The following is a 55,037-nucleotide window of genomic DNA, read 5'->3' on the forward strand; positions in this document are numbered from 1 at the left end:
CCCGACGAGCGCGGGCAGGGGATGCCGGACGTTCCGGCCTCTCTCCTCGAGGGCTGGACGCAGACGGAGGCGACGGCTGAAACAGTCTTCCGCCTCCCGACCGCGAAAGTCGTCGGTCACACGCTCGTCTACGAAGACAGCGATCTCCGAGAAGCCGTGCGAGCCGCGACCGACGGCGACCTCGACCGGATGTGGCGCTTTTTCTTCGCCACTCGCCTGTCCTTTACCCCGCCGCTGCCTCCGGCCATCGGCCCGGCGGCGGTCTTCTCGACGGTCCGTTCCAGGGCCGAGTCGGAGTTCGTCGACATCCTCCGCGAACGCGGGTTCCGTGACGTCTCTCCGGGGAACAGCCAGCGCGTCCGCGTCGACACCGGCGACCGGGCCAGGCTCCGGGCGTTCAGCGCGACGCTCGACGCACTGCTTCCGGGTGGCGGGACGCGAGCACTCCCGATCGACGGCTGGCTCGCGGTCTGGACGACCGACGGTGAGTTCCGACTCGCGGGCGGTGCGTATCCGGCCCGGCCGCTCGACGCGTTCCTCGGGATCGATCTCCCGACCGTGTCGACTGATCCGGGAACCTGCCGACGCGAGCTGATCGCGCTGCTCCGGGGCGTCGAGTGAGCTATCTCCGCAAGCGCGATTCGAGACCGGATTCGGACCAGCGAGCCTGAATCCGACGTTTACACCGCAGCGGTCTGAGCCGCGTAGCGCGTCGCCGCAGGCCTCGAAGGGCCGTTTTGACGACGCCCCAGCCGTCGACTTCGGTCCGCCCGTCGGCGATCCGGCGACTCAGCCAGCCGGGCTCGGCGTGGGCGCCGAGCAAGGCGATCCGCGTCCCCGCAACGTAGACCGGCGCAGTGATTCCGCTCGCGGAGAGTGCCTGGTCGAGTTTCAGAAGCGTTTGCTGCTCCGTCCGGACGATCCGGATCGCCGCGCGGAGCGACTCGACGACGATCCGGACTTTCCCGGTGATCGACGTGAGTTTGAGCTGTGCCCCGTCGAGAGCGACGACGAGATTTGCCACCGTCTCCATGGGACCGGATGCGACGCCCGTGAGCAGCGTGTCGATGGTCTTGAACATCGTCGTGGTCGTGCCCGAGCAGTGCGCGGGTTATTCCAATCGCGCGAACGTCAGATAGCCGGTGTGGCCGACGCCCGCCGTCGACGGGCGGGACCCGCGGTCGTCGAAGTCCATCTCGCGCTGGATGGTCTCCAGCGATTCGACGTCCGAGAGCCCGGCCTCCCGTGCTGCCGCGACGATCTCCCGCGTCTGTTCGACGAACGGAGAGTAGACCGCGACGAAGCCGCCCTTCGCGAGCAGGTCGGGCGCCCTCGCGACGACGGTCGCGGCGTCTTCGGTGTCGAGCGTGAGCACGTCGAACGCTTCCTCGGTGAGGTCGTCGATCTCGTCGGTGATGTCACCGACGCGGACGTCGACGCGGTCGTCGACCCCGGCCAGTGCCATGTTCTCGCGGGCGACCTCGGCGAAGTCGGCGTCGCGCTCGTAGGTCACGACGTTCGCGCCGGCCCGGCCGAGGTACGCCGAGAGGACGCCCGTGCCGGTTCCGGCGTCTAAGACCCGGTCACCGCCGGACGCCCCGGTGTGGCCCATCACCAGCCCGATGTCTCTGGGCATCATCGGCGCGCCGGTGCGTTCGAAGTGTGCGAAACAGTCGGGGCCGCGCAGCTCGCGGACGGTGAACGCCTCGTCGAGATGGGTCGTCACCACCTCGCCCGCCTGGGCGTCCTCGGGGACCTCCAGGATGCCCAGATCGGTCTCTAAGGTTTCACCCCGCTGTAGGAGGTACTCGCGGTCGTCGCGAACCAGGAGAACTGCCACGTTACTCCAGGTCGGCGATGGCCGCTGCGAGGTCGCCGTCGTTCGCTTCGAGTGCCTCGCGGGCGTCGTCCTCCGAGACGCCGGCGCGCTCGGCGACGATCTCGACGTCCGAGTCGGGGATGCCGCTCGAACCGCTGTCGCCGCTCTCGACTGCGCCGGCGGCGTCGCCCTCGCCGCGGTCGCGGCTCTCGGGCGAGCCGATGATCTGGTAGGTCGCCTGGCCCTGTGCGTCCATCTTCTGGACTTCAGCGTCTGTGAAGACGAGTTCCTCGTCGGGCGTCCGAATGACGACCTCTTCGGCGTCGAGTTCGGTCAGGTCGATACCGAACTGGTCCATCATCTGTTGCATCTTCCGTGGGTCGAAACCGCCGCCTCCTCCGAACATACCCGTTCGGTCGCGGTCCGGACAAAAAACCCCACCGGTTCCCCGCGTTTTGGCCGCTCGACGCTAGCCGTTGGCGTCGGCTTCGTCCTCGTCGGCCCGCCGGTCGGACAGGACCAGCCCGCTGCCACCGACGAGCATCCCGAGTCCCACGAGCACCGCGAGCAGATGGAGTTCGCTCACCCAGAAGGGAATCGGATAGCCGGCGCGGACGAGGGACAAAAGCGACGTGAGGACGGGAATGCCACCCGCGGAATCGAGTTGCACGTTCCCGGCTGCCGGGTTGTACACCTGTCCGCCGACTGTCTCGCCCTCCGGGAGCCGTTCGGCCTCGTACGGGATGTACTCGAAGGTCGTGCTCCAGACGACGCTGCCGTTTTCCGTGACCTCGACGACGCGTTTGTTCCGCGAATCGGTGATGAGCGTGTTCCCGTTGTCGAGGCGGTCGGCGTCGCGGGGCCACTCGAACTCGAGGCCGTTTGCTGCTTGGAGTCCCCAGGCGACGAACCACTCGCCGTCGGACCCGTTCCGGTGGAGTTCGACGATGCGGTCGTTCTCGCTGTCGGCGACCAGGATGGCGTTCTCGGCGAGCCACTGCGGGTTGTGCTGTTTGTCGAGGAGGTCGGGGTCGCGGTCCTCGTTGACCACGTCGACGACGCCCTCGCCGCGTTCCACGATGACGAGCTGGTTGGCGTTCCGGACGCTGACCAGGAAGCGATCCGACCCCAGGTAGTCGACGTCGTTGACGTGGAGCCAGTCAGTTTTGGTCGGGTCTTCGGGAGCGTCGTAGTAGGAACTGGCCTTCCACTGCCAGGTGATCGTACCGTTCCGTGTGACGGTGTAGATCCGCTCGTGATCCATGTCGGAGACGAGGAACTCCCCGGAGGACAGCTGCTCGACGTCGTGCGTTTCGCTGTTGGTCATGGTCCGAACCGGGTAGCTGTACTCGAAGACGACCGGATCGGTCGCGTTCGGGTCGAGGATGCGGAACCCGGTGTGCGTACACGGCGACTCGTAGGGGCCGCAGTCGGTGTAGCCGCTGTCCATGAACCCGGCCATGACGGTCCCGTTGTCCAGTCCGGTGACGTCGAAGTAGCTGTCCGCGTTCGCGATTCCCCAGACGCGCTGTCCGCTCTCGTCGACGAGCTGGACGCTGCCGTAGTCGTGATACCCCAGTCCTCCCCCCTGGATCCCCACCAGCGTCGCCGTGGTGTTTTCCTTGGCGACTTCCTGGGAGGGCGCCGTCGCTGCGCTCGCGGCCACGACGAGTGCGAGGCCCGCGATCGCGGCGACGATCAGGGCGTATCCGAGTCTGTCACGCTCCATCTGAGCGTTCCGAGCAGTCGCAGGCAGTAAAAATCTCCTATCCGACTTCTCAGACCGCGATCAGCTGTCAGCGGGTTCTGCGGTCGAGTCTCCTTCGGCGGGGCCGGCTCCGTCTCGCACGAACACTGCCATCCCGCTCTCGAAATCGCGCATGCCGGCGCCCGAGAGTTCGGCGCGACCGACGCCCAGCAGCGGACCGTCCGCGTGAACGACCAGCACCTCGTCGCCCGGTCGGATACCTTCGTCTGCCGCCTGGACGAACTTCGCGAAGGCGTTGCGCCCCTTTCGCACGAACGGTTCGCTCTCGTCGCCCAGCACGACTCGGTGGGTCGGGGCGTCGAGCCCCGCCTGGAGGCGTTTCCCGCCGGTCACGCCGAGTCTGAAGCGGCCGTCGACGCCGTACGTGATGAGCCGGCCGGCGTCGGCGACGACCTGGTTCGGTCGTCCCGACGTGGTTCGATACACCGTCAGCTCCTCGCCGTCGGGAAAGAGTGCTGTGCCAGCCCCTGCGCCGAACTGGTAGTCGGCCACCCGCCGGAGCATCCGGCGCTCGTCGGTCTGCATGGCTACACCGAGCGGAGCCACGGACAAAACACCTTCCAACCGTCGTGCGCTGCTGTGCAATGGTATCGCATCCCGATAGTCATGCATGGTGTGATTCGTCATGCCAAGGTCGGGTGGTTTGGGTGGATTTATACTGGGTTAGGGCAAAGATGGCCCCAATATGGGAACAAACTCAACCAAGATCGGCGTCGGTTTGGTGCTGCTGCTCGTCAGCAGCGCCCTGATTCTGGGGGCGGGCCTGCAGGAGATTCCGCTGCCGGCCGTGGCCGGGAGCATCGCTGCGCTCGGTCTCGCTGCGGGCTCGCTGCTCGTGGGGACGTCTGAAGAAGGTCGGCCGGTCTAAACCCACTTTTTACTCACTCGGGTTTCCTCGGGCCGCTTCGCGGCCCTGCGGGAACCCTCCTCGCAAAAACCTGGACTAAAAAGGCGCGAGCGGCAAAGCCGCTCGCGTGAACCGCCTCGCCCTGCTCGGCGGATGCTCCCTCCTACAATCTACAGCAAGAAGGTCTCTTGTTGCGCGCTCATGTCGACGAACTCGTCAGCTGCTTCGATGAGTTCCTCGGCGGTGGACTCCTTGAACGCCATCACTTCGACGCGGCATCCCTCGTGTTTCAGGTGCCGGCAGAGCCGCGAGAAGTCGCCGTCTCCCGTACAGAGGACGATGGTGTCTACGTGGTTGGCCAGCGAGACCGCGTCGAGGCTCATCCCGACGTCCCAGTCGGCCTTCTTCGAGCCGTCGCCGAAGGTTTTGATCTCCTTGGTTTTCGCCTCGAAGCCGATGTCGACGAGTGCCTCGAAGAAGCTCTCCTCGTCTTCGGCGTTGGCGCGAATCACGTAGGCGATGGCACGGGTCAGTGTGCGACCGCGGACCCCCTCTTCAAGGAGCGAGCTGTAGTCGATGTTGCGGGTGTAGAGACTCCGGGCCGTGTGATAGAGGTTCTGCGCGTCGGCGAGCATCGCCACGCGCTGCCCCGGATGGACGTTCGTCATGCTCGCTCTTTGCGGACGGTCCGCCATATGGTTTTGCGTCTCGCACTCCCGACTGGTTTCGGTGCCGACCTGTTGTCGCAAACCCTAAGTTATCTCGTGTTGGTGTGTTTCGTATGCACCGCACCACAGGTCGGCGTGCGCTACGGTTGGAGCGCCGCCACTGTGGTGCAGGTCGTTTTCTCGAGCGTGCGAAACCGAAACGCAAACGCGAGTAGGGGCTCCCGGCGGGCGTAGCACCCTCGTCGCGGGCCGGTTTCGGTTGGACCGCCAGACCACCACGCTCAAATCAGTGCCACACGCACACCACAGCAATGACACACGACACCTACACCGGCGTGTTCCCCGCGATGACCACGCCGTTCCACGACGACGAAAGCATCGACTTCGAAACCCTCCAGGACCACGCGCAGTATCTCGAAGCGGCCGGCGTCGACGGCGTCGTCCCGATGGGGACGACCGGCGAGAGCGCAACGCTCTCCCACGACGAACACATCGAGGTCATCGAGGCAGTCGTCGAGGCCGTCGACGACGTCCCGGTGATCGCCGGCTCGGGCAGCAACAACACGCGCGAAGCGCTCGAACTCTCCCGCCGCTCGGCCGACGCCGGCGCCGACGGTCTCCTCCTGATCTCCCCGTACTACAACAAGCCCGAACCGGAAGGGATGGAAGCGCACTTCCGGGCGATCGCAGACGAGATCGACCTCCCGCAGATCATCTACAACGTCCCGTCCCGGACGGGCCGCAACATCGCCATCGAAACCGCGGTCAACCTCGCCGACCACGAGAACATCGTCGGTTACAAGGCCGCCAGCGGCGACATGAACCGAATCACCGAGGTCATCGAGCGCACCCGCAACGAGAACTTCTCCGTCCTCTCGGGCGACGACGCGATGACCCTGCCCATCATCGCCACGGGCGGCACCGGGACCATCAGCGTCTCCGCAAACATCGAACCCGAGCGGACCTGTGCACTGGTCGGTGCCGCCGTGTCGGGCGACTTCGAGCGCGCACGCGAGTACCACCACGAACTCGGCCCGCTGTTCCGCGCGCTGTTCATGGTCTCGAACCCGATCCCGATCAAGGAAGCCATGGAGATCCGCGGCCACTACGACTCCGGTCGGATGCGCTCGCCGCTCAACCGGATGAACGAGAAGGACCTCGATCACCTCCGCGAAGTGCTGGCAGACCTCGAGGACGGTGAGATCCCACAGGTCGCGGAGGCCGAGGAATGACCAGAATCGCTGTCAACGGTGCCGCAGGGCGGATGGGCCAGACCGTCATCGAGACGGCGGACGACCGCGACGACGTCGAGGCCGTCGTCGGCTTCGACGTCGACGACGTCGACCAAGTGCAGGACGTCCCCGTCGTCCACGCGGACGACGTGACCGAGGGCCTCGCCGAGTACGAACCCGACGTCGTCGTCGATTTCACGATACCCGAGTCGACGGTCGCGCTGGCAGACGCCTGCGTGGAGACTGGGACCGGGATGGTCATCGGCACCACCGGCTTCGACGACGAGGGGTTCGAGGCGCTTGAGGCAGCCAGCGAGTCCGTTCCGGTCCTCAAGGCGACGAACTTCTCGCGCGGCATCCAGGCGCTCCTGCGAGCGATCGGTGAGGCACTGCAGGCCGTGCCCGACTACGACCTGGAACTGATGGAAACGCATCACAACCAGAAGATCGACGCGCCGTCGGGGACCGCCAAGACCATTCTGGAGACCGTCCAGGAACACCGCGACGTCGAACCGGTGTACGGGCGCGAGGGGCACGCTCCCCGCGACGACGACGAGATCGGCGTGTTCGCGCGCCGCGCCGGCGACGTCCGCGGCGAACACGAACTCATCGCGGCGGGCAACGACGAAGTGCTCTCGCTGTCGCACCACGCCGAGGACCGCAGCGTGTTCGCGGCCGGCGCCCTCGACGCGGCGGCCTGGCTCGCCGGACAGAACGCCGACTGGTACGAATTCGGAGACGTTATCGACGCGCAGTAAGGAGACGGGAACACCATGAGCCTTCAATACGAGATCGAGTCACTGTGGAATCGCTACGACGAGGGACTGACCGCCGACGAGGCCACCGCCGACGACCTGGGCGTCCTCGACGCCTTCCTCGAAGCCCTCGAACAGGGAATCGTCCGCGCCGCCGAACCGGACGGGGACGACTGGCAGGTCAACGCGTGGGTCAAGCAGGGCATCCTGCTCAACTTCGGCCTGCGCGACATCGAGGCCCGTACCCACGGCGGCGTCGACTACCACGACGTGCTGCCGCTCCGCGAGACCGCCGACATCGGCGAGCGCGGCTCCCGGAACACGCCGGACGGCACGGTCATCCGACGCGGTGCCTACGTAGGCAGCGACGCGATCATGATGAGCCCGTCGTTCGTGAACATCGGCGCGTACATCGGCGACGGGACGCTCGTCGACTCCTGTGACACGGTCGGGTCGTGCGCCCAGATCGGCGAGAACGTCAAGATCGGTGCGAACACGCTCATCGGCGGCGTCCTCGAACCCGTCGAGAACGACCCGGTCATCGTCGAGGACGGCGTCTCGCTCGGGGCCGGCACCCGCGTCACCTCCGGGTTCAAAGTCGGCGAGAACAGCGTCGTCGGCGAAAACACGCTGCTGACGCCGCGCATTCCGGTGTACGACCTCGTCGAGGATCAGGTGCTGTACGGCGAACTGCCGCCGGAACGCCGGGCCTTCGCGCGCTACGTCGAATCCTCGGTCAGTGACGACGACCTGATCCCGGGCGCGGCCTACAAGCCGGCGGTCGTCGCGACGGACATCGAGACCGAGACCCTCGAAGGCACCGAGCGCGAGGACGCGCTCCGAGAATGAGCACCGGACCCGCAGTCCGCAGGCTGTCCGACTGGGACGCCGAGCGACTGCGCGGCCTCGCCGCGGCGTACGAGACGCCGCTGTACGTGATCGACGTAGAGCGCGTCCGCGAGAACTCGCGCCGGCTGCAGGACGCCTTTTCGGAAGAGGAGATCAGCTACGCGGTCAAGGCCAACACGACGCGCCCGGTACTCGAAACCGTCCGTGACACGGGCGTCGGCGCCGAGTGTGCCTCCGCTGGCGAGCTGCAGCGCGCTCTCGACGCGGGCTTCGATCCGGAAGCCGTGCGGTACACGGCAGTCAACCCGCCGGACCGCGACCTCGATCACGTCGTGGAGGTCGCCGACGAGCACGACGTCGTGGTCACGATCGATTCAGCGGACACGCTGGAACGCGTCGCCGACCGCGGTTTCGACGGACGGCTTTGCATCCGCGTCCTGCCGGGCGTCGGTGCCGGGCACCACGAGAAGGTTTCGACCGGCGCAGCACCGAAGTTCGGCGTCCCGTACGACCGGGTCGCCGATCTCGCGGCCGACGCCGTCGAGCGCGAGATGGAACTGGTCGGCCTCCACGCCCACGCCGGGAGCGGCATCTCCGGCGACGACCTGGACGCCCATCGTGAACTCGTGTCGCGGATGGGCGACCTCGCGCGGGACGTCATCGCGGACGTGACCGCGTTGGAATTCGTCAACGTCGGGGGCGGTCTCGGCGTGCCGTACCGCGAGGAGGAACCGCCGCTCGATCTGGACGCAGTGGCCGAGGCGACCCGGACGGCGCTCGGTGAGCTCGACGCCACGCTGGGAATCGAACCGGGACGGTACTTCGTGGCCGACGCGGGCGTGTTGCTCGCGACGGTCAACACGGTCAAGGAGACGGCCGAGACGACGGTCGTCGGCGTCGACGCGGGGATGACGACACTTATCCGTCCTGCGATGTACGACTCGTATCACGAACTGCGCTCGCTCGCGCCCGACGCGGCCGACAGGGACGTGGTCTCGGTGATGGTCGCCGGGCCGATCTGTGAGACGGCGGACGTGCTCGGCAGGGATCGATCGCTGCCGGCTCCCGAACGGAACGACGTCCTGGCGGTCGGGAACGCGGGTGCGTACGGCTACGAGATGAGTAGCCAGTACAACTCCCGGCCGCGGCCGGCGGTCGTGGCCATCGACGGACAGGAGGCGACCCTCGCTGTCCGGCGCGAGCGGCTTGCTGACGTAACTACACTGGAGGAACAATGGTCGGAGTAGAGAAGTACCACGGGACAGGAAACGACTTCATCATCGTCGACGCGGACGAGGAGGTACCGGACCGGCGGGCGTTCGCCGCGGACCTCTGTGACCGCGAGACGGGATTGACACATCCGGACGCGCTCAAGACGGGCGCCGACGGCATTCTCTTCCTCGCGCTGGAAGACGAGTACTCGCCGCCGCGAGTCGTCATGACGCTGGTCCAGCCGGACGGCAGCGTCGCGGCCATGTGCGGCAACGGCGCGCGCTGTGCGGCCAAGTGGGTCGCAGAGCGAACCGGCGCAGACGTCGTCATGATCGACACGCAAGCAGGCACCCGTCGCGCCGAGATCGGCGACCAGGGCGTCACCATCGAGATGGGCGAACCGACGTTCGACCCCGACAGAGTGCCCGTCGACAGCGACGAACCGCTCGTCGAGGAGACGGTCGAAGGGCTGTCGGTCACGGTGGTCAACACCGGCGTGCCGCACGCGGTCGCCTTCGTCGACGACGTGACGACGGTCGACGTCGACGGCATCGCGCCGGCCGTTCGCAACGCCGACGTCTTCCCCGAGGGCGCGAACGTCAACTTCGCGGCTCGACGGCCGGACGGTGGATTCGATCAGCGGACCTTCGAGCGCGGCGTCGAGGCCGAAACAGACTCCTGTGGCACCGGCGCGGTCGCCATCACCGCGGCTGCCGAGCGCCTCGGGAAAGTCGAGAAGGGCGAGCGCATTCCCGTCCATCCGCCGGGCGGCCGCCTCGTCGTCCAGTTGACCGAGGACGACGCGCTGCTCCAGGGACCGGTCGAGCGCGAGTTCGCCGGGCAGGCCGCACTCCCGGACTCGCAGCCGATCGACACCGACCAGGACACCGACGCCGACGCGATCGGTGACGACTGATGGACTTCGATCCGCTCTCTTTCCACGAAACCGCCGTTCAGACCGCGTCTCACGAAGACGTGTCCGAGATGCGCGACCTGCTGGTCGAGACGCTCGACGCACAGGGCGCCGATCCCGAGGTCGACGACGCCGGCAACACGCTCGCGACCCGCGAGGGCGACGCCGACGGCCCGCATCTCGTCTTGAACACGCACATCGACACGGTACCGCCACACGTCCCGTTTGAACGTGACGGCGACGTCGTCCGCGGTCGGGGGTCCTGCGACGCGAAGGGGCCGCTGGCCGCGCTGCTGACCGCGTTCTTCGGTGCTGACGTCGAGACGGGGACACTGACGCTGGCGATCACGCCCGACGAGGAAGTCTACTCGACGGGGGCGGCGGCCCTCGATTTAGGGGCCGACGGGTACATCGTCGGCGAGCCGACGGGACTCGACGTCTGTAACGCGGCGAAGGGACGCTTCGAGGGGACCGTGACCGTCGAGGGAATCGCGGCGCACGCTGCGGAACCGGCCAGCGGGGCGAACGCCATTCGGGCCGCATCGCCGGTGTTGCAGGCCATCGAGTCCTACGACGAGACCGTCGGACCGCCGGAACACGACTCGCTCGGGCGCCCGACGCTCGAACCGACGATCATCGAGGGCGGTGAAGCGACCAACCAGATTCCGGCCGAGTGTCGGATCACCGTCGATCGCCGGAGCGTCCCGCCGGAAACGCAGCAGGGCTTCCGCGAGCAACTGGAGGCGCACCTCCAGTCCTGGCTGCCGGAGTCGCTGTCGATCTCGTTCGAGTACACGGACCGCGAGACGCCGTTCCTCGAAGCCTTCGCGACGCCGGCCGACAGCGACGTCGTCGCGGCGATGCAGGACGCCGGGGCCGGCGAGGTTCGCCCGTTCGGGGCGGCGACCGAGGCGTCCTACTTCGCGCAGGACGCGCCGACGGTCGTGTTCGGGCCGGGCGTCCTGGCCGACGACGAGGGTGCCGTCGCCCACGCAGAACGTGAATATGTTCGTCGCTCTGACGTCGAGCGGGCGGGCGAGATCGTCACTGCCGCCGTCGAGCAGTTGCTCGGTTAGCGGGTCGTTCCCCCGGACAGAGCGTCGCGTTTTGTCGTCGACTGCCCGTTTCGTCAGCCCAGCAGCGCGTTCAGGAGCCGCGATTCGACCTTCCGGAGGATTTCGCCGACGGTGCCGGGTGCGACGTTCACTTCGTCGGCGATGTCGTCGTACGTGACCTTCCGCGGCGTGTCGTAGTACCCCATCTCGACGGCGATCTGGGCGACCTCGCGCTGGCGGTCGGTGAGTCGCGTCAGCAGTCGCTCGTTCTCGGGCGCGTAGTCGCCGAGTTTCTCGAGTTCGACCGTGATCCCGTCCGGGACGGCAGCCATCGCCTCGCGAATCTGCGCTTCGTCGCCGACGGTCGTCAGGCGGATGCTCCCGTCGCCGACGAACTCGATTGGGAAGTCCGGGACGACCTCGAACTTCTGGGGAATCTCGAGCAGTCCCTGCAGCATCTCGTTTGCCTCGACGTGGGCGTAGGTGATGATGCGGTCCTGCATCGGCGAGATCTGGTACGTGATGAGCTCCGGCATGTGTTCGGCGGCGAACTCGATGACTTCGCGGTCGCCGCTGAGTTCGTACATCGTCGTCACCGTCCCGTCGTCGAGCAGTTGCATCTGGAGGATGCGCTCGTTCTCGATGCCCGGTGCCTGCTGGATCCGCCGTTCGATCGGATGGAACCACCCCCGGTCCGGCGTCAGTTGCCCCTCCACGTATCGCATGTACTCACAAATGAATTTCAAACTGCTTAGATGTTGGGGCCACCCAGTTTGCCGCGACAGGTTTCCTGACTCGCCAGCGCTGGATGCGGAACCTCCCCAGACAAAACGTGGCTGAAGTGTGCTTCTACGCACTCGCGACAGCCATGGCCGTGCCACGACACTGCTCAGCGCTCGTCTCGGTCGTGCCACGTTCGATAACTCGCGTCAGAAACCGGACAAACTGTTCTCACCCACGCACTTCGTCGGCGACGCGCGAGACGAACGGCAGAGGGTCGTCCAAATCCAGAAGATCGAAGCGGTGATCCCCGATAATTGACCTGGTTATTTCCCATCCCGAAGATGACACCGAGGGAGGGTCACACAACGGGTGGTCCTCCGTCAGCACACTCTGGATATACGACAGTTCGCCCGGTAAATAGTGCGACGCAATCCCGGGCTCTGGCGATGGAATCGACTGTCGTGAGTCGTTCTGTGTCATCCGCCAATAATAGAGGGGAAAATCAAAGCCTGCGTGAATCTCCATTTGGATGGTGGCCCAGAAACGGGGATTGATCTCCAGAAGTTTGTACTCTCCAGAATTGTCGTCCCGGATGATATCGATATCGGCAGGGCCGTGCCAATCGAGCTGTGTGAGTAATCGGCGTCCGAGCTCTTCGAGTTCGCGGATATCTACTGATTCGTGATAGACACTTGGGCCGCAGTAGTATTTCTTTCCGCGGATGATCCGTTTCTGGGTTTCGACGACCGGTTCGCCGTCGTCGTACAACACACCGAGCGAAAACTCGGTTCCATCCACGAACTGCTGAACGTGGGGGTTGTGTTTGAATTCAGATCGGAGCCGCTCCTTATCCGGTCGCTCGTCCGGTTTGAGAAACGTCGCACTTCTCGGTTCGATGATCCCTTCGGCCGCGCTATCCGAGAGGTAATCGCCCGTCAAGAGTGCGTATCGGGACTTGACAACGAGCCGTCGTCCCCAGTCGTCGACATCGTCGAGCGTGTTCGTTTCTGGGACGGGGACGCTGGCCTTTCGAGCTGCATCGAACAACTTCTCTCGGTCGTGGACAGTCCGTAACGTCTCGAACGACGGCCAAGGAGTCGCAATGTGCTCTGCAAACTCTTGCCGGTATTTCGAGAGCACGTAGATGTCCTCTTCCCGGAGTGGCACAATCGTCTCGACGTCGGGACGCATTGCGAGGGCTAACAGCGCCTCTTTGTAGCCGGTGATGTCTTCCTTGGGATCGCTCACCAATACGGTTTCATCACAGTAGCGAGATCGGAACGAGGGGGCAGTCTCGGTCTCCGAGACGGCGATCGTTCGTATGCCGCGGCGACCGAGCGAGCGATGAAACGCAACCGAACTCGCCGCCGACGCCGCCGGAACTACTATCGAAGCTTTCTCCATGTTTATTCGCCCTTCGATAGACTCGCTCTCTCTTTGGTAATTACAGCTTATCCAGGGTTCGTTGAAAAAATACGTCTCGTAGCGTGGTTTGCATACTTGTCCACGTGTTCGGCCGCAGCTGCTCCTGTAGTGCCAAAATCAGTTCTTACACCAGTCGTTTGACCCGACCCGAATCTCGGATAATGGGGAACGTATTCTTCGGTCCCTCTAGATCAGGAGTGGCCCCGCTTCGACGCGCTGATTCTGCGTGACGGCCCCACTATTGCCGTGATGGTATCTGCTGCCTATGTGCCCTCTATGTCGCAGATGAGATGAGAAGTGATTCGTGCACAGGGAAACGCCCTCTTCAGATTATACTTGCGGCACGACTGGTTGTCACTCCTCGGTCGACTCGTCGACGAGGTCGCTCGCCACGCCGACGTATCCGGCTGGCGTCAACGCGTGGAGTTCCTCGCGCACGTCCTCGCGCACGTCGAGGTCGTCGAACAGATCGCGGAAGTCCTCGATGGTGACGCGCTGGCCGCGCGTCAGCGCCTTCACCCGCTCGTAGGCGTCGTCGTGCCCCTCCCGTCGGAGGATGGTCTGGACCGCCTCGCCGATGATCTCGGGCGTGTCCTCCAGTTCGTCGCGCATGACGTGCTCGTTGGGGACGACCTTCCCGAGGCCCTTCTGGCACTTCTGGTAGCCGATGAGACAGTGCGAGAGGGCTGCGCCGATATTGCGCTTGACCGTCGAGTCCGAGAGGTCGCGCTGGAGACGGGACGTCGTCACGTAGTCGCCGAGGAAGACGAGATCGGAGTTGGCCTTCGAGAGGTTCCCTTCGCTGTTCTCGAAGTCGATGGGGTTGACCTTGTGGGGCATCGTCGAGGAGCCGGTCTCGCCCTCGACGGTCTCCTGGCCGAGGTAGCGGTCGGAGACGTACAGCCACATGTCCAGGTCCAGGTCGAGCAGGACGTTGTTCGCCCCGCGGAGCGCGTCGAACAGCTCCGCCAGGTCGTCACAGGGATTGACCTGCGTCGTGACTGAGGCGTGTTCGAGGCCGAGACGGTCGACGAACTCGGCGGCGAACGCTTGCCAGTCCACGTCGGGATAGGCGGCGTGGTGAGCGGCGTAGGTACCGCTCGCACCGGCGAGTTTGCCTTCGATGCCGTCGATGGCGTCCTGCACCCGACCGAGGGCCCGGCCCAGACGCGCAGCGTAGACGGCCAGTTCCTTCCCGAAGGTCGTGGGGGTCGCCGGCTGGCCGTGCGTGCGGGCGAGCATCGGGAGGTCCCGGTGTGCCTGTGCCATCTCGGTGAGCGTGTCGCGCAGGTCCCGGAGTTCGGGGACGACGACTTCCGCGGCCGCGGGCTTGACGAGCAGCCGGTAGGCGAGGTTGTTGACGTCCTCGCTGGTGAGGCCGAAGTGAATCCACTGGCTCGCGTCAAGTCCGTCGGGGAGGTGCTCGCGGACGAAGTACTCGATGGCCTTGACGTCGTGGTTGGTCGCCGAGTAGTCCTTCCAGCCCTGAGTTTCGAGCTGTTTGACGATCTCGGCGTCTTCGACGTCGAACGACTCGTAGAGCCCCCGGAGGTGGTCGCGCTGGGCGTCGTCGATCTGTAGCGGCGTGGCGTCGAGGTCGGCGAGCGCGATGAGGTACTCGACTTCGACCTGCGTGCGTGCGCGCATGAGCGCCCGCTCGCTGGCGTAGGGAACGAGTGGTTCCGTGTACCGGGCGTAGCGCCCGTCCAGTGGCGAGACTGCGTCGAGCGAACTCCGATCAGTCATACGTCTCGATGGGCACAGGAGGCGAAAAAGAGTATCGAAGGGCCGGACGCGTTGGTTCGCTCGCGCGACCCTCTCAGCCGTCGGGTGAGTGCGTCGCCGTCGGGTCGAGGAAGGTGTCGACCGCGGATCTGACGGTCTCGCGCTCGCTCGTCGCGATGACGAGATCGTTCTCCTGATCGTACGAGACGAGGTCTGCCTCCTCTAACTGCGGGATGTGTTGGTGATACAGCGAGAGGTAGGTCCGCGTCACGGTCTCGGGTTCGATGTTCTGAATGGACGTCTCGGTCTGCTGGGCAGTCACCTCCTCGGCGACGTCGGCCAGCGTGAGCTCGGTTCCGTGTTCCCACAGGCACTGGAGGACGCGCCGACGATGCACGTGCGAGAGCGCGAGAAACAACGCTCCGAGATCCGTCTCGTCTGACTGTGGGGGATCGTCGTCACGATGCATTGGTTTAGATCTATCCTCCACAAGGAAGAGACCACTCTTTCGTCGTCGAGACGGGCGACGCCTGCGCGTCGCCCCGAGCGACCCGTTTCATGTTCTGTGGCGGGCGTCCTATCGGAGGCGCCGGTACACGCGCAGCAGTGCCGAGACGGCGACGCCGAGGCCCGGAACGCGGCTCGAGAGTGCTGCAGCACCGAGCAGCATCGCCCCGCTTTTCGGTCGTCCGCGTGCGAACTCCATCGCCGCGTCGACGATTGTCGAGACGATTCCGACGTCCGTGAGCGTGTTCTGATTGAGATGAACCACGCTCGGTGTTGGACGCCACGGGTGAATAACAGACGGCCTGCACCTGCAGGGGACTCTCCCTGGCGAAACGCATCGGTTTCGCCCCACGTATGTCTGCGAGAGTGCATTACAGGGCTTGCGATCTGCCACTCTCGCACAACGCTGTTAAGACTGCCAGCATAAATGGAAACAATGATAAGGAAGCAACCACGAATTCCCGTCGGGGCGACCACACACCCCCAATCGAGCACTTTCCCTCTCACACCCGTCCCTCTCCCCACACCGCTTTTGACGCGACGTTGTTTCGAGAGCTGCTGCGCTGTCGTGGTCGTCGCGTGGGTACTGCATTCCTAGGCGATTCGCAACGCATTTGCGCCCGGCACGCTCCCCTCCGGGTATGAAGGTAGCGGGACTGGCCAGTAACCGCGGTCGCAATCTCATGAACGTTCACGACCTGGCACCCGGCGGGGCCGAACTCGCCGTCGTCCTCACGAACTCGGAGGACGCCCCGGTCGTCGAGAAAGCCGAGAAGCGGGGGATTCCCACCGAAACCGTCGTCCAGGGCGACGACGAGAGTCGCCGCGACCACGAACAGCGCGTCGTCGACGCGCTCGACGCGTACGACTTCGATCTCGTCTGTCTCGACGGGTACATGCGCGTCCTCTCGGAGACGTTCCTCGACCCGATGCCGACGACGCTGAACGTCCACCCGTCGCTGCTCCCGTCGTTCCCCGGGATGGACGCCTGGGGCGACGCCCTGGAGTACGGCGTCGACGTAGTGGGGTGTACCGTCCACGCAGTCACGAACGCCGTCGACGACGACGGCTCGCTCATCGAGGACGAGGTCGACGGCGGCCCCGTCGTCACGCAGGAGCCGATCCCGGTGTACGAGGGCGACACCACGGAGGACCTCCAGGACCGCGTGCTGTACCAGGGCGAAATGAAGGCCTACCCGCGAGCCGTTCGCTGGTTCGCGGAGGGCCGCGTCGACGTCGACTGGGAGAACAACGACGTTTCCGTCGAGGGCGACGAGGGCGGCGACCTCCCGCAGCGTCGCATCACGAGCGAGGACCGCCACGCCGACCTGCGCTACGGGGAGAACCCACACCAGGACGCCGCACTGTACGCGGACGTGACCTGTGACGAAGCCAGCGTCGTCCACGCCGACCAGCTGAACGAGGGCGCGAAGGCGCTGTCGTACAACAACTACAACGACGCGAACGGTGCGCTCAATCTCATCAAGGAGTTCGACGAGCCGGCCGCAGCCGTCATCAAACACACCAACCCGGCGGGCTGTGCGACGGCCGACTCCCTGGCCGAGGCCTACGAGCGCGCGCTCTCGACCGACGCCAAGAGCGCGTTCGGTGGCATCGTCGCGCTGAACCGCGAGTGCGACCAGGCCACCGCCGAGCAGATCGTCGACTCGTTCAAGGAGGTCGTCGTCGCGCCGGGCTACACCGACGACGCCCTCGACACGCTGTTCGAGAAGGAGAATCTCCGCGTGCTGGACGTGGACGGCTCCTTCGAGCCCACCGAACCGATGACCGAGAAGGACCTCGTCGGCGGAACGCTCGTCCAGGAACGCGACGACCAGGCCCCGACCACGGAGGACCTGGAAGTCGTCACCGAGCGCGAGCCGACGGACGAACAGCTCGAGGCGATGCAGTTCGCCTGGCAGACCATCAAGCACGTCAAGTCCAACGCGATCCTGTTCGCGAAAGGAACTGAAACGGTGGGCGTGGGCGCCGGGCAGGTCTCCCGCGTCGACGCCGTCGAGATCGCGAAGATGAAAGCGGAGAAAGACGCCGAGGGCAAGTCCGCCGAGGGCGCGGTCATGGCGTCCGACGCGTTCTTCCCGTTCCCGGACGGCATCGAGGCCGCTGCCGAGGCCGGCATCGAGGCGGTCATCCAGCCCGGCGGCTCGGTCAACGACGAGGACGTCATCGAGGCCGCGAACGAACACGACATGGCCATGATGTTCACGGGCAGTCGCTCGTTCCGCCACGACTGAGCGCCGCACCGCCGCTCCGGCGGCGTCATTACGTTTTTCAGACAGGACGTGCAATTAACTGGTAGCCATGGACGAAGCGCTCGAAGTGCTCGAAGTCGCCGAACAGTTCGGGCTCGACGGCGTCGTCTCCTGGGTGCTTCGCGCCGTCGGCTTCCTGCTCGTGCTGGCCGGTCTCGGTCTCTGGTTGTTCACCGACGCCGGCCTGCTCGTGGTGCCGGCAGCCCTGCTAGTCGTCGGCGTCCTGTTGCTGGTCGCCACGGAAGCGCTGTTCGTGCTGGTGGAACTCGTGTAGGTCGTCGGACGAGTTCGACCGTTGAACCGCAGTCTCAAGTATCGGACAGACGTATCAGTGACCGATGGGACTGCTCGGAGAGCTCAAGGGGCCGATTCTCGGCGTCGTTCTATCGACCCTCGCGTTCGCGATCGTCGCGCTGGTCGGCGTGTTCGACGTGCTCGGCGCCCTCGTGAGTCCGGACGCGACGCTCGTGGGGCTCTTGTCGACCGCGATCCCGTACGTGCTGGCCCTGGTCGTCGCCGGCGTCGCAGGACTGGCGGCGGTCGCCTGGGGGCTGTACCGGATCGCGACCGGCGCGGTCGACACCGACAGCCGTCTCGTGCGCAACGAGACGGTCGCGTCCGTCGCGCGACTGCTCGAACGCCAGAACGAGTGGGCGCGACGTCTGCACCTCGCGGAGAAGGTGACGCCGACCGACCGCGAGCGGGCCGAACGGGACGTGGAGCGCCTCAAAGACGACTACGCCGCCGGCCGAATCAGCGAGCCCGAGTTCGAGCGGGAACTCGAACGACGCATCGAGCAGGGACGACTCGACGAGACGCAGGCCTCCCGCGAACGCGACCGCGGTTCGTACGAGTACGACCGGTCGTGAGTCGGCCGCGGTGATCTGGGTGTGCGTGGCCAAGAGATATGAGTGCGACTGGCATATCGTTGCGCATGGGTCTCTCGACACTCACGAGCCGTTTCCCGGCCGCACTCCGCGATCGCCTGCCCGGCCGTCTCGGGGGGCGACAGGACGCACCACCGGAGACGACGCCCGACGTTCCGCCGGACGAGCAGGTCGGGACGCCGGACACCGGGTCCGAACCGACCGCTGATGGGGACGAGACGGAGTCCTCGACGGGTGAGAAACTCCGCAAGGCGACGACGCTGCTCACCTTCGCGGGGCTCGGAGTGGCCGCGCTGGGCGCTCTCGGACGGGTACTCGTCGACCGCCGGAGCAGTGACGATGCGGACGAAGCGCAGGAAACAGAGACTGAACCGGAGCAAGCGATCGACGTGGACGCGGCGACGATCGAAGCCGACGAGGTGACCGTCGAGACCGAGACGGAACTGGACGCCACCGTCGAACGCGATACCGACACTGACGCGTCCGGAGCCGGCGCGGCCTCGACGGAGGAACCGAGCCGGTTGTCCCGCGCGCGGGCGACGACGGCGGAGTATCCCCGGATCGCACCGCTCGTCGGAATGGTTGCGCTCGTCGGGATGAAGCTGTTCGTCGACCGGCTCGACGGTGACGTCGTCAGGTCGTAGCTACGGCGGGCCGCCGTACCCCTCCCAGAGGCTGGTCCCTTCCGACTCGTAGTGGTGGACGAGCTCTCTGAGGAACGTTTCGCGCGATTCGTCCTCCGAGAGGTGGCGATCGACCTCTTCGAGGAACTCCTCGCTCACCTCGATGGTGGGACTCATGCGCAGGGATTGGATTCCCACAGGCAAAAGCGACTGGGCGAAACAGATCGTGTCTCTTTCTGCTGGGTGCTGTGACGACGACGGTGACGAACGACGAGAGTGAGTTCGCTGTGGTGTTGGGAAGTCGGGGTCACTTGTACGCCGAGTGGCCGGTGAGTTCCTTGCCGACGATGAGCTTCTGGATCTCTGTGGTGCCGTCGGGGATGGGCATTACGCGCGCGTCTCGGAAGTACCGCTCCAGGCGGTTCTCGGTCTTGAGCCCTTCGCCGCCGTGGATCTGGATCGCGTCGGAGGTCGCTTCGACGGCTTTCTCGGCGGTGTACCCCTTCGCCATCGAGGACACGAGGCGAGCGTCTTCGGACCCGCGTTCGAGCGCTTCGAGCGCGCGGCGCGAGAGCTGTCGTGACGTTTCGAGATTCACGCGGATGTCGTACAGTTTCTCCTGGACGAGCTGGTGTTCGGCGATGGGTTTGCCGAACGTCGAGCGCTCGGTGACGTAGTCGACGGTCTCGTCGAAGGCGGCCTGCATGATGCCGACCGACATGTACGCCATCCCGGTGCGCATGAACGAGAACGTCGCGTTGAGCGCCTTCTGCTCGAAGAACAACTCGGCGACGGATTCGGGGAACGGCACCACGTCGGTCAGGTGATTGCCGTCGCGGAGCGCCGACCCGATGATCGCCGAGAGCTTGTTCTCTGCGGGCACGCGCACGCCGTCTAAGTACATCCGGCCGTTGTTGACCGCTTTCCAGCCGAGCTTGTCGAGGGTCTCGGCCTCGTAGTCGGAGTACGCGCGGTCGACCAGGAACATGTCCTGGGCGCCGCTCTCCTCGTCTTCGGCGACGACCAGCGAGACGTCGGCGATGGGTGCGTTGCCGACCCAGGTCTTCTGGCCTTCCAGCACGTACTCGTCGCCCTCTCTCCGGGCGGTCGTCCGCGGGCGGGCGGTGTCGGAGCCGCCCTCGGGTTCGGTGACCGCGAGCGAGCCGATGCACTCGCCGGTCTGGAGTTTCGAGAGCTGGTTCTCCTGAGTCACCTCGGCGGCGTACTCGACGAACACGGCCGGGAAGCTCATCAGGAGGCCGACGTTGAGACTGGGCCAGACGTAGCTGATCTCCTCGGAGACGATGGCGAAGCGGCGCAGGTCGCCGAAGAACTGCTGGGCGGTCTCGGGGTCGAAGCCGACGCCGAGTTCCCGGAGGTCCTTGACGTACGTCACCATCTCCTCGCGCGTGAACGGCTCCTGGTCAGCCTCGTCGACGACCGGCTCGACCTCGCGTTCGAGATAGCTGCGCAGCTCGTCCCGGAACGCCGTCTGGGACTCAGTCAGCTGCATGCTGGTTCGGGACCGAGTCAGTGATTTCTCCCATTACGGACGCCAGTTGCGTGCCCTTCTGGACGGACCCGTCGAGTTCGTACTCCTGGGTCATGAACCCCTGAATGGGGTCGGTGCCGCCGGTGATGAGCGCCGTCAGCGTGTCGGCGGGACCCGTCAGGACCAGGTCCGGGTCGTCTGCCAGCCCGGCGCCTCCGGTGACCGTCTCCTCGCTGGCGTCGACCTGCAGGTGGCCCGCCATCGGGCAGTCGTCGGCCTCGAAGTTCGCCACGATGTCGGTCGTGATCTGTTCCTGGATGCTGGGTTCGTTCTCGACGAGGAGGTTCACACCGGTCCACAGGAGGTCCTGGAACTGGTCGGCCGCCTCGGGTTCGTCGGCGTAGAAGCTCTCGATGTCGATCGCCTCCATCCGGCCGACGACGCGCGAGAACACCTCCGGGTTGTCGGCGATCAAGCTGCGTTCCTGGCCTGCGATCTCGTCGAGCAGTCCGGGAAGGTCCTCCTTCAACTGGGCTTCGTCCTTCTCGAGCGATGCGTCGATCCGGTTTACGAGTTCGTCCGTCATCGTTGTCCCATTCCCCACCGAGCCACCCCGCTGGTGGCCGATGGCTACCAGTTCGTTGTACGGGAACGGCCCTGAGCGTACTCCGTCGGATGTGAGGTGGTTTTATATACAACATCGAGACCCCGTAGAAAAGGAGGGCACCGGTTGATTTCGTGTCTGTCTGGCGGTTTCAGTAGCGACCGCTGACCGACCGGGAAGACTGGCCATGATTTCTGGGTGTGGGACAGACCCCCGTCCAGTCGGTTTCGAAGCGCCTATACGCGCTTCATCGAAGGAGGAAGCGAGCATCCTTCCGAGGACAACCATGGACGACGAGTTACCCGACGACACGACAGCGTTCTTCCAGATGGCCCGGGATTTCCCGGTCAGGACTGGCATCTTTACGTTCGGCCTTCCCGTGTTCGCGCTCTTGCAGTTGGTCAACGGGTACGTGCATCAGGGATCGCTCGCCCTTATCGGCGCGTTCGTCGTGCTGATGGTGCTCTTTTCTGCCCAGCTTACCAGGTACCAACTCGCCACGTACCGGCGACGGCAACTCGGCGAGCGGTGGTTCGGAAAATAAACGTCGGTGGACCGTGGCAGGCGGTGTCAGCCGGCGACTTCGCGGACTTCCTCACGCTGGTCGCGCACCTCGTAGGCGCTGTAGGCGCCGAGGACGAACGCGATCAGGCCGACGACGATGTCGTTCCAGAACCCGAGCGGGTTCGCCGTCTCGGTGAGTCCGAAATCGGCACCGAAGATGAACGGTGCTGCGATGAGCCACAGCCCGACTAACGCCGCGAGCACTGCTGCGGACATGCTGCCCACTCGCTCGCTCGCCCGCCGGGAGTAGTTGTATCCGCCGACGATCAACAGGAGCGCGCCGACGATGATGTCGTTCCAGAACTGTGACGCGACGAGGTCGAACAGGAACGCCTCGACGATCAGCCAGGCCCCGAGCAGGGCGATGACCGCCGACAGCCACTTGCCGCTCTCGGACGGATTCGGGTTGTACTCGGTGTCTACCTCGTGTTCTCTGGTTTCTCCTGCCATGTGCGGCAGTACGTTCGTGGGTCCGAAGTGGTCACTGCCTCCACTTGCAAGGCCGATCCGACTGGCGCGCTGCTCACCGTCACACCACCCTGCGTCTGCGTGCACTAACGCGGCGTCCGGCCGACCAAGCCGCGGAGTCAGTCCGCCATCATCCGACGCAGGCCGAGACACCAGCAGCCCTACCGTTCGACGACGGCGTCCCTGCCGCATTCGTCGCACTCCTCGCGTGCGGCGAAGTACAGGTGGTCACACGCCGTGCACTGGTGTGTGGCTTCGTCCGCCTTCGCGCTGTCCACGTCCCGTTTGAACTCCTCGACCTTCCGCCCGAGATTATTGAAAAACCCCATCGGTGGAAAGAACGTCGCGACCCTGGATAAAGATTGACCGTCTCCGGGCCGCCGCTGCGCGGACGCGACGGTTGGGTCAGACAGCGACCAGTCCGGGAAACGGCCGCTTCCCGGTTAGAAGAGGAATCGCTTGTCCGTCTCGGAGGCGATGTCGGTCATCAGCAGAGCGGCGTCGGAGTACTGTAGGATCTTCTGCATGTCGCCGTCGAGTTCGAGTTCGCCGGACATGATCCCCTCGACGACGTCCAGTTCGCCCGTGACCAGACGGACCCACTGCTCGTACTCGCCGGTGAGGACGAAGCCCTTGTCCCGCTCGTCGAGTTCCATCAGCGTGTCCGTCCCGGTGCAGTCACCGTCTTCGAGGCCGATCCAGGCGTAGACGTGGCCCTCGTCGGTGACGTTCTCTTCGAGTTCCTCGAGCAACCCATCGAGAATCTCGGGCATGACGCGGCGCAGACCCGGCCACACTTTGTCGGGCGCGTTCTCGATGCGCGTCTCGAGGAGTTCGTTGGCTGCACGTTCTGCCAGCGGTCCCTCGCGCTCTTCGATGCCGTTCTGGACCTCTTCAGGGGCGTCCTCGAGCACGGTATCGAGGACTGAATCGGGCAGTTGGCGGATTCCAGTGTCCAGTGCCGACCAGACTTCCTCGGGCAGGTCACCGACCGTGTTCTCTTCGATGGGCAGGTTGTTGATCTCGAAGACGAAGTCGCCGTTGAATCCCTGTCCCCACCCGGACATCTTCTCGGAGAGCTCCTCGCTCGCGGTCAGGTCCTCCTGGTAGACGTCGAGCCAGGCGGTCGTCGGCCAGTACTCTTCGAGTTCGTACGTTTCCTCTTCCTGTTGTGCACTCATGGTAAATCTCCCCCGTTGTGGCACGCGCGACGGTGTCGAGTCCCCCCAGCCACACGTTCGCGTCGCAACGGGTGTACGAACATAATTTCTCCCACTCGGTTAAGAAATTATCCCTGTGATCTGAGGGTGTTTATATGTGTATTTTATAAGTATCCGTGTTATTCCGGTCTCCTTCTTGAGGCGCCGGCGTATTCGGCCACGATCTCGGCGGCCGTTGTCGTTTCCTACGTGAGAAAGTGCTGGATGGCGCGCTGCTCAAGCGGTGGTTCGGTCAGAAGACGTCCAGATCACCGCCGAACATGTCGCCTTGCGCCTCGGTCTCGATTCGGCAGTCAGACGTCGGATAGGAGACACAGAGCAGCGCGTAGCCGTCGTCTTGCTGCATCGGATCGAGTGCGGTGCCTTCGCTCTGGTCGACCGCGCCCTCCAGGACCTTGCCGACGCAGGACGTACACTGCCCCTGGCGGCAGGAGTACGGGAGGTCGAACCCTGCGTCCTCTGCGGCGTCGAGGATGTACTCGTCGCCTGAGACGGACAGCGAGACCGTCTCGCCGTCGTGGACGAGTTCCACCTCGTGTTCGGCGTCTTCGCCGGTTCCGTCGTCGAACGTTGCACCGCTCATAGTTCCTGGCGGAGTTTGAACACGTCCAGTGCTTCGAGTCGCGGATCGTCGGCCGTGTCGGCGTTCGATCCGACGGCCGCGCCCGCGACGCCCTCGTTGTTCACCCTGCCGGACCCCGAATCGAGGATGTAGGCGACCTCCTCTGAGACGGTTTCCGGGTCCATCCCGAGTTCCTGGGCTGTCTCCTCGACGGCCGCTTCGATCTCCTCGTCCGATGCAGTGAAGTCCGCGCCGTCGATCTCTGTGAGTTTCGTCATGGTCAGTCACCTGCCGCCTGTTTTTTCTCGTAGATGTGGTCGTACTTCTCGATCACTGCGCCGTAGTCGCTGTCTCGCGCCTCCTCCATGGCGTCCGCGGCCGCCTGCATGTAATCGCGCGGCTCCGCGTTGTCCAGGTCGAGCGTGTCGAACAGCATGTCGCCGGCCAGTCGCGCACCGCGGTTGACGAGGTCGTCGAAGTCCACGTCGAGCGGATCGCCCACGTCGCCGGTGATGAAATACCCCGTGTCGGTGATGTAGCCGATGTCCTCGACGGACTGCTCCCAGATGGCGTTCTGGACGCCCTGGTACTCCGGAATCCCCTCGCGCTCTTTCTCGATCAGTTCCTGAAGCAACTCCAGTCCGAATGTGATGTGCCGCCCCTCGTCCGTGCTGATGAACTGAAAGCCCTTGTTCAACAGCGGCAGCGGAGTCTCCTGCATCATGCGGTTCTTCGCGAAGTAGCCGCCGCGGGCGAGGATGCCTTCGACGCCGATGTGATAGTTCGTCGCCGCGCGGGCGATGTCGACGGGATCGCCGCCGTGGGCGGCCTGGGCCTGGAGCGTTCCCTGTCGTTCGAACATCTTCCCGGCACCGCAGGCCTCCGTCCGCGGGATCTGGATGCCTCCGCGACGCGTGTCGAGCTCGTACTGCGGGAACTTGTCGACCATCACGTTCGAGAGGTACAGGTCGAAAAACTGCGTGTGCTTGGCTTCCTCCAGCGCGAGCGCCGAGGCGAACATCTCTTTCTCGATGGACCGGTCGAACCACGGCGAGGACACCGTCGCCATGATGCGGCGGGCGTCCTGTGCGACCGCGTGTTCCCCGTCGATGAAATAAGAGATGATCCGCGCCCACTGCTCTTTCTCGTCGTCTTCCAGCGACTCCCAGACTTCGCGGTCCTCCTCGAATCCGACCTTCTGGACGAGTTTCTCGGCGTCCCAGGTCCCCAACTCGACGGACTTCTGGTACAACTCGTAGTACGTACTCTCCCTGTCGATTCGCCCCGCCCCTAGTTCGGCAGTGCTCTCACTGGCGTCCATGCCTGAACATTGTTACAACGTGCTTCCCATTACAAATAGCTCCCTGCATGTGAGGGAATTTTAATACCCCGTGGCCGCGAGCGGGCAGCTGTTGTCCTTTGTTTCCCGATTCATAACGAATATTTAGGTCTGTTCGAATGGAGACAGTAGTATGCGCTATTTCCAGTTGCTCCTGACGCCGAAGGAGCAAGAGGGGTTCCACGAACTCGATACGCTGACGGCCCAGCACGCAGCGATCGAGCGGGAGGCGATCCTCCACCTGAACCTCCTCAACGACGGGACGGGCGTGGCGCTGTTTCTCATGCAGGGGGAGTCGGCAGCACTGGAGGGGATATACGAAGAACACGAGTCGGTGCTCTCGTACGACGTGTTCGACAGCGAGGAGTCGGGCTTTCACGCGCACGTTCATTTCGAACCCGACAACCCGGCGACGGAACTGCTCCAGATCGTCGACCGACACAAACTGTACATCGATCCGCCCCTGGAGTACACCGACGAGGGCGCGCTGCGATTGACGGCTGCCGGGCCACAGGAACTGGTCAGACGGGCCGCCATCGACATTCCGGACACCGTGGACGCGTATCTGGAACTCATCGGTGAGTACGAGCCCCAGCGGGACAGTCTCGTAACCATGCTCACCGACAGGCAACAGGAGGTGCTCCAGACGGCCGTCGAGATGGGGTACTACTCGATTCCGCGACAGGCCACCCACGAGGACCTCGCTGCCCACCTGGACTGCTCGGCGGGGACGGTCGGTGAACACCTCCGGAAGATCGAGGCACGAGTGCTGTCAGAACTGATTCCGTAGAACCGTACCGTGCTGCCCGGTGCTCTCGGGTGTCGTTGTCCCTCAGTATACTGGCGAACGGTTTTTGTTCTTTCATTGAGAATCGAAGGACATGCGGGAGTTCGACATCGTCGTCCGGACGGAGGACGGCACGTATAACCCCATCGACGAAGCCATTATCGAGAGTCCTGCGCTCACTCGGCATGGCGTTCAGTACTTTGATATGATGTCCGATGGGACGACTGTCCTGCTGTATCACATCACTGGAGACGCGGCCGAACTCGAAGCACTGTTGGACGCCGAAGAGAGCGCGCTCTCCTACGACGTCTTCGAGATCGAAGACGACGGGCTTCGGGCGCACGTTCACCTCACGCCGGACACGATGGTGACGGCGCTCATCATGCTCAAGAACAACTACGATCTCATTATCAATCCCCCGCTGAAGATCGACGAGGACGGCGGACTCCACATGAGCGTCGCCGGCGACCCGGACAAGATACGGAAGGCAGCGATGAACAGGCCGGGGAGCATCGACATTCAGCTCGAAGAGGCCGACAGCGAGGGCGTCGACATGGTCGACATCACGACGCTGTTGACGGACCGTCAGCAGGAGGTGCTCGAAGTCGCCACCGAGAAGGGCTACTACGAGATTCCCCGCCAGGCGACGAACGAAGACATCGCAGAGAACATGGACTGTTCGACCAGTACCGTCGGCGAACACCTCCGCAAGATCGAATCGCGCATCATCTCCGAAGTCGGGCCGTCGTGAGCCACTGGTTGCTGCTGCCCAGTTCGACACTCTAAAGCGCGCCGCCACGGATGACGGGGTATGGAGTTCCACGACGCGGCGAACTTCCTGTTCGACCTTCGTCGGTATCCGCCGCGACCTGGAACCGCGGCCACGCGGGACCTCCTCGCGCATCTCGGTGACCCACACGAGGACTACCGGTGTGTGCAGGTCGCCGGCTCGAACGGGAAGGGAAGCACCGCGCGGATGACAGAGCGTGTCCTCCGAGAAGCCGGCCTCGACGTCGGGCTCTACACCTCGCCGCACCTCGACGACGTTCGCGAGCGGGTTCGGATCAACGGTCGGAAACTCACCGAACGCGCGCTCGTCGAGTACGTCGACGCGGTCCGGGGCTACGTGACGGACTGTGCCGCAGACGGCGGCGCCCCGACGTTCTTCGAGACGATCACCGGCCTCGCCCTCTGGGCGTTCCGGCGTGCAGACGTCGACGTGGCGATCCTCGAGGTCGGCATCGGCGGCAAACACGACGCGACGAGCGTCGTCGATCCGGTGGCCAGCGCCGTCACCACCGTCACGCTCGAACACACGGCACTGCTCGGCGACACGATCGAAGAGATCGCCACCGACAAAGCACACGTCGCGCCGGCCGACGCACCGCTGGTCACCGGTGCGACCGACGAGGCGCTGACGGCGATTCGGTCGGTCGCTGGCGATCTCGTTACCGTCGCCGACACTGGGGACTGCGACGTGCAGGTCGAATACGGCGGCATCGACGGACTGGAATCTGATATTTCGCTCGAAGGTAACGGGTGGAGCGTGGACACGAAACTCCCGCTGCTCGGTGATCATCAGGCACGGAACGCCGGGATCGCGGCGGCACTCGCACGCCAGGTGACCGACGTGTCTCGGGCCGATCTGGAACGCGGACTGCGTAACGCTCACTGGCCCGGGCGGTTCGAGGTGATGGGCCAGGACCCGCTGGTCGTGCTCGACGGCGCACACAATCCGGGCGGCGCCGCCGAACTCGCGAAGACGCTCTCGTCGTTCGAGTACGACGATCTTCACGTCGTCGCCGGGGCGATGAGCGACAAGGATCACCGGGGGATCGCCGCGGCGCTGCCGGACCCGGCGCACGTGATCGCCTGCGAGCCCGACCTCGACCGAGCCGAGGAAGAGTCGGTGGTCGCCCGTGCGTTCGAGTCCACTTATCCGGACGCGACTGTCGAGACCCGGAGCGACGTCGCGGGCGCCTTCGAGATGGCGCTCGACGCCGCCTCACCGGACGACTGCGTCCTCGTGACTGGATCGCTGTACTGCGTCACCGAGGCGCGGACTCGCTGGACGCGCACCGAGATCCCGAAACGCGTCGACACCGTCCCCGAAGCGCGAGCGACGATCGAGGGCGCACACGTCACTGAAGCTGGCGCGTGGCGGATGCGCGGGAAGGCCGTTCACCGCGTGCTCAAGACGCGGGTGCAACCTCGACAGGCCCAGTACCTCAAAGAAGAGATGCTCTCGCTCGGTGGCGAGTGCGCCATCTCGGGCCTGAACGACCAGGACCAGGAGAACCTCGACGTGGTCCTGATGGGGACGCTCGCCCAGTACAAGCGACTGGCCGGCAAACTCGACGGCCAGCCGTACGGCCTCTCCCCGTTCGCCGACGAACTGCGCGCCGCGCTCGGCATCGAAGGCCACGGTCGCGACCAGCGGGGCTACCCCTGGGAGGACGGCACCGCCGTGATGGGCATCCTCAACGTCACGCCAGATAGCTTCCACGACGGCGGGGAGTTCGACGCCGTCGAGGACGCTGTCGCGCGTGCCGAAGAGATGGTCGATGCGGGCGTCGACATCATCGACGTCGGCGGCGAGTCGACGCGGCCCGGTGCCGACCCGGTCCCCGTCGACGAAGAACGCGACCGCGTCGTTCCGGTCGTCGAACGGATCAGCGAGCTCGACGCGATGATCTCGGTTGACACGCGACGGGCCGCGGTCGCCGCCGCCGCACTGGACGCTGGCGCGGACGTCCTGAACGACGTGTCGGGGCTGGAGGACCCCGAGATGCGACTCGTCGCTGCCGAGTACGACGTCCCCGTCGTCGTCATGCACAGCATCGAGACGCCGGTCGACCCGGACACCGACGTCGAGTACGACGACGTGGTCGAAGACGTCGTCGACGACCTCACCGAACGAGTGTTGCTCGCCGAGAAGGCCGGCCTCGACCGCGAGCAGATCATCGTCGATCCAGGGCTGGGATTCGGGAAGTCCAAAGCCGAAAACTTCGAGATGCTGGGACGGATCGGCGAGTTCCAGGCGTTCGGCTGCCCGGTTCTGGTCGGTCACTCGCACAAATCGATGTTCGATCTCATCGATCGCGCGCCCGACGAGCGACTGCACGCGACGGTCGCGGCCACGACGCTGGCGGCCGAGCGCGGTGCCGACATCGTCCGCGTTCACGACGTGGACGCGAACGTCGCCGCCGTCCGGACAGTAGCCGCCGCCGACGATCCGCCGACGCACGCCGAAGACTGAGGGATTATTTCTTCGAAGGAACGATTAGAAGACCCCGTGTTCCTCGCGGAGGTCCTGATAGATGTCGAGGTACCGTTCGAGTACCTCGTTGTGATCGTACGCGACGGCGACGTCAGAATCCATGTCCAGCCGCTCGTATTTCGTGGCGTCTTCGATGGCTTCGGTGATCCCTTCGTCGTCGCTGACGCGGAAACTCCGGGGGTACTGCTCGATCAGTTCGTGGGCGCTGGATTCGGCCTGGTACTCGACGATGCCGACGCAGCCACAGGCGAGCGCCCAGAGCAGTTCCGTCGCGAAGTTCTCGCGGTACGCGGTCTGGACGAACGTGTGTGCACCCTTGTAGGTGGCCACGCGCTCCTCCCGTGAGATATCGCCCACGAAGGAAACTCTATCGTCGACGCGCAAGTCGGCCGCCTGTTCTTCGAACTCCTCTCGCTTCGGGCCGTCACCGATGATCGTCGCAGACCAGTCTCGCTGTCTGAGTTCTGCGAGCCCGAGCAGTAACGTCTCGACGTTCGCGTCCGCGTCGAGTTCGCGCGCGTACACGATGTCGGCGTCCTGGTTCGGCTCGGTGGTTTCCACGAGCGAGGCGTCGATGCTCTCGGGGACGACCTGCGTGGTGTCCGTGGTCGCACCGAGTTCGCGGACGACGGTGCGGACGAGTTCCGACGGCGTGATGACCGTCGCCGGTTTGCGCGCCGCGTACCGCGTCCAGCGGGACTCATCGACGTCCTCGTCGCCGAACCACTCCACCACGAGCGGCGCACGCGCCAGCGTGCCGCCCAGGTTCGCCGCGGCGACCAGTTTCGGCGGTTCTGGCGTCGCGTGAACGACGTCCGGGCGATACTGCGCCAGCAGGACGGGGAGTCGCGTGAGAAACGACGGGGTCGCTTCCGACACCGTGACGGCGCGATACGTGACGCCATCGTATTCCCGGGACTCGTCGTAGCCGGCCCACCACTGCGTGCAAAACACCGTCACGTCGTGGCCGCGGGCGGCCAGTCCGCTCGCGATCCGCTGGAGTCGCTCGCGACCGTCGGTCGCGTCGTCGAAAACCGTCCGTTCTGTCACGAAAGCGACCCGCATACCCCTGCGGACGAGTGGGTCGCTCAAAAATCCCTGCCCTTCTGCCCCCGGCGGCCTCTCGGTTCCGCGGGCACGCCATGACCGGCCGCGTCGTGCCGGTTGCTACAGCGACTCGTTGTTCGCCCCCTCGGTGAGTTCCGGGCCTTCTTCGGGAATCGCGCCGCCGCGATCGGAGTATCGCTGTCGGCCGACTGACTCTCTGGGCATGAGGTTGAGCACGCTCTGTCTGATTTCCGTCGGCGACTCGAAGGTGTCCTCGCCGGTCCCGTCGAACAGTTCGTGGACCGAGATCGGATCGGCGTTCGTCCGCGCTATCGACTGGTCTCCGTACTCGCTGACGAACTCGTCTTTCGTCGTCGGATAGGCGAGCTCCGAGAGGATCGGATCGATGTCGGTGAAGTCCACGCCTTCCTCGCGGTCTGTCTCACGACCGGACATACCTCCACACGGCTCGGCAGGTGAAAAACGACTTTCCTTGCGAGTGAAAGCCGTCGGGGCCGAGCTTTCGTTCCGCCATCGCGGTGTGCGCACAACGCCTATGGTTCCGCCGGCCGTCCGCCCGCCATGCACGACTTAGAGCGCTACCTCAACATTCGGAGCGCCTACGGCGCATCCGTCGGCCCGGTGGGCACGCTCGCGTTCCTGATGGACACGACCGGCACGCCACAGATCTGGACGCTCGACGAACCGGGCGCCTGGCCCGAGCAACGGACCTTCGACGACGAACGCGTCACGTTCTGCTCGTGGTCGCCCGAGCGCCGAGAGCTCGCCTTTGGCATGGACGAGGGCGGCGACGAGTTCACACAACTGTTCCGACTCGACGCCGACGACGGAACCATCCACCCGCTGACCGACGTGCCCGACGCGATCCACTACTGGGGCGGCTGGTCCCACGACGGCGAGCAGTTTGCCTTCGCCGCCAACCGCCGCGACGAGTCCGTCTTCGACGTGTACGTGCAGGATCGCGACGAGTGCGGCGACGAGGCCGACCTGATCTACGAGGGTGACGGCTGGCTCGCGGTCGCCGGCTGGAGCCCTGACGACGATCGACTCATCGTTTCAGAACATCACTCCAGCTTCGACAAGGACCTCTACGTTCTCGACGTCAAGTCCGGCGAGCGCACGCACATTACGCCACACGACGGGGACGTCCGATACAACAGCCCCTCGTGGGGACCGGACGGCGATGCCGTCTACTGCTGTACCGATCGCGACACCGACACGCTCTATTTAGGTCGCATCGATCTGGACTCTCACGAGATCGAGACGGTCGAATCGGGGGACGAGTGGAACGTCGACGGCATCGCGCTGGACGACGAAACGGGTCGGTTCGCCTACTCCCGGAACGTCGACGGCTACACGGAACTGACGATCGGCGAACTCACTGGCCCGACCGAGTACGAGACCAGGCCGACACCGGACCTCCCCGACGGGACCGCCGGCGGCGTGAGCTTCGACCCCGACGCCGAGACGTTCGCGCTCTCGGCGTCCAGTCGGACCACGAACACCAACGTTCACGTGGTCGACTTCGAGACGGGCGAGACGACTCGGTGGACGCGCGCCTCGACCGCGGGGATTCCCCCGTCCTCGTTCCGCGGCCCGGAACTGGTCCACGTCGAGTCCTTCGACGGCCGCGAGATTCCCGCGTACTTCACCCTCCCGGCCGACGCACCCGCGGGAGAGACGCCGGTCATCGTCGACGTCCACGGCGGCCCGGAGAGTCAGCGGCGACCCTCCTTTTCGGGACTCACGCAGTACCTGCTCTCACGCGGCTACGCTGTCTTCGAGCCGAACGTCCGCGGGTCCACGGGCTACGGGAAGGCCTACACGCACCTCGACGACGTGCGACAGCGGATGGACTCCGTGAAAGACCTCAAAGCGGGCGTGGACTGGCTCCACGACCACCCCCGCGTCGACCCCGACCGCATCGTCGCCAAGGGTGGCTCCTACGGTGGCTTCATGGTGCTCGCCGCGCTCACGGAGTACCCCGATCTCTGGGCGGCCGGCGTCGACGTGGTCGGCATCGCCAACTTCGTCACCTTCCTGGAGAACACCGGTGCCTGGCGCCGCGAGCACCGCGAAGCGGAGTACGGCTCGCTCGAGGACGACCGTGAGTTCCTCGAATCGATCAGCCCGCTCACCCACGCCGACGAGATTGAGGCGCCGCTGTTCGTCCTTCACGGCGCCAACGACCCGCGCGTCCCGGTCGGCGAAGCGGAACAGATCGCCGAGGAGGTCGAGGCACAGGGCATTCCCGTCGAGAAACTGATCTTCGAGGACGAAGGCCACGGCATCTCCAAGCGCGAGAACCAGATCGACGCCTACACCGCCGTCGTGGACTTCCTCGACGAGCACGTCTGAATCGCGGCGCGGCTGTACTGTCGGCTTTTCCTCCCGAGTTTCGGTCGACTCACCGCTCGATACGACGTCCTCGCCGTCGTTCGTTCAACCAGGGGTTGTGTCCTCGGGCAGAGGACAAAAATGTCTCATCCCTTTTTATCTGGTCAGTTCCTGGGACGCAACATGGGTGTTGCTGGGCGGTCGCGAGACCACGTCGAGGCACTGCTAGGCGACCTCGAATCAGCGTACGAATCGTTTCCGGTGAATCAGACGACGGTCTCTGTCTCCGGAGAGTACTACGAGCAGGTCGTCGAGCAGGCTCAACAGGGGGTTGCCAGGGCAGACGTCCACGTCCACAACGACGACGGCGACGTGCTGCTGGTCGAAACCGGTGACGGGCTCGTCGCACCCGGTGAGATCATCAGTGCCGAGGACTCCCTCGAACAGCGGGCCAAACGCGCCGTTCGGCAGGCTGCGGGCGTCGAGTGCCGGATCGAGACCATCGAGGAGGCGACGATCGCTGGCGTCCACAGCAAGAGCGATCCGGACGCAGAGCCGGTGTATCGTCTCGTCGTGCTCCTGTCCGGCCGTCTCGTCTCCGGCACGCCAGGCCCCGAGGGCCAGTGGCAAGCAGACCCCCCGGAGAGCGAACTCGTTATATGACGCCGGTCGCCCGTGCGACCTCGCGCGCTGCCGGTTCGTTCACGCCGTCCCCCAGGATCGTGTAGCGGTCTCGGATCTCGTGCGCCGTCGTCAGCGCCTGGATGATCGTTTCGTCCTCGATACCCAGTTCTTCGGCCGTCGTCGGCGCACCGATACTGGCGAGCGCGTTCCGCACGGAGCGCCACTCACCCTTCGCACCGCTGTGGAGGTACTCGGTCATGATCGAGCCGACTCCGACCTGGTGACCGTGGAGCGCCGTCCCGGGGACGAGCCGGTCGAGCTGGTGTGAGAAGAGGTGCTCAGCGCCGCTGGCCGGCCGCGACGAGCCCGCGATCGACATCGCGACGCCCGACGACACCAGTGCCTTCACGACGATCCACGCCGATTCTTCCAGGTTCTTCTTGATCGAGTCGGAGTTCTCGACGAGCATCTCTGCGGTCATCCGCGACAGTGCGCCGGCGTACTCGGAGTACTCGACGTTTTTCAGTCGCTTCGCGAGTTCCCAGTCTTTGACCGCGGTGTAGTTGCTGATGATGTCGGCACAGCCGGCCGTCGTCAGTCGCCACGGTGCGTCGGCCAGAATCTCGGTGTCTGCGACGACTGCCAGCGGCGGCTCCGCGGCGACGCTGTGTCGAGTGTTGCCGTCAGGAACCGACCCGCGCCCGCTCACGATGCCGTCGTGACTCGCCGCCGTCGGGACCGACACGAACCCCAGACCCAGCTCGTCGGCCGCCATCTTCGTGATGTCGATGACCTTGCCGCCGCCGACGCCGACGAGAAAGCCGGCCTCTGCGGCGTCCGCTTCCCGGATGACGCGCTGGACGGCCTCGAAACTGGCCTCCTCGACCAGTACGGTTTCCGGATCGGTCCCTTCGGCGGCGAACCCCTCGACGACCCGAGTGCCGGCGACTTCCCGGGGCGTCGGACTCGTGACGACGAGCGGTCGCCCCGTGAGGTGCAACTCCGCGACCGCGTCGACGGTCTCGTCCAACACGCCGTGCCCCACCACCACGTTCCGGGGCAGGCGAATCCACGTCGACTTCTCGAACATAATCACCCCTCTCGTGCGATGGAGTAAGGGTTTATCCCTCCGCCGGTCGCCCGTGGTCGCCGCGGTCGCTTATCTGCTCGTCACCCGCTGGCGCAGCCTGTTGGCTGCCTGTCGGTCCGGCCCGTGATCGCTCCCGTCTCGCTCGCTCTCCCGGTACTCTGCGATCGTCGCTTCGAGCGCGTCGCGCAGTGGCGTCGACTCCCAGCCGAGGGCGGCGAGCTTCTCCGTCGCCAACAGATGCGGTTCGTCTCGATAGTAGGGGAACTCCCCGGGATCGACGTCCACTGCGTCGAGTTCGTATGGGCCGGCGTACACTCGTTCGATCTCAGTTCCGACCGCGGCGGCCACCTGTTCGACGAGTCGGCCGAGCGTCGTCGCTCGTCGATCAGCGACGTTGTACGCCTCGCCTGGGGCGCCACGTTCGGCGACGATCCGCAGCGCGCTGGCCACGTCCTCGACGTAGGCACGGTGCCAGATGTTCGTGCCGTCGCCGGGGACCAGCACGCGGTCGCAGTGCTCGACGCGGTCGATCCAGTAGTCCAGGTAGCCGCTGTAGTCGTGCGGGCCGTACACGTTCGACGGCCGGACGCTCATGGCCCTGACGCCCTCGTCGGCTGCGTCGAACACGGCCCGGTCCCCCGCCGCCTTCCGCGGCCCGTACGTCGCCGCCGAGGCGTTGCGCGCCTCCTCGGCTGCGCAGTCGTGGAGGGACGTCTCGCCTTCCCGCTTCGGTATCTCCTCCTCGGCGTAGGCCGCACCGCTGGAGACGTAGACGTAGGCGTCCGCGTCCGCGAACAGCCGCGTTGCCGTCCGCACCTCGCCCGGGTGGAACGCTGCGCAGTCGACGACCACGTCCGGGTCCGCGGCCTGTGCCGCGTCCGCCAACTCGCGCTCGTCAGTGCGGTCGCCGCGGAGGTGTGTAACGGCCTCGTCAGTGAACGGGACCTCGCTTTGCCCACGGCTGAACGCGGTGACCTCGTAGCCGTGCTCGCGGAGTTCTGCGACCGCGTGCCGGCCGACGAACCCGGTTCCCCCGATGACGAGCGCGTGCACCATGTGAGTGTCAACGACTCCCTGGGGGAAAAAGCTCGGCCGCCGCGTTTCGGGGGAAAACTGATAGGTCTCCTGGTACGACACACGGGTGTATGCCCCCTGAAACCCCTGCCGACAATGGCTGTCCCAAGTGCGGCCACACTGACGCGGAAGTCGACAAGATCGCCACCTCTGGTGGCGGGTTAAGTAAACTGTTCGACATTCAGAACCGCGGGTTCGAGACGGTCTCCTGTACCAACTGCGGCTACACCGAACTCTACAAGTCCGACGCCGGCACCAGCAACCTCCTCGACGTGTTCTTCGGGTGAGCCATGGCGGAGGGTGCCGTCTTGATCTTGGTACTACTGCTCGCGGTGGCCGGGCCGTTCGTGCTGTACGCGCTGATCCAGTCCGAAACCGACGACGTGCCGACGATGGACCGGACAGAAGCGGAGCGGACGGCACGACGTGATTCTGACGAGGGGCGGGACGGCGACGTTGGCTGGGACGACCGAAACGGCCGTCGTCGCTGAGCTAGCCACTCGCTGTCCCGCAGTTTGCCGGAGGGAGGAGGGACTTTATGCTTCAGCTACCTAGTGGCGAGCGTGGACTCCCCCTTCGACGTCCTCGGGCTCGATCCGGACGCAGACGAGTCGGAGATCGTGCGCGCCTATCGGGAACGGGTGAAGGAAGTCCATCCGGACCAGGGTGGCACCGTCAGTGAATTTCGGGCCGTTCAGACCGCCTACGAACGACTCCAGGACGGGTACGATCCGGACGACCCGAGCAGCGTGCACGAGGACTTCGACCAGCAGGCGGACGACCCTCCCCAGTACGACGAGCACTTCGTCGAGTATCTCAACTACGAGGTGCTCGACGACTTCGGGTGGGAGCTCACTGACGACGACCTGTTCGAGAAGGCAGCCCGCGCGGACCTCGACCGGGTCGACTACGGGGAGATCCTCGTCGAGCCCCACGAATCGATCCTGGAAGCCGCGGAGAAACACGGCTTCGCCTGGCCCTTTGCCTGCCGCGGCGGCGCCTGCTCGAACTGTGCGATCGCGCTCATCGACGGCGAGGTCCCGCCGCCGAACAGCCACGTCCTCCCACCGGAACTGATCGACAGCGGGATTCGGCTCTCCTGTATCACCACGCCGGTGACCAAGGACGCGCAGATCGTCTACAACGTCAAACACCTCCCGGGCGTCAACGAACTCCTCTTGCCGGCGAGTCGGTTCAAACAGGCGAAGTCCGACTGACTCCCATTCAAGAAACTAGCATCCGCCGAGCGCAGCGAGGCGGTTCACTCGACGCGAGCGTAGCGAGCGTCGAGCAGTTTTCCGCCCACGTTTTTACGAGCAGGGTTGTGGATCAACCCTGCGAAGCAGAAAGGTGGTTAGTCGTCGGCCTTCCAGGCCGAGACTGCGGTTTGGACACGCCGAGTGGCGTTCCTCACCCGTCAGTCATCGGCCTGGCCCTGCACCGCGTCGCTGGCCGTCGCGCTCGGGGTCGCCGAGGCCGGCGGGTTCTCTCGCACGTCGGCGTCTTCGCGCTCCTCGATGATCTCCGCGTAGGCGTCGGGCAGCACCTTCACGAAGTTGTCCAGTTCCTCGTCCCAGTTGTCGAGGACGTACTGGCCGCGGTCGCTGTCGGTGTAGGCGACGTGGTTCTCGACGAGACGACGCAGCATCTGGCGGTCCTTCTCGTCTAAGGTGTCGAACGTCGAGACCATGCCGCGATTGACCTTCTGCTCGAAGTCGCCCTCGCGGTCGAGGACGTAGGCGACGCCGCCGGACATCCCGGCCGCGAAGTTTTTGCCCGTGTCGCCCAGCACCGCGACGGCACCGCCGGTCATGTACTCACAGCCGTGGTCACCGACCGACTCGACGACGGCCTTCACGCCGGAGTTCCGGACGGCGAAGCGCTCGCCGGCCTGCCCGTTGACGTACAGTTCGCCCTGGGTCGCGCCGTAGAGGGCGACGTTTCCGATGAGCGTGTTCTCTTCGGGCTCGATGGGGGCTGCGTCGGGCGTGTTGACGACGAGCTTCCCGCCAGAGAGCCCCTTGCCGACGTAGTCGTTTGCCGTCCCGGTCAGCTCGAAGGTCGCGCCGTCCTGCAGGAAGGCGCCGAAGCTCTGGCCGGCCGTGCCGTCGAAGTCCACGCGGATCGTGTCGGCCGGGAGGCCGGGCGTGCCGTGTTCCTGGGAGATACGGTTCGAGAGCGTGGCTCCGACCGCGCGGTTGACGCTCTGGATGTCCATGTCCAGCGAGACCGGCTCGCCGCCGTCGATGGCGGCCTCGGCTTCCTCCAGAATCGCCCAGTCGAGCTGTTCGTCGACTTCGTGATCCTGTTCGCGGGTCTTGTAGCGGTCGTCGTCGCCCGCGGGGTCGACCAGGATCGAGGAGAGGTCGAGCTTCTTGGCCTTCGGGTGGGTGACGTCGTCGCGCTGTCTGAGCGCGTCGACCCGGCCGATCATCTCGTCGACGGTCCCGAAGCCGAGCTCGGCCATGATCTCCCGGAGTTCCTGAGCGATGAACGTCATGTAGTTGATGACGTGCTGCGGCTGGCCGGGGAAGCGACTGCGCAGATCCTCGTTCTGCGTAGCGACGCCGACCGGACAGGTGTTCTCGTGACACTGACGCGCCATCACGCAGCCGGACGTGACCATCGACGCCGTCCCGAACGCGAACGATTCCGCGCCGAGCAGTGCGCCGACCGCAACGTCGCGACCGGTTTTCATCCCGCCGTCGGTGGTCACGCGGATGCGGGAACGCAGGCCGGTCGCCCGGAGCATCTGGTTGGCCTCGGCGACGCCGAGTTCCCAGGGCAGGCCCGCGTTCTTGATCGAGGTCTTCGGCGACGCACCGGTTCCGCCGGAGTGGCCCGAGATGTGGACCACGTCGGCGTTGGCCTTCGCGACGCCCGCCGCGATGGTACCGATGCCGTCTTCGGCCACGAGCTTGACGTTGATGTCCGCGTCGGGATTCGCGGCTTTCAGGTCGTGGATCAACTGCTTCAAGTCCTCGATGGAGTAGATGTCGTGCAGCGGCGGCGGCGAGATCAGGCCCACGCCCGGCGTCGCGTACCGGACGTGTGCGATCATCTCGTTGACTTTCTTCCCGGGCAGGTGGCCACCTTCGCCGGGCTTCGAGCCCTGGGCCATCTTGATCTGGATCTCCTCGGCCGAGGTGAGGTAATCGGAGGTCACCCCGAAGCGACCGGAGGCGACTTGCTTGATCTTGCACTCTTTCTCGGTGCCGAACCGCTCTGGCGGTTCGCCGCCCTCTCCGGTGTTGGCCTTCGAGCCCAGACGGTTCATCGCGATGGCGTTGTTCTCGTGCATCTCCGGGGAGAGGCTCCCCAGACTCATCGCGGCCGTCTCGAACCGCTCGACGACGTCCTCGATGGGCTCGACGTCTTCGATCGGGATGGACTCGCGGTCCTCGTCGTCGAACTCGAGCAGCCCGCGGAGGGTGTGGAGTTCCTCGGACTGGTCGTTGAGCATCTCGGCGAACTCCTGGTACTTCTCGTAGTCGCCGGTCCGAACTGCCTGCTGGAGCGTCCCGACCGTCTCGGGGTTCCACTCGTGTTTGATGCCGTCGGAGCGGTGTTCGTACTCGCCCTGGCGCTCCATCTCCGGGTCCTCGTCGCTGAACGCCACCGAGTAGCGTTTGCGGAGGTCGGCCTCGATGTCCTCGATGCCGATCCCCTCGGTGCGGCAGGTCGTCCCCTCGAAGTACTCCGCGATGAAATCCGAAGAGAGGCCGACCGCCTCGAAGATCTGGGCGCCCTGGTAGCTCTCGACGGTGGAGATGCCCATCTTGGCCATCGTCTTCAGGAGGCCGTCCTCGACGGCGCCGATGTAGGCCTCGATGGCCGTATCGAGGTTCGCGCCGTCCGGACCGGCCACGAGGTCCTCGATGGTCTGGTAGGCCAGGTACGGGTTGACCGCGCCTGCACCGTACCCGATGAGCGTCGCGAAGTGGTGGACCGCACGCGGGTCGCCCGATTCGAGGACGAGCCCGACGTGGTTGCGAAGGCCGTTGCGGACGAGGTGGTGGTGAACGCCGCCGACGGCGAGCAGGCTCGGGATCGGGATCGCGTCTTCGCCAGCGCCGCGGTCCGAGAGGACGAGAATGTCGTGTTCGGTCGCGGCCTGGTCGGCTTTCTGACGTACTTCCTCGACGGCTTCCCGGAGGTCGTCGTCGGGGTCGTACGTGATGTCGATGACCTTCGTGGACATCCCGTTCTCGTCGATCCCTTTGATCGCCTCCGTCTCCTCGTCGGTGAGGATCGGCGATTCGAGAACGAGCTGTCGCGCGTGCGCCTGACTCTCGTCGAGGAGGTTGCGCTGGAAGCCAAGCCGCGACTCCAGGGAGGTGACCAGTTCCTCGCGGATGTAGTCCAGCGGCGGGTTCGTGACCTGTGCGAACAGCTGCTTGAAGTAGGAAAACAGCGGGCGGTTGAACTGCGAGAGCACCGACAGCGGCGTGTCGTCGCCCATCGAGCCGATCGGGTCTTTCCCTTTCTCGGCCATCGGCTGGATGAGGTGGTCGACCTCGTCGTAGGTGTATCCGTACAGCGCCTGCTGGGAGCGGAGCTCCTCGATCTCGCTCCGCGGTTCGGGGTCGTGCTCGGCGATGTCTTCGAGGCTGACCTGCTCGTGAGCGACCCACTCGGCGTACTTCTCGTCGGTCAGTTGCTGGAAGACCTCGTCGTCGGGGATGACGCGGCCCTCGTTGGGGTCCGCCAGGAACAGCTGGCCGGGCTGGAGCCGACCGCGCTCTTCGAGGTCCGCGGGATCGTGGTCCAGCGCGCCGGCCTCGCTCGACATCACGAGCCGACCGTTCTGGAGGATGTCGTAGCGGCAGGGACGCAGGCCGTTGCGGTCCAGCACTGCACCGACGCGTTCGCCGTCGGTCGCGGCGACGAGCGCGGGGCCGTCCCACGGTTCGACGAGCGAGGCGTGGTAGTCGTACCAGTCCCGTCGTTCCTCGGAGATCATGTTCGCCTCGCCGCGCCAGGCCTCGGGAATGAGCATCCGGAGCGCGTGCGGGAGGTCACGGCCCGTCTCCAGCAGGAGTTCCAGTCCGTTGTCGACGCTGGCAGTGTCGGACTGCTCGGGATCGTCGATGATCGGTTTGACCTTCTCGATGTCGTCGCCGTACTGCTCGGACGCGAGGTCGGTCTCGCGTGCGCGCATCCAGTTGATATTGCCCTGGATCGTGTTGAACTCCCCGTTGTGGATGATGTTCCGGTAGGGGTGTGCGAGATGCCACGCGCCGAGCGTGTTCGTCGAGAACCGCGCGTGAACCATCGCGAACGTGGAAGCCATCCGCTCGTCGGTGAGCTCCGGGTAGTACTCCGGCAGTTGCTCGGCCAGCAGGAGCCCCTTGTAGACGACCGTGTCCTGATCGAGCGAGACGACGTAGAACCGCTCCGACCCGGCGGGCTGTTCGTCCTCCACCGTGTTCTCGACGACGCGCCGGCCGACGTAGAGGCGCTTGTCGAACTCCTCGTCGTCGACTTCGTCGGTCGGCCGCACGAACGCCTGTTCGACGCGTGGTTCGGATTCGACCGCAGTCGCACCCAGGCTCTCGTTGTTCGTCGGGACGGTCCGCCAGTGGAACACGTCGAGCCCTTCGGCTTCGAGTTCCGTCTCGACGAGATCTTTGAGGCCTTCGGCGGCTTCGTCGTCGTCCTTCGGGAGGAAGAATGAGCCGACAGCGTAGTCGCCCTGAGATGGGAGATCGACGGCGAGTTCCGACGAGAAGAATTCGTGGGGCATCTGGAAGAGAATCCCGGCACCGTCACCGGTGTTCGATTCGGCTCCAGTCGTCCCGCGATGTTCGAGGTTTTCTAGCAGTTCGAGTCCGTCTGCGACGATATCGTGGTTCGAACCCCCGTCGAGGTCCATTACGACGCCGACGCCGCAGTTCGACCGTTCGTCAGTCGGATCTGCGAGCCCGGCGACGCTCGCAGACTCATCAGTAGTCCGTTGCCCAACCATGTCTTGCTCCAACAACCGGATCAATAAGAGGTTGACCCTGAAGGGCTAAGGGTCTGTTAAACTCAAATAAGGGGATATAATCGTCTGCTGTAGTATACTGATATACAATCACAAACAACTGGGTAGAATGCGGAGTCGCGACGTCTGGTATTTGGCCGAGAGCTGGTTCGGTCAGCGAGAGAAAGGGGATACGCTCATTATCCACGGCTGAACAGGTACTGCACACGCTGGACAATGGTTGATCTCATCGACGAGAACGGACGGCTGTTCGGGCTCGTGAATATTATCGACTTGCTCGTGGTGTTGCTCGTCGTCGCGATGGTAGCCGCCGGCTTTGCGCTCGTTTCTGGCTCCAGTCCTGATTCGGATGCTGAAGACGCCCAACCCACGACCACTGTCGTCTTCGAATCACAGTCAGTCGAACCCTACGTCGCCGCGGCAATTCAGAACGGGTCGGTCGGTGGGCCGGAAGTTATGGCCGTCCGGTCGAAGACAGTCGAACCTGCAACGGTCGTTGTTCCGGATCAGAACGGTCAGCTACACGTTCGGCAGCATCCGCGACTGAAAGACGTCACTCTCACGCTCGAACTCAACACGACGCGAAAGTCGACTGACATGCTTTTCAGTGACGTTATTCACTCCGGGAGTGGCCCTACCGTTCGGAAACGCCCACTCCGAATCGGACAACAGCTCCGACTCGACGTCGGGAACGTCACGCTCACGGGTAACGTGACGAGTATCGGCGGCTAACGGGACTCGAAAACGCAGCGGCAGTCAGTACGACTTCGCGAAGTACGCCGTTTCCTCGGCGTCCGCACCGCAGATGGCGCACTCGTCACCGATCGGTTCGGCGTCACGGTCGAGTGGGACCATGACGATCTCGGCGGCCATCGCGTCCTTGATCGGCTCCTCGCACGCTTCGTCGCCGCACCACGGCGCTTTCACGTAGCCTTTGTGCTGGCCCAGCGTGCCCAGGATCTCTTCGCGACTCTCCGCCTCGCGGACGTTCTCCTCTAGATTCTCCTCGGCGCGTGCCTTGAGCTTCGCGAAGATCGCGTCGAGGTGGTCGTCGACCGTCTCGACCAGTCCCTCTCGGTCGACGGTCTCGGACTCGCCGTCGGGCCGGTGGTTGAGCGTGACCTCCTCGTCTTCGACCTCGTTGGGGCCGACTTCGACGCGGAGCGGGACGCCCTTGAGTTCCCACTCGTTGAACTTGAAGCCGGGGTTGCGCTCGTCGCGATCGTCCAGTTTGACCCGGTAGCGGTCGCCGAGTTCGGCTTCCAGGTCCTGGGCGTATTCGAGCACGTCGTCTTTGGTGTCTTCCTGCCAGATGGGGACGATCACGACCTGCGTGGGGGCCATCGCAGGCGGGACCACGAGTCCCTGGTCGTCCGAGTGAGTCATGATGAGCGCACCGAGTGCGCGCCAGGAGAGTCCCCAGGAGGTCGTGTGTGCGGTCTGTTCTTCTTCGTCTTCGTCGACGTAGGTGACGTCGTACGCCTCGGCGAAGGACGTACCGAGGTAGTGAGAGGTGCCGCCCTGGACGGATTTGCCGTCGGGCATCAGCGCCTCGACGGTCGTCGTGGTGTGAGCACCGGGGAACTTGTCGTGTGCGGGTTTGCGACCTTTCAGGACCGGAATCGCGAGCACGTCCTCGTAAAGCCGTTCGTACTGACTGAGGCGGGTCATCGTCTCGTCCCAGGCGCCGTCCTCGTCCTCGTGGGCTGTGTGGCCTTCCTGCCAGAGGAACTCCTTGGTGCGGAAGAACGGCTTGGTCTCGGTGGCCTCCCAGCGGACGACCGAGCACCACTGGTTCACGCGGTGGGGCAGGTCACGATGGCTGCGCGTCCACTGCGCGAGGAAGGGCGTGATGATGCTCTCGCTCGTGGGCCGAACGGCCAGGGGCTCTTCGAGTTCGTCGTAGCCGCCTTTGGTGACCCACGCGACCTCGGGGTCGAACCCCTCGACGATGTCTTTCTCCTTTTCGAGGTAGCTCTCGGGGATGAAAACCGGGAAATACGCGTTCGTGACGCCGGTGTCTTTGAACCAGGAGTCGAGGTGCGACTGCAGGTTCTCCCAGAGCGCGTACCCTCTGGGTCTCGTGACGATGAATCCCCCCATCGGCGCGTAATCGGCCAACTCTGCCTTCTGGATCACTTCGGCGTACCACTCGCCCGTCGCGTACTCCTTGCTCTCGGTGATCCCGAGTTCCTGCTGTTCGCTCATATCGAGGTTGTCCGGGACGGGAGTATTAAAGCCGCCGTGTCGTCGGTCGCGACCCCGCGACCGCCTCCGTCTCGCTCGCCAGTACCGGGCGCCTGGGCGACGTACCTGTAAGAAAACGGCAACAATACCTAAATCGGCTCCTGTGGGAATGCCAGTATGGAGCAGGCCGGGCCACAGGGAGTCGCACAACTGGACGCGCTCTTCGAGACCATCGCTACTCGGGAGCGCCGACGGCTGCTCTACTATCTCCGGGAACACGGCTCGGCCACGAAAGACGAACTCGTCGACGTCCTGACGGGATGGGCTGCGACCGACCGGGCGGAACAGGTCACGACCCGTGCTGACTGGACCAGGACGAAAACTCGCCTTCACCACGTCCATCTCCCCAAGCTTCAGGACAACGCCCTGGTCGAATACGACCCCCAGACTGACGTCGTTCGGCTGACCGACCTGCAGCCGTGGGCCGAACGCTGCCTCGACGCGGCGCTCGAGAGCGAGCAGGCTCTGGCCTCTCCTCGTGGACAGCCCGCGAAATTTATCGCCGATGACACCGAGTGATCGTGTCCCTTCGAGAACACATCGCCGAGATGGGGGCGGCACGCCGGACTGTAACCGTCTATAGCGACGATCCTCATCCGGAACTGGCCGACCGACTCGCGGACTGGAACGTGGAACTCCGCTTCGACCGGCTTCCGGAGGGGACCCAGGAGGGGTTCGTCACTATCCGCCAGGGCGGCGAGTTCATGGGAGGTATCGACGTGGGCGTACTCGCCGGTTTCTTCGAGCCGTCACTCACGCTTCCGGGCGAGGCCCGTGACGACCCTGCGTTGGCGACGTTCCTCGACTCCCTCGACGAGACGCTGTTCCACGGGACCGATCGCCGGCAACTCCTCGCGGCCAGCAGGGAGTTCGAAGATCGCGCCTGGCGCGTCGGGACGGGCCGGCTGACGGCCGGATTCCAGCGTCCGGCAGCACTCGAAGCCCAGCGGTCGGTGTACGAGCGACTCGCCGACCGCGGCCTCGACGTCCACGTGTACTTCGACGGCGACTGGAACACACCAACGATCCCCGGCGTCAGGATGCACGCGGTCCGCAACGACGAAATCGGTCAGTTCTGGTTCGTCGCCTTCGACGGCGGCAACGGGGCCGGGCGGTCGTCACAGGCGTGTGCGCTTCTCGCCGAAGAGACCGTATCAAGTAGCTACAGCGGGTTCTGGACGTACGATCCGTCCCGCGTCGAATCGCTGCTTGCGTATCTCGAAACGACGTATCAATAGGGGTCGCCGCCGGTGTCGAGATACCGTCGTACACGCTTTGTAATAAACGACCCTCTATATCCGGCAGAGGGTTCTCCCCAGAAGCCCCGCTCATTACAGATAGCCCGGTGGCTATGGGGGCCATCGGGGGTTAGACGATGCGTGGATGGCGAATCCACGCTGTTCCGTGGTGAGTCTGGGGGGACTCACCGTACCGGACTCCGGGGGTGGGGTCCAGTGGGGTGGCACTGCACGCGCCACCTTCGTTTTGCTGACGGTTTTCGAGTCTGGCAGCCACTGTCTCACCAGTACAACTGACTAGCGGCTGCTTCGGAACGGACTGTCGCGTTCAGTCCACTCCCACCCCGGGAGCCGCGTCTGGAAGCCGGCCGCCAGGGCTGCGTCGAGGTCGTCAGCACCGGCGGCATCGCCCGGGCCGCCGTGAGTCAGGACGTCGGCGTAGTGGAAGGTCGCCTCCCCGAGCAGGCGGAGCGGTTGCGTGCCGGCGATCATCCCCGCCAGTTCTCTGCCGAGCAGTTCGTCCACGACGAACCCGGGGTAGTCCCCCGACACGTCGAGATCGCGGAGCAGCGCGACGAGTGCGGCGACGTTGACCGCGAGGTCACCGTCCGCGAAGACGGCGTCGACGGCGTCGTGGTACTGCTCTGTGGTTATCTCGTCGACGTCAGTGCCGAAGTGCGCCCCGAGTTCGGCACGCGTCCTGTTGACGAGGGCGACGATCGTCGGAGCCCGCTCGCGGACCCACTGGTGCTCATCGGCGACGGTCGCGGCTGAGACGTTCATACTGACCGCTCGTGGCGAAATACCTACTGTTTTGCGAAGGCTTTTATAATGGTGAGGCAATAGGAGCCACTACAGGCCGGTTTTCCGGATTCATCAGTTAGTGTCCGGACCGTGACTTCACGGTGTAGCAATCGGCACCATCGGAATCATCGGAACCATCATGACGCTTACAGGAGACAGCCTGCGTTCCGCCGCCCGAACGCAGGTGCGTTTTTTCACCATTGTTGAGCTATGAGCAAGGTAGAAACTCAATTAGAGGATTTGAAGGCAGAGATCGTTAACGAAGTCCCGAACGACATTTCCATTTCGGACGTCCAGTACGAGGGACCAGAACTCGTCGTGTACACGCGCGACCCCAAGAAGTTCGCCAAGAACGGCGACCTCATTCGGAAGTTGGCGAGCCAACTTCGCAAGCGGATCACGGTCCGCCCCGACCCGGACGTGCTCTCGGTGCCGGACCGCGCCCGCGAGACGATCATGGACGTGATCCCGGAGGAAGCCGGCGTGACTGATCTGGATTTCCACGCCGACACCGGCGAGGTCGTCATCGAGGCCCAGAAACCGGGGATGGTCATCGGCCGACACGGGTCGACGCTGCGTGAGATCACCCAGCAGGTGGGGTGGACGCCCGAGGTCGTCAGGACGCCGCCGATCGAGTCGTCGACGGTCTCGAACGTTCGGAACTTCCTGAAGCAAGAGCGCGACGACCGTCGGGACATTCTCGAACGCATCGGTCGGCAGATCCACCGCGAGGAGATGTCCGACGACGAGTGGGTGCGCATCACCACGCTGGGCTGTTGTCGCGAGGTCGGCCGCGCCTCGTTTATCATCTCGACGCCGGAGACGCGCGTACTCATCGACTGTGGGGACAAACCGGGGGCTGAAGGTGAAGTGCCGTATCTCCAGGTTCCCGAAGCGCTTGGGTCGGGTGCGCAATCGCTCGACGCCGTCGTACTCACGCACGCCCACCTCGACCACTCGGCGCTGATCCCGCTGCTGTTCAAGTACGGCTACGACGGCCCGATTTACTGCACGGAGCCGACGCGCGACCTGATGGGGCTGCTCACGCTGGACTACCTCGACGTCGCGGCGAAGGAAGGCCGCGCGCCACCGTACGAGTCCGAGATGGTTCGCGAGGCCATCAAACACTGCATCCCGCTGGAGTACGGCGACGTGACGGACATCTCGCCGGACATCAAACTCACGCTGCACAACGCGGGCCACATTCTCGGCTCGTCCATCGCGCACTTCCACGTCGGCGACGGACTGTACAACGTCGCGTTCTCGGGCGACATTCACTACACGGACACGCGCCTGTTCAACGGCGCGGTCAACGAGTTCCCGCGCGTGGAGACGCTGGTCCTCGAATCGACCTACGGCGGTCGTAACGACTACCAGACCGACCAGGAAGACTCCGAACGGAACCTCATCGAGGTCATCAACGAGACCCACGACAAGGGCGGGAAGGTGCTCATCCCCGCGTTCGCGGTCGGTCGCTCCCAGGAGATCATGCTCGTCCTGGAGGAGGCCATGCGGGAAGGCAAGATCCCCTCCATGCCCGTCCACCTCGACGGCATGATCTGGGAGGCCACGGCCATCCACACCACCTACCCCGAGTACCTGCGCGACGACCTCCGGGACCGCATCTTCCACGACGACGAGAACCCGTTCCTCGCCGACGAGTTCAACCACATCGACGGCGGCGAAGAGGAACGCCAGCAGGTCGCCGACGAAGGCCCGGCGATCATCCTCTCGACCTCGGGGATGGTCACCGGCGGTCCCATCATGTCCTGGCTCGAACACGTCGGGCCGGACCCCGAGACCACGATGGTGTTCGTCGGCTACCAGGCGCAGGGAACGCTCGGCCGCCGCATTCAGAACGGCTGGGACGAGATCCCGATGGGCAACGGCAACGGCCGCGGCCGCGGCGACACGCTGACGCTGAAGTGTGACGTCGAGACCGTCGACGGGTTCTCCGGCCACGCCGACCGGCAGGGACTGGAGAACTTCGTGAAGACGATGAACCCGCGCCCGGAGAAAGTGCTCTGTGTCCACGGCGACGAGAAGTCCACGCAGGACCTGTCTTCGGCGCTGTACCACGAGTTCAACATGCGGACGTTCGCGCCGAAGAACCTGGAGACCTTCAGGTTCCTCTAAGCCCTCGGCGGGCCTGGCGACCCGCCTCGCCCTTAGTATTCCGCCAGGTACCGCATTGCGCGCACGCCAGCGGTAACTGGCGAGCGCGCTTGCGTCTGCACCGCGGCGGTCGCCATGACGCGCGACCGCGACGGTGCAGCACTGCTGCTTGCTGGTTTGCCTGCCTTTCCCCGAGTCGTGCGGCCCGCGCTGTCGCGCGGGCACGCACTCCTGGCCACCGCTCTAGGTGACTGCGCAGCACTCAGGTCATGGGCTTGAGGACGAACGTGCTCTCTCGATAGGCGTTCCCGCCGATGGTCGTCTCGCTCTCGCCGGTTTTCTCGAAGCCCAGCGACTGGTAGAACGCTTCCCCGAGGTCGTTGTCCGCGAGCACCATTGCGTAGAGCTGGTCGACGCCGTGGTCGGTCAGGTCCGTGTGAACTCGCTCGAAGAGCTGTCGTCCGAGGCCCTGCTTTCGATGGTCTGGGTGGACGTACAGGCGCAGGATGTGTCCCTCGTCCTCGTTGCTCAGGATACCGTGGACGAACCCCACGACTCCCTCGTCCTCGTCGGCGACGAACAGCCGCGTTCGAGAGTCCCTGACTGCCTCGCGGAGGTTGTCTGTGTCGTACCACTCCTTGACCCCCTCTTCGACGGTCTCCCGGCTCAGGATGTCCGGGTAGTCTGTCTCCCAGGACGCCTGCGCCACGTCGTGAATCCCGTCCACGTCGCTCTCGGACGCCTCCCGTATCGTCATACGTGTCCATTCCACAGTCGGTGAGTTAGCCACTTTGTCGGAGATGCTGACGTGTCTGTCGTGATACGATGCTGCGATCCTGACGGGCCAGCGAGAATCTTATCCCGGTTCGCCCGGAGAGCCAGATATGGAGTACGTCAGGCTCGGCTCGACCGGGACGAAGGTGTCGCAACTCTGTTTCGGGACGTGGCGATTCGGCCGCGAGACCGGTGGCGTCGTCGAGACCGGGAAGGACGAAGCCCACGACCTGCTTGACGCGGCGTGGGACCGGGGCATCAACTTCATCGACACGGCGAACGTCTACGGGACGCCCAACGGCCTGAGCGAGGAGTACATCGGCGACTGGCTGGCCCACCACGACCGCTCGGATTTCGTCCTCGCCTCGAAGGTGTACTTCCCCTTCGACGGCCGGGGCGAGCCGGGCCCGAACGACAGCGGGCTCGGCCGCAAGCACATCCGCCGCCAGATCGAGGGAACGCTCGACCGACTCGGAACGGACTACCTCGACCTCTACTACATCCACCGCTGGGACGAGGACGCGCCCATCGAAGAGACACTGCGCACGCTCACCGACCTCGTCCGCGAGGGCAAGATCCACTACCTCGGCGCCTCGACGATGGCGGCCTGGCAACTGACGAAAGCGCTCTGGAAAGCCGACGTGAACGGGTTGGAGCGGTTCGAGGTGACCCAGCCGCTGTTCCACGCCGCCTATCGCGACGACGTGAAAGACTACCTCGACGTGTGTGCCGACCAGGACCTGGCAGTGTGTCCGTACTCCCCGCTGGCCGGCGGCTTCCTCACCGGGAAGTACGAGCGCGTCGCGGACGATCCGTACACGGTGAAAGCCCCCGACGACTCCCGCGCGTCGCTGTCGGACCGGTTCGACGACTTCTACGTCTCCGCGCGGGGCTGGCACGTCCTCGACGCGATCCGAGCGGTCGCCGACGAACGCGACGCGACGCCGGCACAGGTCGCGCTCCGCTGGCTCATCGAACACGACGAGTTCACTTGCGTGCCCATCGTCGGTGCCCGGACCGTCGATCAACTCGACGAGAACGTCGGCGCGGTCGACGTCGAACTCAGCGACGACCAGTTCGATCGGATTCTGGACGCCCGATACGACGACGAAGGGCGTCGGTGGGGCCACCGCGACTGACGTCAGGTCTCTGCGGGGTCGACGACTTCACCCGATTCGGGGTCGACGCCCACCCGGTCACACTGGGCTGCCAGCGGACAGGCCTCGGGGTCGTCCAGACAGGCCGGCTTTCGCGCAGTGCAGTACTCGCGACCGAACTGGATCATCGCGGTGTGACCGAAGCCACACTTCTCGGCTGGTACGTCCCGTTCGATGTGCTCTCTGACCTCCTCGTGGTCGGCGTCGGCGGGCGCCAGTCCCATCCGGCGAGCGATCCGGTGGACGTGGGTGTCGACGGGGAAGACGCCGCCGCGGCCGCCGGCGAACAGCAGCACGCAGTCGGCCGTCTTCGGCCCGACGCCCTTCATGTCGAGCAGCGCGTCGCGGACGTCGGCGGGGTCGGCGGTCCTGACGAACTCGTCGAAGCCGTCCTCTCCGCCGTACTCCTCGCAGATACGGCCGGCGAGGCGGATGATCGTCTCTGACTTCTGATTATAGAGTCCGGCGCTGCTGATGGTTTCGGCCAGTCGCTGCTGGTCCGCGTTCGCCAGGGTTTCGGCCAGGTCCCCACGGTCTGCGTATCGGTCCATCAGCGCGTCGTGGGCGGGCTGGCTGGCCCTGTCGCTCGTGTTCTGACTGAGTATCGTCCGGACGAGACACTCGAACCCGTCGCGTCCGCCGTAGGTCTTCTGCCAGTACAGCTCTCCCAGCCGGTCGACGACGGCTTCAGCTCTGGTGGCCGCGTCGCCGGGCTCGAAGGCGGCGGTGAAGCCGCCGCCGTCTCGGCCGCCGCTGATGTTCATCTCCGGTTCGGGGTCCTCGGGCATGCTGGCAGTCGGTACGAACCGAACGACAAAACACTCCGCGACTTCGTTTCAGACGTCCAGGATCTTGTCGTCGCTGCGGTCCCGGTAGGTCTCCTCGGCCGGGACGCTGACGAACTCGTCTGACCGGTAGTCGTAGGCCGTGAGGTCGCCGCCGTAGACGCAGCCGGTGTCGAGGCCGATGGCCCACTCGCGGACGACCGGGTCTTCGAGGACGGTGTGGCCGAAAAACACGCGCGGCGGTCCCTGGTAGGAATCGAACCAGTAGGGGCCGTCGTAGCTGTTCCCGACGGGGACGCCACGCATCTCCTGGAAGTCGACGATGTCGTGGTCGGCGAGCGCCCACTCCGGGTGGACGCCGCCGTGGACGATCATCGCGTCGTCCCAGGAGATGACGACCGGCAGCTCTTCGAGGCCGTCCTCGAACGCGGCGAACGGACCAGTGTCGATCCGGTCGTTGATGACCTTCGCCTCGTTGTTGCCACGGACGCTCAGCGCGTTCGGCCGCGACTGGACGAACTCGACGACCGCCTCGCTGTCCGGCCCCTTCCGGATGAGGTCACCGACGAACAGGACAACGTCGTCGCCCGAGGGGTCGACCCGGTCCCACAGCGTCCGCAGTTCGTCGATACAGCCGTGGACGTCCCCCACGACGTAGATGTCGTCGTACTGTGCTGCGTCGAATCGCAGGTGTCGGTCCGCCACCTCGTCTGCGAAGTCCGTGTCGGTAAGCATCAGATCTCGGTCGGTGTTTCCCGTCAGTCGCTCGCCATCGGTCGTCGCCTGGCTGTGCGCCGTCAGTCCGTCGGTCCCCTCGCTCGTCATGCTGGTACTGACGGCGACGGACTGTAAGAAATTGCTAATTGCTCTCTATGCTGGTGCTAGATGGTACGTACTCTATATATTCGCGTCTGGGATGGCGTCTTCGGCCTGGTCCATGAACGTCTCCTGTGCGGTTCTCACGGGCTCGTCTTCGTCCGGGGTCCGCTGGACGTAGCTCCCGTCGGCCTGCATCTCCCAGCAGTTTCGGTTGTCCGCGAGACAGACGTCGAGGACGTACTGGAGTCGCTGCTGGAGGGCCGGGTCGTGGATCGGTGCCACGGCCTCGACGCGGTTGTCGAGATTCCGCTCCATCCAGTCGGCCGACCCGATGTAATAGTGTTCGTTCCCGTCGTCGCGGAAGTAGAGGATTCGCGAGTGTTCGAGGAACCGGCCGACGATGCTGACGACGTCGACGTTCTCGCTGACGCCTTCCAGCCCGGGGCGGAGCCGACAGATGTCCCGGACGATGAGGTCGATGTCCACGCCTGCGCGAGACGCCCGATACAGTTCCTCGACGATCTCGGGGTCTTCCAGACGGTTGAGCTTCGCGACGATCTTCGCGTCGGTTCCGTCGCGTGCGTGGCCTGCCTCCTGTCGAATCAGATCGATCAGTCGCTGGCGCATGTTGCCGGGCGCGATGAGCAACTCGCGGTACTCCTTGTGGAGCGAGTGGCCGGTGAAGTAGTTGAACAGTTTCACGAGGTCCTGGCCGATGTCCCTGCTGGCGGTCAACAGCCCGAGGTCCTCGTACCGCTTGGCCGTCTCGGAGTGGTAGTTGCCGGTGCCCACGTGTGAATACAGCTGGACGCCGTCGGACTCCTCGCGGACGACGAGCGACGTCTTCGTGTGTGTCTTGTAGCCGATGGTCCCGTAAGCGACGTGGATGCCCTCTTCTTCGAGCTTCTTGGCCCACTCTAAGTTGTCTTTCTCGTCGAAACGCGCTTTCAGCTCGACCATCACCGCGACCTGCTTGCCGTTCTGGGCGGCGTCGATGAGGCTCTGAATGATCTTCGAGTCGCTTGCCGTCCGGTAGATAGCAGCCTTGATCGCCAGCACGTCGGGGTCGTGGGCGGCCTCGTCGATGAACCGCTGGACGGTGTCAGTAAACGCGTGGTAGGGGTGGTGGACGAGGATGTCGCCGCGCTTGATTTCGGCGAAGATGTCCCTGGGCTCGTCGCCGCGACGCGTCGTCAGCCGCGGATGGGATTGTGGCGTCCACTCGGGCAGTTTCAGATCCGGGCGGTCGAGGCCCGTCAGCCGCATGAACTCCCTGTAATCGAGCGGCGCCGGCAGCCTGAACACTTCGCGGTCCTCCACGTCGAGGTGCTCCAACAGCAGATCGAGCACCCGGTCGGACATGTCCGACTCGACTTCCAGGCGGACCATCGTCGCGAACCGCCGCTCTTCGAGGACCTCTTCGATCATCTCGATGAGGTCTTCGGCGACCTCCTCGTTGCGTCGGACCTCGGCGTTGCGCGTCACGCGGAACGTCGCGTGTTCGACGATTTCGACGTTAGGGAACAGGTGTTCGAGGTTCGCGGCGATGATCTCCTCGAGCAGGACGTATCTGGTGTCGTCATCGATCTGGACCAGTCGCGGGCGATTCTGGGGAATCTTCACCCGAGAGAACGTCGGGTCGCTCTCGCCGTCCTGTCTGGTCAACACGGCCAGCGAGAGCGAGAGGTTCGAGATGTGCGGGAACGGGTGAGCGGGGTCGAACGTCAGCGGCGTCAGCGTCGGGAGCACGGAGTTCTCGAAGTAGGCGTCCAGTTCGGTCTGCTCCCCGTAGTCGAGGTCGTCGTAGTCGACGATCTCGACGCCGGCCGTCGAGAGCGCTGGCCTGATCATCTCGTGATAGCACTCGGCCTGCCGCTCGAACAGCGGGGCTGCCTTCTCGAGCACTGCCTCCCACTGCTCGCGCGGCGTGCGCCCGTCGGGCGTCGTGTCCGTGACGTTCGCGACGATCTGTTGTTTCAGCCCCCCGACCCGCTTCATGAAGAACTCGTCCATGTTCTGGGTGAAAATCGAGAGGAACTTCACCCGCTCGAGCAGCGGATTCCGCTCGTCGAGGGCTTCGTGGAGCACGCGCTCGTTGAACTCGAGCTTGCTCAACTCGCGGTTCAGATAGTACTCTGGATCTGACAGGTCGACTGTCCGTTCGGTGGATGCTGCGTTGTCCGACATTGGTTGTTCTGGGTGGGTTTGACGACTGGTCCGAAGGTAGACTGCCGTCACGTGACTGACAGCTGATGGGTCGGCCAGCGTTTACGTCACAAAGGGACCCCCTCAGGTAACCGGTTGCTATGTGGGGTATATACCCTACTATCAGCAATTACGAGTATATAGCAGACAATTCCCCCGTTCGAGACCGGCGACTATCCGAACGAGCAGCGACCGCTTCGAACGGTCTGTCCGATCGATCAGTCCGCGCTGGCGGCAGACGACGTGCCGGTGCCGAGCATCGCTTCGAGGTCCGAACGAGCGTCACCGATGGGCTGCAGGCCGAACTCGGCCTGTAAGGTTTCGGCGACCTCGGGTGTGACGAACTCGGGGAGGCTCGGACCGAGGCGCACGTCCTCGATGCCGAGGGAGAACAGACCGAGGAGGATGGCGACGGCTTTCTGCTCGAACCAGGAGAGCGCGATGCTCACCGGGAGGTCGCCGACCGCGCAGTCGAACTCCTCGGCGAGCGCGCTGGCGATCTTGACCGTCGAGATGGAGTCGTTGCACTGACCGAGGTCGATGTACCGCGGGATGTCGGTCCCGGGAACGGTCCCGAAGTCGAGGTCGTTGAACCGGAACTTCCCGCAGGAGGTCGTCATGATGACGCAGTCCTCGGGGACTTCCTGGGCGAGTTCTCGGTAGTACGACCGGCCGGGCGTCGGCGCGTCACACCCGCCGATGACGAAGAAGTGAGACAGGTCGCCGTCCTCGACGGCGTCGACGATCTGGGGCGCCATGTCGACGACGTTCTGGTGGTGGTAGCCGGTCGTGATCCGTTCGTCCGAGTTCCAGTCCGCTGCGGGCGTTTCCAGCGCGTGCTCGATGGCCGGCGTGAAATCGCCCTCGGGCAGGTCGTCGGTGCCGTCGAGGCCCGCGACGCCGTGCGTGTACATCCGGTCGGCGTACTCGTCTTTTGGCGGCTGGACGCAGTTCGAGGTCCCGACGACGACGCCCGGGAACTCGTCGAAGAGGGTGCGCTGGTCGTACCACGCACCGCCGATGTTACCGCGCAACTGATCGTCGTTCGCGAAACGGGGATAGCCGTGCGCCGGCAGCATCTCGGAGTGCGTGTAGACGGTCACGTCCTCGCCATCGG

Annotated in this window: 58 protein-coding genes (2 of these 58 only partly in view); 26 read left to right on the forward strand and 32 right to left on the reverse strand. The window is 64.9% G+C overall.

The features are described 5' to 3' along the window. Nucleotides 1–621, forward strand: the 3' portion of a protein-coding gene (locus ACFR9U_RS08225) for a DUF6517 family protein (protein WP_247375643.1). 3 nt of this gene lie to the left of the window's left edge; the window shows 621 of its 624 coding nt (coding positions 4–624); its start codon lies beyond the left edge, outside the window; the stop codon is at nt 619–621. A 1-nt stretch (nt 622) separates the two neighbouring features. On the opposite strand, the gene ACFR9U_RS08230 is transcribed toward ACFR9U_RS08225, so the two are convergent. From ACFR9U_RS08230 to ACFR9U_RS08250, 5 genes are all read right to left on the reverse strand, one after another. Next, nucleotides 623–1,081 (reverse strand): hypothetical protein, encoded by a 459-nt coding sequence (locus ACFR9U_RS08230; RefSeq protein ID WP_247375642.1) that lies wholly within the window; start codon nt 1,079–1,081, stop codon nt 623–625. Nucleotides 1,082–1,111: 30 nt separating this feature from the next. Beyond that, nucleotides 1,112–1,840, reverse strand: a complete 729-nt coding sequence (locus ACFR9U_RS08235) for a methyltransferase domain-containing protein (RefSeq protein WP_247375641.1) — start codon at nt 1,838–1,840, stop codon at nt 1,112–1,114. Between the two features lies 1 nt (nt 1,841). Then, a complete protein-coding gene (locus ACFR9U_RS08240) occupies nt 1,842–2,225 on the reverse strand; it encodes a nascent polypeptide-associated complex protein (RefSeq protein WP_247375640.1) in 384 nt (127 codons plus the stop codon). Between the two features lie 63 nt (nt 2,226–2,288). Further along, nucleotides 2,289–3,548 (reverse strand): aryl-sulfate sulfotransferase, encoded by a 1,260-nt coding sequence (locus ACFR9U_RS08245; RefSeq protein ID WP_247375637.1) that lies wholly within the window; start codon nt 3,546–3,548, stop codon nt 2,289–2,291. Between the two features lie 60 nt (nt 3,549–3,608). After that, nucleotides 3,609–4,112 (reverse strand): PUA domain-containing protein, encoded by a 504-nt coding sequence (locus ACFR9U_RS08250; protein WP_247375628.1) that lies wholly within the window; start codon nt 4,110–4,112, stop codon nt 3,609–3,611. A gap of 160 nt (nt 4,113–4,272) precedes the next feature. Between ACFR9U_RS08250 and ACFR9U_RS08255 the strand changes: the two genes are divergently transcribed. Then, nucleotides 4,273–4,455, forward strand: coding sequence for a DUF8178 family membrane protein (locus ACFR9U_RS08255; protein ID WP_247375626.1), 183 nt, complete (start codon nt 4,273–4,275; stop codon nt 4,453–4,455). Between the two features lie 149 nt (nt 4,456–4,604). Here the strand turns inward: ACFR9U_RS08255 and ACFR9U_RS08260 are convergent, their stop codons facing one another. Next, nucleotides 4,605–5,102, reverse strand: a complete 498-nt coding sequence (locus ACFR9U_RS08260) for a LabA-like NYN domain-containing protein (RefSeq protein WP_247375624.1) — start codon at nt 5,100–5,102, stop codon at nt 4,605–4,607. 311 nt (nt 5,103–5,413) lie between these two features. Here ACFR9U_RS08260 and dapA point away from each other — a divergent pair, with 311 nt between their 5' ends. From dapA to ACFR9U_RS08290, 6 genes are read left to right on the forward strand one after another with little or no spacing between them, the layout of a single operon-like run. Continuing rightward, nucleotides 5,414–6,334: a 4-hydroxy-tetrahydrodipicolinate synthase gene (gene dapA / locus ACFR9U_RS08265; RefSeq protein ID WP_247375622.1), complete on the forward strand. Its 921-nt coding sequence runs from the start codon at nt 5,414–5,416 to the stop codon at nt 6,332–6,334. Then, entirely contained in the window at nt 6,331–7,092 is a 762-nt protein-coding gene (dapB, locus tag ACFR9U_RS08270; protein ID WP_247375620.1) for a 4-hydroxy-tetrahydrodipicolinate reductase, read from the forward strand. The genes dapA and dapB overlap by 4 nt, the downstream gene beginning before the upstream one ends. 15 nt (nt 7,093–7,107) lie before the next feature. Further along, nucleotides 7,108–7,938, forward strand: a complete 831-nt coding sequence (locus ACFR9U_RS08275; RefSeq protein WP_247375608.1) for a 2,3,4,5-tetrahydropyridine-2,6-dicarboxylate N-succinyltransferase — start codon at nt 7,108–7,110, stop codon at nt 7,936–7,938. Then, nucleotides 7,935–9,185 (forward strand): diaminopimelate decarboxylase, encoded by a 1,251-nt coding sequence (gene lysA / locus ACFR9U_RS08280; protein ID WP_247375607.1) that lies wholly within the window; start codon nt 7,935–7,937, stop codon nt 9,183–9,185. The genes ACFR9U_RS08275 and lysA overlap by 4 nt, the downstream gene beginning before the upstream one ends. Continuing rightward, on the forward strand, nt 9,173–10,066 hold the full coding sequence (gene dapF / locus ACFR9U_RS08285) for a diaminopimelate epimerase (protein WP_247375605.1): 894 nt from the start codon (nt 9,173–9,175) through the stop codon (nt 10,064–10,066). The genes lysA and dapF overlap by 13 nt, the downstream gene beginning before the upstream one ends. Beyond that, nucleotides 10,066–11,139: a M20 family metallopeptidase gene (locus ACFR9U_RS08290; RefSeq protein WP_247375596.1), complete on the forward strand. Its 1,074-nt coding sequence runs from the start codon at nt 10,066–10,068 to the stop codon at nt 11,137–11,139. The genes dapF and ACFR9U_RS08290 overlap by 1 nt, the downstream gene beginning before the upstream one ends. Nucleotides 11,140–11,192: 53 nt before the next feature. On the opposite strand, the gene ACFR9U_RS08295 is transcribed toward ACFR9U_RS08290, so the two are convergent. From ACFR9U_RS08295 to ACFR9U_RS08315, 5 genes are all read right to left on the reverse strand, one after another. Beyond that, a complete protein-coding gene (locus ACFR9U_RS08295; RefSeq protein ID WP_247375595.1) occupies nt 11,193–11,843 on the reverse strand; it encodes a helix-turn-helix domain-containing protein in 651 nt (216 codons plus the stop codon). 226 nt (nt 11,844–12,069) lie between these two features. Further along, entirely contained in the window at nt 12,070–13,245 is a 1,176-nt protein-coding gene (locus ACFR9U_RS08300; RefSeq protein WP_247375592.1) for a carboxylate--amine ligase, read from the reverse strand. A 375-nt stretch (nt 13,246–13,620) separates the two neighbouring features. Next, the gene (purB, locus tag ACFR9U_RS08305; RefSeq protein ID WP_247375584.1) at nt 13,621–15,012 is read right to left on the reverse strand and encodes an adenylosuccinate lyase; all 1,392 of its coding nucleotides are present in this window, start codon (nt 15,010–15,012) and stop codon (nt 13,621–13,623) included. Between the two features lie 73 nt (nt 15,013–15,085). Then, nucleotides 15,086–15,460, reverse strand: coding sequence for a helix-turn-helix domain-containing protein (locus tag ACFR9U_RS08310; RefSeq protein ID WP_247375576.1), 375 nt, complete (start codon nt 15,458–15,460; stop codon nt 15,086–15,088). Between the two features lie 108 nt (nt 15,461–15,568). After that, a complete protein-coding gene (locus ACFR9U_RS08315; RefSeq protein ID WP_247375575.1) occupies nt 15,569–15,763 on the reverse strand; it encodes a hypothetical protein in 195 nt (64 codons plus the stop codon). A gap of 376 nt (nt 15,764–16,139) precedes the next feature. On the opposite strand from ACFR9U_RS08315, the gene purH reads away from it, so the two are divergent. From purH to ACFR9U_RS08335, 4 genes are all read left to right on the forward strand, one after another. After that, entirely contained in the window at nt 16,140–17,753 is a 1,614-nt protein-coding gene (gene purH, locus ACFR9U_RS08320) for a bifunctional phosphoribosylaminoimidazolecarboxamide formyltransferase/IMP cyclohydrolase (protein WP_247375573.1), read from the forward strand. Nucleotides 17,754–17,820: 67 nt separating this feature from the next. Further along, nucleotides 17,821–18,045, forward strand: coding sequence for a hypothetical protein (locus ACFR9U_RS08325; protein ID WP_247375563.1), 225 nt, complete (start codon nt 17,821–17,823; stop codon nt 18,043–18,045). Nucleotides 18,046–18,109: 64 nt separating this feature from the next. Continuing rightward, entirely contained in the window at nt 18,110–18,640 is a 531-nt protein-coding gene (locus ACFR9U_RS08330) for a hypothetical protein (protein WP_247375561.1), read from the forward strand. A 65-nt stretch (nt 18,641–18,705) separates the two neighbouring features. Beyond that, complete coding sequence (locus ACFR9U_RS08335; RefSeq protein WP_247375559.1) at nt 18,706–19,302, forward strand: hypothetical protein; 597 nt, start codon at nt 18,706–18,708, stop codon at nt 19,300–19,302. Here the strand turns inward: ACFR9U_RS08335 and ACFR9U_RS08340 are convergent, their stop codons facing one another. From ACFR9U_RS08340 to ACFR9U_RS08350, 3 genes are all read right to left on the reverse strand, one after another. Beyond that, complete coding sequence (locus ACFR9U_RS08340) at nt 19,303–19,458, reverse strand: DUF7557 family protein (protein ID WP_247375557.1); 156 nt, start codon at nt 19,456–19,458, stop codon at nt 19,303–19,305. Between the two features lie 130 nt (nt 19,459–19,588). Further along, nucleotides 19,589–20,794: an acyl-CoA dehydrogenase family protein gene (locus ACFR9U_RS08345; RefSeq protein WP_247375555.1), complete on the reverse strand. Its 1,206-nt coding sequence runs from the start codon at nt 20,792–20,794 to the stop codon at nt 19,589–19,591. After that, nucleotides 20,781–21,359 (reverse strand): SCP2 sterol-binding domain-containing protein, encoded by a 579-nt coding sequence (locus ACFR9U_RS08350; RefSeq protein ID WP_247375553.1) that lies wholly within the window; start codon nt 21,357–21,359, stop codon nt 20,781–20,783. Before ACFR9U_RS08350 ends, ACFR9U_RS08345 begins: the two co-directional genes overlap by 14 nt. 304 nt (nt 21,360–21,663) lie before the next feature. Here ACFR9U_RS08350 and ACFR9U_RS08355 point away from each other — a divergent pair, with 304 nt between their 5' ends. Continuing rightward, nucleotides 21,664–21,921, forward strand: coding sequence for a hypothetical protein (locus ACFR9U_RS08355; RefSeq protein WP_247375551.1), 258 nt, complete (start codon nt 21,664–21,666; stop codon nt 21,919–21,921). 26 nt (nt 21,922–21,947) lie between these two features. Here the strand turns inward: ACFR9U_RS08355 and ACFR9U_RS08360 are convergent, their stop codons facing one another. From ACFR9U_RS08360 to ACFR9U_RS08385, 6 genes are all read right to left on the reverse strand, one after another. Continuing rightward, the gene (locus tag ACFR9U_RS08360) at nt 21,948–22,391 is read right to left on the reverse strand and encodes an SPW repeat protein (RefSeq protein ID WP_247375549.1); all 444 of its coding nucleotides are present in this window, start codon (nt 22,389–22,391) and stop codon (nt 21,948–21,950) included. A gap of 179 nt (nt 22,392–22,570) precedes the next feature. Further along, on the reverse strand, nt 22,571–22,738 hold the full coding sequence (locus ACFR9U_RS08365) for a zinc ribbon domain-containing protein (protein WP_247375547.1): 168 nt from the start codon (nt 22,736–22,738) through the stop codon (nt 22,571–22,573). Nucleotides 22,739–22,852: 114 nt separating this feature from the next. Beyond that, entirely contained in the window at nt 22,853–23,590 is a 738-nt protein-coding gene (locus tag ACFR9U_RS08370; RefSeq protein ID WP_247375545.1) for an SCP2 sterol-binding domain-containing protein, read from the reverse strand. A gap of 271 nt (nt 23,591–23,861) precedes the next feature. Next, nucleotides 23,862–24,212, reverse strand: a complete 351-nt coding sequence (locus ACFR9U_RS08375; protein ID WP_247375536.1) for a 2Fe-2S iron-sulfur cluster-binding protein — start codon at nt 24,210–24,212, stop codon at nt 23,862–23,864. Further along, a complete protein-coding gene (locus ACFR9U_RS08380) occupies nt 24,209–24,469 on the reverse strand; it encodes a hypothetical protein (protein ID WP_247375534.1) in 261 nt (86 codons plus the stop codon). Before ACFR9U_RS08380 ends, ACFR9U_RS08375 begins: the two co-directional genes overlap by 4 nt. Before the next feature lie 2 nt (nt 24,470–24,471). Then, complete coding sequence (locus ACFR9U_RS08385; protein WP_247375532.1) at nt 24,472–25,512, reverse strand: ribonucleotide-diphosphate reductase subunit beta; 1,041 nt, start codon at nt 25,510–25,512, stop codon at nt 24,472–24,474. Between the two features lie 151 nt (nt 25,513–25,663). Here ACFR9U_RS08385 and ACFR9U_RS08390 point away from each other — a divergent pair, with 151 nt between their 5' ends. The 3 genes from ACFR9U_RS08390 (at nt 25,664) to folP (ending at nt 29,576) form a co-directional block, all read left to right on the forward strand. Beyond that, nucleotides 25,664–26,320: a helix-turn-helix domain-containing protein gene (locus ACFR9U_RS08390; protein WP_247375530.1), complete on the forward strand. Its 657-nt coding sequence runs from the start codon at nt 25,664–25,666 to the stop codon at nt 26,318–26,320. A 91-nt stretch (nt 26,321–26,411) separates the two neighbouring features. Then, nucleotides 26,412–27,068: a helix-turn-helix domain-containing protein gene (locus ACFR9U_RS08395; protein ID WP_247375528.1), complete on the forward strand. Its 657-nt coding sequence runs from the start codon at nt 26,412–26,414 to the stop codon at nt 27,066–27,068. A gap of 60 nt (nt 27,069–27,128) precedes the next feature. Next, nucleotides 27,129–29,576: a dihydropteroate synthase gene (gene folP / locus ACFR9U_RS08400; RefSeq protein ID WP_247375526.1), complete on the forward strand. Its 2,448-nt coding sequence runs from the start codon at nt 27,129–27,131 to the stop codon at nt 29,574–29,576. Between the two features lie 24 nt (nt 29,577–29,600). Here folP and ACFR9U_RS08405 read toward each other — a convergent pair whose 3' ends face one another. Together ACFR9U_RS08405 and ACFR9U_RS08410 are read right to left on the reverse strand one after the other, a co-directional pair. Further along, the gene (locus ACFR9U_RS08405) at nt 29,601–30,662 is read right to left on the reverse strand and encodes a glycosyltransferase (protein WP_247375525.1); all 1,062 of its coding nucleotides are present in this window, start codon (nt 30,660–30,662) and stop codon (nt 29,601–29,603) included. Nucleotides 30,663–30,764: 102 nt separating this feature from the next. Next, entirely contained in the window at nt 30,765–31,100 is a 336-nt protein-coding gene (locus ACFR9U_RS08410; RefSeq protein ID WP_247375523.1) for a DUF5789 family protein, read from the reverse strand. A 126-nt stretch (nt 31,101–31,226) separates the two neighbouring features. Here ACFR9U_RS08410 and ACFR9U_RS08415 point away from each other — a divergent pair, with 126 nt between their 5' ends. Together ACFR9U_RS08415 and ACFR9U_RS08420 are read left to right on the forward strand one after the other, a co-directional pair. Next, entirely contained in the window at nt 31,227–33,023 is a 1,797-nt protein-coding gene (locus ACFR9U_RS08415) for a S9 family peptidase (RefSeq protein ID WP_247375522.1), read from the forward strand. Between the two features lie 162 nt (nt 33,024–33,185). Continuing rightward, complete coding sequence (locus tag ACFR9U_RS08420) at nt 33,186–33,665, forward strand: hypothetical protein (RefSeq protein WP_247375520.1); 480 nt, start codon at nt 33,186–33,188, stop codon at nt 33,663–33,665. Here the strand turns inward: ACFR9U_RS08420 and ACFR9U_RS08425 are convergent. After that, nucleotides 33,658–34,716, reverse strand: coding sequence for an NAD(P)-dependent glycerol-1-phosphate dehydrogenase (locus tag ACFR9U_RS08425; RefSeq protein WP_247375518.1), 1,059 nt, complete (start codon nt 34,714–34,716; stop codon nt 33,658–33,660). The genes ACFR9U_RS08420 and ACFR9U_RS08425 overlap by 8 nt on opposite strands. 69 nt (nt 34,717–34,785) lie before the next feature. Continuing rightward, nucleotides 34,786–35,772 (reverse strand): NAD-dependent epimerase/dehydratase family protein, encoded by a 987-nt coding sequence (locus ACFR9U_RS08430; protein ID WP_247375509.1) that lies wholly within the window; start codon nt 35,770–35,772, stop codon nt 34,786–34,788. An 89-nt stretch (nt 35,773–35,861) separates the two neighbouring features. On the opposite strand from ACFR9U_RS08430, the gene ACFR9U_RS08435 reads away from it, so the two are divergent. From ACFR9U_RS08435 to fer, 3 genes are all read left to right on the forward strand, one after another. Continuing rightward, nucleotides 35,862–36,077 (forward strand): zinc ribbon domain-containing protein, encoded by a 216-nt coding sequence (locus ACFR9U_RS08435; protein WP_247375508.1) that lies wholly within the window; start codon nt 35,862–35,864, stop codon nt 36,075–36,077. 3 nt (nt 36,078–36,080) lie between these two features. Then, nucleotides 36,081–36,281 carry a hypothetical protein gene (locus tag ACFR9U_RS08440; protein ID WP_247375506.1) on the forward strand — a complete coding sequence of 67 codons (201 nt, stop codon included), beginning with the start codon at nt 36,081–36,083 and terminating at the stop codon, nt 36,279–36,281. A 72-nt stretch (nt 36,282–36,353) separates the two neighbouring features. After that, the gene (fer, locus tag ACFR9U_RS08445) at nt 36,354–37,007 is read left to right on the forward strand and encodes a ferredoxin Fer (RefSeq protein ID WP_247375504.1); all 654 of its coding nucleotides are present in this window, start codon (nt 36,354–36,356) and stop codon (nt 37,005–37,007) included. A gap of 200 nt (nt 37,008–37,207) precedes the next feature. Here the strand turns inward: fer and gltB are convergent, their stop codons facing one another. Then, nucleotides 37,208–41,758: a glutamate synthase large subunit gene (gene gltB, locus ACFR9U_RS08450; RefSeq protein ID WP_247375496.1), complete on the reverse strand. Its 4,551-nt coding sequence runs from the start codon at nt 41,756–41,758 to the stop codon at nt 37,208–37,210. Nucleotides 41,759–41,992: 234 nt separating this feature from the next. Between gltB and ACFR9U_RS08455 the strand changes: the two genes are divergently transcribed. Beyond that, the gene (locus ACFR9U_RS08455) at nt 41,993–42,508 is read left to right on the forward strand and encodes a DUF4330 domain-containing protein (RefSeq protein ID WP_247375494.1); all 516 of its coding nucleotides are present in this window, start codon (nt 41,993–41,995) and stop codon (nt 42,506–42,508) included. Nucleotides 42,509–42,532: 24 nt separating this feature from the next. Here ACFR9U_RS08455 and proS read toward each other — a convergent pair whose 3' ends face one another. After that, nucleotides 42,533–43,984 (reverse strand): proline--tRNA ligase, encoded by a 1,452-nt coding sequence (gene proS, locus ACFR9U_RS08460; protein ID WP_247375492.1) that lies wholly within the window; start codon nt 43,982–43,984, stop codon nt 42,533–42,535. 156 nt (nt 43,985–44,140) lie between these two features. Here proS and ACFR9U_RS08465 point away from each other — a divergent pair, with 156 nt between their 5' ends. Together ACFR9U_RS08465 and ACFR9U_RS08470 are read left to right on the forward strand one after the other, a co-directional pair. Continuing rightward, the gene (locus tag ACFR9U_RS08465; protein ID WP_247375490.1) at nt 44,141–44,542 is read left to right on the forward strand and encodes a DUF7344 domain-containing protein; all 402 of its coding nucleotides are present in this window, start codon (nt 44,141–44,143) and stop codon (nt 44,540–44,542) included. 2 nt (nt 44,543–44,544) lie between these two features. After that, complete coding sequence (locus tag ACFR9U_RS08470) at nt 44,545–45,261, forward strand: DICT sensory domain-containing protein (protein ID WP_247375488.1); 717 nt, start codon at nt 44,545–44,547, stop codon at nt 45,259–45,261. A gap of 297 nt (nt 45,262–45,558) precedes the next feature. Here ACFR9U_RS08470 and ACFR9U_RS08475 read toward each other — a convergent pair whose 3' ends face one another. Continuing rightward, a complete protein-coding gene (locus ACFR9U_RS08475) occupies nt 45,559–46,044 on the reverse strand; it encodes a hypothetical protein (RefSeq protein WP_247375486.1) in 486 nt (161 codons plus the stop codon). A gap of 231 nt (nt 46,045–46,275) precedes the next feature. Here ACFR9U_RS08475 and ACFR9U_RS08480 point away from each other — a divergent pair, with 231 nt between their 5' ends. Next, nucleotides 46,276–48,201: a beta-CASP ribonuclease aCPSF1 gene (locus ACFR9U_RS08480; RefSeq protein ID WP_247375484.1), complete on the forward strand. Its 1,926-nt coding sequence runs from the start codon at nt 46,276–46,278 to the stop codon at nt 48,199–48,201. Nucleotides 48,202–48,442: 241 nt separating this feature from the next. Here ACFR9U_RS08480 and ACFR9U_RS08485 read toward each other — a convergent pair whose 3' ends face one another. Then, a complete protein-coding gene (locus ACFR9U_RS08485) occupies nt 48,443–48,937 on the reverse strand; it encodes a GNAT family N-acetyltransferase (protein WP_247375476.1) in 495 nt (164 codons plus the stop codon). A gap of 127 nt (nt 48,938–49,064) precedes the next feature. Between ACFR9U_RS08485 and ACFR9U_RS08490 the strand changes: the two genes are divergently transcribed. Continuing rightward, nucleotides 49,065–50,093, forward strand: a complete 1,029-nt coding sequence (locus ACFR9U_RS08490; RefSeq protein WP_247375474.1) for an aldo/keto reductase — start codon at nt 49,065–49,067, stop codon at nt 50,091–50,093. 2 nt (nt 50,094–50,095) lie between these two features. On the opposite strand, the gene ACFR9U_RS08495 is transcribed toward ACFR9U_RS08490, so the two are convergent. The 4 genes from ACFR9U_RS08495 to hcp form a co-directional block, all read right to left on the reverse strand. Further along, complete coding sequence (locus ACFR9U_RS08495) at nt 50,096–50,899, reverse strand: endonuclease III domain-containing protein (protein ID WP_247375473.1); 804 nt, start codon at nt 50,897–50,899, stop codon at nt 50,096–50,098. Nucleotides 50,900–50,947: 48 nt separating this feature from the next. Further along, a complete protein-coding gene (locus ACFR9U_RS08500) occupies nt 50,948–51,631 on the reverse strand; it encodes a metallophosphoesterase family protein (RefSeq protein ID WP_345893353.1) in 684 nt (227 codons plus the stop codon). 162 nt (nt 51,632–51,793) lie between these two features. Further along, complete coding sequence (gene ppk1 / locus ACFR9U_RS08505) at nt 51,794–53,902, reverse strand: polyphosphate kinase 1 (protein ID WP_247375469.1); 2,109 nt, start codon at nt 53,900–53,902, stop codon at nt 51,794–51,796. Nucleotides 53,903–54,138: 236 nt separating this feature from the next. After that, nucleotides 54,139–55,037: the 3' portion of a hydroxylamine reductase gene (gene hcp, locus ACFR9U_RS08510; RefSeq protein ID WP_247375460.1), read on the reverse strand. 418 nt of this gene lie beyond the right edge of the window; only the last 899 of its 1,317 coding nucleotides appear in the window; the start codon falls outside the window, past its right edge; its stop codon occupies nt 54,139–54,141.

Origin of the sequence: Halorientalis brevis, from assembly GCF_042678165.1 — an archaeon.
GTDB lineage: Archaea > Halobacteriota > Halobacteria > Halobacteriales > Haloarculaceae > Halorientalis > Halorientalis brevis.

Coding starts and splice junctions, on each gene's coding strand:
- dapF (WP_247375605.1), top strand. CDS start 9,173: ATGGTCGGAGTAGAGAAGTACCACGGGACAGGAAACGACTTCATCATC.
- ACFR9U_RS08490 (WP_247375474.1), top strand. CDS start 49,065: ATGGAGTACGTCAGGCTCGGCTCGACCGGGACGAAGGTGTCGCAACTC.
- ACFR9U_RS08300 (WP_247375592.1), bottom strand. CDS start 13,245: ATGGAGAAAGCTTCGATAGTAGTTCCGGCGGCGTCGGCGGCGAGTTCG.
- ACFR9U_RS08310 (WP_247375576.1), bottom strand. CDS start 15,460: ATGCATCGTGACGACGATCCCCCACAGTCAGACGAGACGGATCTCGGA.
- ACFR9U_RS08290 (WP_247375596.1), top strand. CDS start 10,066: ATGGACTTCGATCCGCTCTCTTTCCACGAAACCGCCGTTCAGACCGCG.
- ACFR9U_RS08370 (WP_247375545.1), bottom strand. CDS start 23,590: ATGAGTGCACAACAGGAAGAGGAAACGTACGAACTCGAAGAGTACTGG.
- dapB (WP_247375620.1), top strand. CDS start 6,331: ATGACCAGAATCGCTGTCAACGGTGCCGCAGGGCGGATGGGCCAGACC.
- dapA (WP_247375622.1), top strand. CDS start 5,414: ATGACACACGACACCTACACCGGCGTGTTCCCCGCGATGACCACGCCG.
- ACFR9U_RS08340 (WP_247375557.1), bottom strand. CDS start 19,458: ATGAGTCCCACCATCGAGGTGAGCGAGGAGTTCCTCGAAGAGGTCGAT.
- ACFR9U_RS08390 (WP_247375530.1), top strand. CDS start 25,664: ATGCGCTATTTCCAGTTGCTCCTGACGCCGAAGGAGCAAGAGGGGTTC.
- ACFR9U_RS08295 (WP_247375595.1), bottom strand. CDS start 11,843: ATGCGATACGTGGAGGGGCAACTGACGCCGGACCGGGGGTGGTTCCAT.
- ACFR9U_RS08430 (WP_247375509.1), bottom strand. CDS start 35,772: ATGGTGCACGCGCTCGTCATCGGGGGAACCGGGTTCGTCGGCCGGCAC.
- ACFR9U_RS08275 (WP_247375608.1), top strand. CDS start 7,108: ATGAGCCTTCAATACGAGATCGAGTCACTGTGGAATCGCTACGACGAG.
- ACFR9U_RS08360 (WP_247375549.1), bottom strand. CDS start 22,391: ATGGCAGGAGAAACCAGAGAACACGAGGTAGACACCGAGTACAACCCG.
- ACFR9U_RS08245 (WP_247375637.1), bottom strand. CDS start 3,548: ATGGAGCGTGACAGACTCGGATACGCCCTGATCGTCGCCGCGATCGCG.
- folP (WP_247375526.1), top strand. CDS start 27,129: ATGGAGTTCCACGACGCGGCGAACTTCCTGTTCGACCTTCGTCGGTAT.
- ACFR9U_RS08475 (WP_247375486.1), bottom strand. CDS start 46,044: ATGAACGTCTCAGCCGCGACCGTCGCCGATGAGCACCAGTGGGTCCGC.
- ACFR9U_RS08365 (WP_247375547.1), bottom strand. CDS start 22,738: ATGGGGTTTTTCAATAATCTCGGGCGGAAGGTCGAGGAGTTCAAACGG.
- ACFR9U_RS08480 (WP_247375484.1), top strand. CDS start 46,276: ATGAGCAAGGTAGAAACTCAATTAGAGGATTTGAAGGCAGAGATCGTT.
- ACFR9U_RS08345 (WP_247375555.1), bottom strand. CDS start 20,794: ATGCAGCTGACTGAGTCCCAGACGGCGTTCCGGGACGAGCTGCGCAGC.
- ACFR9U_RS08435 (WP_247375508.1), top strand. CDS start 35,862: ATGCCCCCTGAAACCCCTGCCGACAATGGCTGTCCCAAGTGCGGCCAC.
- ACFR9U_RS08495 (WP_247375473.1), bottom strand. CDS start 50,899: ATGCCCGAGGACCCCGAACCGGAGATGAACATCAGCGGCGGCCGAGAC.
- ACFR9U_RS08485 (WP_247375476.1), bottom strand. CDS start 48,937: ATGACGATACGGGAGGCGTCCGAGAGCGACGTGGACGGGATTCACGAC.
- ACFR9U_RS08260 (WP_247375624.1), bottom strand. CDS start 5,102: ATGACGAACGTCCATCCGGGGCAGCGCGTGGCGATGCTCGCCGACGCG.
- ACFR9U_RS08500 (WP_345893353.1), bottom strand. CDS start 51,631: ATGCTTACCGACACGGACTTCGCAGACGAGGTGGCGGACCGACACCTG.
- ACFR9U_RS08330 (WP_247375561.1), top strand. CDS start 18,110: ATGGGACTGCTCGGAGAGCTCAAGGGGCCGATTCTCGGCGTCGTTCTA.
- ACFR9U_RS08335 (WP_247375559.1), top strand. CDS start 18,706: ATGGGTCTCTCGACACTCACGAGCCGTTTCCCGGCCGCACTCCGCGAT.
- ACFR9U_RS08385 (WP_247375532.1), bottom strand. CDS start 25,512: ATGGACGCCAGTGAGAGCACTGCCGAACTAGGGGCGGGGCGAATCGAC.
- lysA (WP_247375607.1), top strand. CDS start 7,935: ATGAGCACCGGACCCGCAGTCCGCAGGCTGTCCGACTGGGACGCCGAG.
- ACFR9U_RS08405 (WP_247375525.1), bottom strand. CDS start 30,662: ATGCGGGTCGCTTTCGTGACAGAACGGACGGTTTTCGACGACGCGACC.
- purH (WP_247375573.1), top strand. CDS start 16,140: ATGAAGGTAGCGGGACTGGCCAGTAACCGCGGTCGCAATCTCATGAAC.
- ACFR9U_RS08240 (WP_247375640.1), bottom strand. CDS start 2,225: ATGTTCGGAGGAGGCGGCGGTTTCGACCCACGGAAGATGCAACAGATG.
- ACFR9U_RS08375 (WP_247375536.1), bottom strand. CDS start 24,212: ATGAGCGGTGCAACGTTCGACGACGGAACCGGCGAAGACGCCGAACAC.
- ACFR9U_RS08380 (WP_247375534.1), bottom strand. CDS start 24,469: ATGACGAAACTCACAGAGATCGACGGCGCGGACTTCACTGCATCGGAC.
- ACFR9U_RS08420 (WP_247375520.1), top strand. CDS start 33,186: ATGGGTGTTGCTGGGCGGTCGCGAGACCACGTCGAGGCACTGCTAGGC.
- ACFR9U_RS08230 (WP_247375642.1), bottom strand. CDS start 1,081: ATGTTCAAGACCATCGACACGCTGCTCACGGGCGTCGCATCCGGTCCC.
- gltB (WP_247375496.1), bottom strand. CDS start 41,758: ATGGTTGGGCAACGGACTACTGATGAGTCTGCGAGCGTCGCCGGGCTC.
- ACFR9U_RS08250 (WP_247375628.1), bottom strand. CDS start 4,112: ATGCAGACCGACGAGCGCCGGATGCTCCGGCGGGTGGCCGACTACCAG.
- ACFR9U_RS08415 (WP_247375522.1), top strand. CDS start 31,227: ATGCACGACTTAGAGCGCTACCTCAACATTCGGAGCGCCTACGGCGCA.
- ACFR9U_RS08395 (WP_247375528.1), top strand. CDS start 26,412: ATGCGGGAGTTCGACATCGTCGTCCGGACGGAGGACGGCACGTATAAC.
- ACFR9U_RS08425 (WP_247375518.1), bottom strand. CDS start 34,716: ATGTTCGAGAAGTCGACGTGGATTCGCCTGCCCCGGAACGTGGTGGTG.
- ACFR9U_RS08410 (WP_247375523.1), bottom strand. CDS start 31,100: ATGTCCGGTCGTGAGACAGACCGCGAGGAAGGCGTGGACTTCACCGAC.
- ppk1 (WP_247375469.1), bottom strand. CDS start 53,902: ATGTCGGACAACGCAGCATCCACCGAACGGACAGTCGACCTGTCAGAT.
- ACFR9U_RS08255 (WP_247375626.1), top strand. CDS start 4,273: ATGGGAACAAACTCAACCAAGATCGGCGTCGGTTTGGTGCTGCTGCTC.
- ACFR9U_RS08325 (WP_247375563.1), top strand. CDS start 17,821: ATGGACGAAGCGCTCGAAGTGCTCGAAGTCGCCGAACAGTTCGGGCTC.
- ACFR9U_RS08440 (WP_247375506.1), top strand. CDS start 36,081: ATGGCGGAGGGTGCCGTCTTGATCTTGGTACTACTGCTCGCGGTGGCC.
- ACFR9U_RS08355 (WP_247375551.1), top strand. CDS start 21,664: ATGGACGACGAGTTACCCGACGACACGACAGCGTTCTTCCAGATGGCC.
- purB (WP_247375584.1), bottom strand. CDS start 15,012: ATGACTGATCGGAGTTCGCTCGACGCAGTCTCGCCACTGGACGGGCGC.
- ACFR9U_RS08465 (WP_247375490.1), top strand. CDS start 44,141: ATGGAGCAGGCCGGGCCACAGGGAGTCGCACAACTGGACGCGCTCTTC.
- ACFR9U_RS08455 (WP_247375494.1), top strand. CDS start 41,993: ATGGTTGATCTCATCGACGAGAACGGACGGCTGTTCGGGCTCGTGAAT.
- ACFR9U_RS08350 (WP_247375553.1), bottom strand. CDS start 21,359: ATGACGGACGAACTCGTAAACCGGATCGACGCATCGCTCGAGAAGGAC.
- proS (WP_247375492.1), bottom strand. CDS start 43,984: ATGAGCGAACAGCAGGAACTCGGGATCACCGAGAGCAAGGAGTACGCG.